Source organism: Flavobacterium cupreum (genome assembly GCF_003996965.1).
GTDB classification, from domain to species: Bacteria; Bacteroidota; Bacteroidia; order Flavobacteriales; family Flavobacteriaceae; genus Flavobacterium; species Flavobacterium cupreum.
Genome location: NZ_QWDM01000001.1, coordinates 1 through 57,671 on the forward strand (window position 1 = coordinate 1; position 57,671 = coordinate 57,671).

The 57,671-nt window shown below is 37.1% G+C and carries 45 protein-coding genes and 2 pseudogenes; 19 read left to right on the forward strand and 28 right to left on the reverse strand.

Features of this window, described 5'->3' with window-relative positions; genetic code table 11:
• Positions 1–1,143: 1,143 nt before the first annotated feature.
• A complete protein-coding gene (locus tag D0817_RS00005; protein WP_127336347.1) occupies positions 1,144–1,824 on the reverse strand; it encodes a DUF4294 domain-containing protein in 681 nt (226 codons plus the stop codon).
• Between the two features lie 81 nt (positions 1,825–1,905).
• Here D0817_RS00005 and D0817_RS00010 point away from each other — a divergent pair, with 81 nt between their 5' ends.
• From D0817_RS00010 to D0817_RS00025, 3 genes and pseudogenes are all read left to right on the forward strand, one after another.
• A complete protein-coding gene (locus D0817_RS00010) occupies positions 1,906–2,994 on the forward strand; it encodes a M42 family metallopeptidase (RefSeq protein WP_127336348.1) in 1,089 nt (362 codons plus the stop codon).
• 74 nt (positions 2,995–3,068) lie between these two features.
• Positions 3,069–3,851: a response regulator transcription factor gene (locus D0817_RS00015; protein ID WP_238160787.1), complete on the forward strand. Its 783-nt coding sequence runs from the start codon at positions 3,069–3,071 to the stop codon at positions 3,849–3,851.
• 131 nt (positions 3,852–3,982) lie between these two features.
• Positions 3,983–4,570, forward strand: a pseudogene (locus D0817_RS00025) (efflux RND transporter permease subunit); the annotation flags it as partial.
• Between the two features lie 200 nt (positions 4,571–4,770).
• Here the strand turns inward: D0817_RS00025 and D0817_RS00030 are convergent.
• From D0817_RS00030 to D0817_RS00065, 8 genes are all read right to left on the reverse strand, one after another.
• A complete protein-coding gene (locus D0817_RS00030; protein WP_127336349.1) occupies positions 4,771–5,151 on the reverse strand; it encodes an ankyrin repeat domain-containing protein in 381 nt (126 codons plus the stop codon).
• Between the two features lie 621 nt (positions 5,152–5,772).
• Positions 5,773–6,153 (reverse strand): ankyrin repeat domain-containing protein, encoded by a 381-nt coding sequence (locus tag D0817_RS00035; protein ID WP_127336350.1) that lies wholly within the window; start codon positions 6,151–6,153, stop codon positions 5,773–5,775.
• A 187-nt stretch (positions 6,154–6,340) separates the two neighbouring features.
• Complete coding sequence (locus tag D0817_RS00040; protein ID WP_127336351.1) at positions 6,341–7,480, reverse strand: glycoside hydrolase family 26 protein; 1,140 nt, start codon at positions 7,478–7,480, stop codon at positions 6,341–6,343.
• A gap of 29 nt (positions 7,481–7,509) precedes the next feature.
• Positions 7,510–8,466 carry a phosphoribosylaminoimidazolesuccinocarboxamide synthase gene (locus D0817_RS00045; protein ID WP_127336352.1) on the reverse strand — a complete coding sequence of 319 codons (957 nt, stop codon included), beginning with the start codon at positions 8,464–8,466 and terminating at the stop codon, positions 7,510–7,512.
• A 139-nt stretch (positions 8,467–8,605) separates the two neighbouring features.
• Positions 8,606–10,951, reverse strand: a complete 2,346-nt coding sequence (locus D0817_RS00050) for a S9 family peptidase (RefSeq protein WP_127336353.1) — start codon at positions 10,949–10,951, stop codon at positions 8,606–8,608.
• 250 nt (positions 10,952–11,201) lie between these two features.
• Positions 11,202–12,032 (reverse strand): Cof-type HAD-IIB family hydrolase, encoded by an 831-nt coding sequence (locus tag D0817_RS00055; RefSeq protein WP_127336354.1) that lies wholly within the window; start codon positions 12,030–12,032, stop codon positions 11,202–11,204.
• 139 nt (positions 12,033–12,171) lie between these two features.
• A complete protein-coding gene (locus tag D0817_RS00060; RefSeq protein WP_127336355.1) occupies positions 12,172–12,534 on the reverse strand; it encodes a DUF1801 domain-containing protein in 363 nt (120 codons plus the stop codon).
• Between the two features lie 170 nt (positions 12,535–12,704).
• Positions 12,705–13,655 (reverse strand): PhoH family protein, encoded by a 951-nt coding sequence (locus D0817_RS00065; protein WP_127336356.1) that lies wholly within the window; start codon positions 13,653–13,655, stop codon positions 12,705–12,707.
• A gap of 184 nt (positions 13,656–13,839) precedes the next feature.
• Here D0817_RS00065 and D0817_RS00070 point away from each other — a divergent pair, with 184 nt between their 5' ends.
• The 8 genes and pseudogenes from D0817_RS00070 to D0817_RS00105 all read left to right on the forward strand — a co-directional run bounded on the left by D0817_RS00070 (position 13,840) and on the right by D0817_RS00105 (position 20,769).
• Positions 13,840–14,667 (forward strand): SAM hydrolase/SAM-dependent halogenase family protein, encoded by an 828-nt coding sequence (locus D0817_RS00070; RefSeq protein WP_127336815.1) that lies wholly within the window; start codon positions 13,840–13,842, stop codon positions 14,665–14,667.
• Positions 14,668–14,834: 167 nt separating this feature from the next.
• Positions 14,835–15,131, forward strand: a complete 297-nt coding sequence (locus D0817_RS00075; RefSeq protein WP_127336357.1) for a putative quinol monooxygenase — start codon at positions 14,835–14,837, stop codon at positions 15,129–15,131.
• Between the two features lie 105 nt (positions 15,132–15,236).
• Positions 15,237–15,962 carry a gliding motility-associated ABC transporter permease subunit GldF gene (gene gldF, locus D0817_RS00080; protein ID WP_127336358.1) on the forward strand — a complete coding sequence of 242 codons (726 nt, stop codon included), beginning with the start codon at positions 15,237–15,239 and terminating at the stop codon, positions 15,960–15,962.
• Complete coding sequence (gene gldG / locus D0817_RS00085; RefSeq protein ID WP_127336359.1) at positions 15,962–17,647, forward strand: gliding motility-associated ABC transporter substrate-binding protein GldG; 1,686 nt, start codon at positions 15,962–15,964, stop codon at positions 17,645–17,647. Before gldF ends, gldG begins: the two co-directional genes overlap by 1 nt.
• A gap of 107 nt (positions 17,648–17,754) precedes the next feature.
• Entirely contained in the window at positions 17,755–18,873 is a 1,119-nt protein-coding gene (gene dnaN / locus D0817_RS00090) for a DNA polymerase III subunit beta (RefSeq protein ID WP_127336360.1), read from the forward strand.
• 480 nt (positions 18,874–19,353) lie between these two features.
• Positions 19,354–19,443: pseudogene (locus D0817_RS00095) on the forward strand (DsbA family oxidoreductase); the annotation flags it as partial.
• Between the two features lie 18 nt (positions 19,444–19,461).
• Entirely contained in the window at positions 19,462–20,031 is a 570-nt protein-coding gene (locus D0817_RS00100; RefSeq protein WP_127336361.1) for a DUF4304 domain-containing protein, read from the forward strand.
• Positions 20,032–20,139: 108 nt separating this feature from the next.
• A complete protein-coding gene (locus D0817_RS00105; RefSeq protein ID WP_127336362.1) occupies positions 20,140–20,769 on the forward strand; it encodes a DsbA family oxidoreductase in 630 nt (209 codons plus the stop codon).
• A gap of 183 nt (positions 20,770–20,952) precedes the next feature.
• Here the strand turns inward: D0817_RS00105 and D0817_RS00110 are convergent, their stop codons facing one another.
• Positions 20,953–22,725, reverse strand: a complete 1,773-nt coding sequence (locus tag D0817_RS00110) for a MutS-related protein (RefSeq protein ID WP_127336363.1) — start codon at positions 22,723–22,725, stop codon at positions 20,953–20,955.
• A gap of 68 nt (positions 22,726–22,793) precedes the next feature.
• Entirely contained in the window at positions 22,794–23,627 is an 834-nt protein-coding gene (locus D0817_RS00115; RefSeq protein WP_127336364.1) for a universal stress protein, read from the reverse strand.
• A 197-nt stretch (positions 23,628–23,824) separates the two neighbouring features.
• Between D0817_RS00115 and mnmE the strand changes: the two genes are divergently transcribed.
• Positions 23,825–25,225 carry a tRNA uridine-5-carboxymethylaminomethyl(34) synthesis GTPase MnmE gene (gene mnmE, locus D0817_RS00120; RefSeq protein WP_127336365.1) on the forward strand — a complete coding sequence of 467 codons (1,401 nt, stop codon included), beginning with the start codon at positions 23,825–23,827 and terminating at the stop codon, positions 25,223–25,225.
• Between the two features lie 412 nt (positions 25,226–25,637).
• On the opposite strand, the gene D0817_RS00125 is transcribed toward mnmE, so the two are convergent.
• The 11 genes from D0817_RS00125 to D0817_RS00175 all read right to left on the reverse strand — a co-directional run bounded on the left by D0817_RS00125 (position 25,638) and on the right by D0817_RS00175 (position 43,261).
• On the reverse strand, positions 25,638–26,603 hold the full coding sequence (locus D0817_RS00125) for an alpha/beta fold hydrolase (RefSeq protein WP_127336366.1): 966 nt from the start codon (positions 26,601–26,603) through the stop codon (positions 25,638–25,640).
• An 81-nt stretch (positions 26,604–26,684) separates the two neighbouring features.
• Complete coding sequence (locus D0817_RS00130; protein WP_127336367.1) at positions 26,685–27,374, reverse strand: helix-turn-helix transcriptional regulator; 690 nt, start codon at positions 27,372–27,374, stop codon at positions 26,685–26,687.
• A 218-nt stretch (positions 27,375–27,592) separates the two neighbouring features.
• Positions 27,593–28,024, reverse strand: coding sequence for a hypothetical protein (locus tag D0817_RS00135; RefSeq protein ID WP_127336368.1), 432 nt, complete (start codon positions 28,022–28,024; stop codon positions 27,593–27,595).
• Between the two features lie 573 nt (positions 28,025–28,597).
• Entirely contained in the window at positions 28,598–29,503 is a 906-nt protein-coding gene (locus D0817_RS00140) for a carbohydrate kinase family protein (RefSeq protein WP_127336369.1), read from the reverse strand.
• A gap of 23 nt (positions 29,504–29,526) precedes the next feature.
• Complete coding sequence (locus D0817_RS00145; RefSeq protein ID WP_127336370.1) at positions 29,527–31,086, reverse strand: glycoside hydrolase family 32 protein; 1,560 nt, start codon at positions 31,084–31,086, stop codon at positions 29,527–29,529.
• A 21-nt stretch (positions 31,087–31,107) separates the two neighbouring features.
• Positions 31,108–32,505, reverse strand: a complete 1,398-nt coding sequence (locus tag D0817_RS00150; protein ID WP_127336371.1) for a DUF4960 domain-containing protein — start codon at positions 32,503–32,505, stop codon at positions 31,108–31,110.
• A gap of 20 nt (positions 32,506–32,525) precedes the next feature.
• A complete protein-coding gene (locus D0817_RS00155) occupies positions 32,526–34,217 on the reverse strand; it encodes a RagB/SusD family nutrient uptake outer membrane protein (RefSeq protein ID WP_127336372.1) in 1,692 nt (563 codons plus the stop codon).
• Between the two features lie 17 nt (positions 34,218–34,234).
• Positions 34,235–37,345 (reverse strand): SusC/RagA family TonB-linked outer membrane protein, encoded by a 3,111-nt coding sequence (locus D0817_RS00160; RefSeq protein ID WP_127336373.1) that lies wholly within the window; start codon positions 37,343–37,345, stop codon positions 34,235–34,237.
• An 18-nt stretch (positions 37,346–37,363) separates the two neighbouring features.
• Positions 37,364–38,971, reverse strand: coding sequence for a glycoside hydrolase family 32 protein (locus D0817_RS00165; RefSeq protein ID WP_238160788.1), 1,608 nt, complete (start codon positions 38,969–38,971; stop codon positions 37,364–37,366).
• A complete protein-coding gene (locus D0817_RS00170; protein ID WP_127336374.1) occupies positions 38,934–40,292 on the reverse strand; it encodes a sugar porter family MFS transporter in 1,359 nt (452 codons plus the stop codon). The genes D0817_RS00165 and D0817_RS00170 overlap by 38 nt, the downstream gene beginning before the upstream one ends.
• A 230-nt stretch (positions 40,293–40,522) precedes the next feature.
• Entirely contained in the window at positions 40,523–43,261 is a 2,739-nt protein-coding gene (locus tag D0817_RS00175; RefSeq protein ID WP_127336375.1) for a substrate-binding domain-containing protein, read from the reverse strand.
• A 724-nt stretch (positions 43,262–43,985) separates the two neighbouring features.
• Here D0817_RS00175 and D0817_RS00180 point away from each other — a divergent pair.
• Positions 43,986–44,411, forward strand: a complete 426-nt coding sequence (locus D0817_RS00180; protein ID WP_127336376.1) for a response regulator — start codon at positions 43,986–43,988, stop codon at positions 44,409–44,411.
• 51 nt (positions 44,412–44,462) lie between these two features.
• Here the strand turns inward: D0817_RS00180 and D0817_RS00185 are convergent, their stop codons facing one another.
• The 4 genes from D0817_RS00185 to D0817_RS00200 all read right to left on the reverse strand — a co-directional run bounded on the left by D0817_RS00185 (position 44,463) and on the right by D0817_RS00200 (position 47,698).
• Complete coding sequence (locus D0817_RS00185; protein ID WP_127336377.1) at positions 44,463–44,696, reverse strand: hypothetical protein; 234 nt, start codon at positions 44,694–44,696, stop codon at positions 44,463–44,465.
• A gap of 49 nt (positions 44,697–44,745) precedes the next feature.
• Positions 44,746–45,384, reverse strand: a complete 639-nt coding sequence (locus D0817_RS00190; protein WP_127336378.1) for an NAD(P)H-binding protein — start codon at positions 45,382–45,384, stop codon at positions 44,746–44,748.
• A gap of 185 nt (positions 45,385–45,569) precedes the next feature.
• Positions 45,570–46,529, reverse strand: a complete 960-nt coding sequence (locus D0817_RS00195; protein WP_127336379.1) for a gluconolaconase — start codon at positions 46,527–46,529, stop codon at positions 45,570–45,572.
• 2 nt (positions 46,530–46,531) lie between these two features.
• Complete coding sequence (locus tag D0817_RS00200; protein WP_127336380.1) at positions 46,532–47,698, reverse strand: PQQ-dependent sugar dehydrogenase; 1,167 nt, start codon at positions 47,696–47,698, stop codon at positions 46,532–46,534.
• 331 nt (positions 47,699–48,029) lie between these two features.
• On the opposite strand from D0817_RS00200, the gene D0817_RS00205 reads away from it, so the two are divergent.
• The 4 genes from D0817_RS00205 to D0817_RS00220 all read left to right on the forward strand — a co-directional run bounded on the left by D0817_RS00205 (position 48,030) and on the right by D0817_RS00220 (position 52,526).
• Positions 48,030–48,983 carry a hypothetical protein gene (locus D0817_RS00205; RefSeq protein WP_127336381.1) on the forward strand — a complete coding sequence of 318 codons (954 nt, stop codon included), beginning with the start codon at positions 48,030–48,032 and terminating at the stop codon, positions 48,981–48,983.
• Between the two features lie 254 nt (positions 48,984–49,237).
• Complete coding sequence (locus D0817_RS00210; protein ID WP_161568399.1) at positions 49,238–49,672, forward strand: response regulator; 435 nt, start codon at positions 49,238–49,240, stop codon at positions 49,670–49,672.
• A 25-nt stretch (positions 49,673–49,697) separates the two neighbouring features.
• Positions 49,698–51,830 carry a PAS domain-containing protein gene (locus D0817_RS00215; protein WP_127336383.1) on the forward strand — a complete coding sequence of 711 codons (2,133 nt, stop codon included), beginning with the start codon at positions 49,698–49,700 and terminating at the stop codon, positions 51,828–51,830.
• Between the two features lie 18 nt (positions 51,831–51,848).
• Positions 51,849–52,526: a sensor histidine kinase gene (locus D0817_RS00220; protein ID WP_262708207.1), complete on the forward strand. Its 678-nt coding sequence runs from the start codon at positions 51,849–51,851 to the stop codon at positions 52,524–52,526.
• A gap of 13 nt (positions 52,527–52,539) precedes the next feature.
• On the opposite strand, the gene D0817_RS00225 is transcribed toward D0817_RS00220, so the two are convergent.
• Both D0817_RS00225 and D0817_RS00230 read right to left on the reverse strand, forming a co-directional pair.
• A complete protein-coding gene (locus D0817_RS00225) occupies positions 52,540–54,261 on the reverse strand; it encodes an FAD/NAD(P)-binding protein (protein WP_127336384.1) in 1,722 nt (573 codons plus the stop codon).
• A gap of 50 nt (positions 54,262–54,311) precedes the next feature.
• Positions 54,312–55,214, reverse strand: coding sequence for a magnesium transporter CorA family protein (locus D0817_RS00230; protein WP_127336385.1), 903 nt, complete (start codon positions 55,212–55,214; stop codon positions 54,312–54,314).
• A gap of 409 nt (positions 55,215–55,623) precedes the next feature.
• On the opposite strand from D0817_RS00230, the gene D0817_RS00235 reads away from it, so the two are divergent.
• Positions 55,624–56,619, forward strand: a complete 996-nt coding sequence (locus D0817_RS00235; RefSeq protein ID WP_127336386.1) for an SDR family NAD(P)-dependent oxidoreductase — start codon at positions 55,624–55,626, stop codon at positions 56,617–56,619.
• A 30-nt stretch (positions 56,620–56,649) separates the two neighbouring features.
• A complete protein-coding gene (locus tag D0817_RS00240) occupies positions 56,650–57,468 on the forward strand; it encodes a helix-turn-helix domain-containing protein (protein WP_127336387.1) in 819 nt (272 codons plus the stop codon).
• Positions 57,469–57,671: the final 203 nt, after the last annotated feature.

The following is a 57,671-nucleotide window of genomic DNA, read 5'->3' on the forward strand; positions in this document are numbered from 1 at the left end:
CGAATCAGTCTCTATCGGTGCATTTATCAATCTCTCGATTATCTTACTCTTTATTCTTTTGTTCTAACATCTCTGTTAAAACGGCTGTCAATTCAATATGTCTACGAACGTGTATTTCTTTTTCTTTCGCTTGTTTCTCAAAGCGGGTGCAAAACTACAACTTCTTTTTTAATTAGCAAGAACTTTTTAAAGAATTTTTGAAACTTTTTTTTCGTTTCTTTTCTCTGTTTATTCCTACCAACCTTTCAATGAACTTCCCATGTTTTGCGGGGTGCAAATGTAACATCCGTTTTCAAATCTCACAAGCTTTTTCGAATCTTTTTTTGAAAATAAATTTTCAGTTTGATTCATAATGCCTGTCAGTATTTCCGAGAACGTTAGTCGCTGTTGCGGGTGCAAAAGTAGGGAGTTTATTTACATCTGCAAGCCTTTTTATTATATAATTTCAACCTTTTTTAAAACTTTTTCTTAACTCGCTGATAACACACTTTTTACAAATGCAGCTTTTTTTGGTTTTGTGGGAAATTTCAGAATGTCATTGCGCTTTTCTTATTTTAAGCTTTTAACCAGGTGCCATTTTTAGGGACTTTATACCTTAAAGGGTGTTTTATTCCTTTATACAGCCTTTAAGTTTTGGCCTTTCTTTGGCTTTAGGTCGCTTTTCCTGTTTTTCTTGTAATGCTCTTAACGGATATGCCTTATCTTGATCCAAAGGTGCAGGGTTTCTTTTCTTTCCTTATATAGGTAGCCAAACAAACCCGACAGGTTTTTAAAACCTGTCGGGTTGCAGAAACGAAATCCTTTGGCTTTTGGGTTTCTTGTTTAAATTCAGTTCACGCAAAGGCGCAAGGGCGCAAAGTTTTTTCTTTGTACTTATATGGAACGTAAATTTCTTCTGAAAACTACTGCCCTAGCCCCGATGGAAGTGGAAATCCTTTTGCTTTTTTCTGTAAAAAGCAAAAGATTGCAACGGACAGCGGGAAATAGCTTCTTATTAAATTCCAAATTTTTAAACTCCAAATTCCAAAAGCTTCGCTGTGCTTAACTGGAAAAAACAATTACCTTATACCTATAAAAATAAACCCGACAGGTTTGGAAAACTGTCGGGTGTAGAACGAAATCATTCCTTATATATAGGAGAGACTATTTTTTGTTTACTGCTTTGGCTTTTGATTCCCAGTAGTTCATGAGATCATCGTAGTTTACGGGATTTGCAGGCTTCTGATTCACCAGTCGGCCGGATTCGAATCCTCTTAGAAGAATTGTCTCTATGAGGTAGTCTTCGTTGGATTCATAGGGTTTGTATTCCGATTTTAAACTGATATCAAATAAATTGGCAGTGGTATTGGATACAAAGGCTTTGAAACCGCTTTTTAATGTGCGAATGAGTTCATAGGTGGTGATGCCTGTTTGTCGGTGGACGAGCTTTACCAGAATTTGTCCTTGTTTACGGGAAAGCTTCTTTAGCCTTGCTTCGAATTCATTATTAAGGTAGTCCTCTACAATTTTAAAATACTTTTTCTTTTCGCGATTGGTTTTTAATCGCGCCATTCCCTGATTTAAAGCCGTCAGTCTGTCGGCAGCTAATTTTGCATACGGATACACTTTGTAAACCCGGTTTTGAAGAATCAGGAACTGCTTTTGCGCTTCGGGATCCAGTTTTTCTTTGGAAATAATAATCTCAGGCAATTCAATTGTATCGTTTAAAATTGAATCCTGTTCGGTTAGTGTATAACCCATTTCCTGATTTTGTTTAGGCGTAACTTGTGCCTGACTTGTAAACGAAATCATTATAAAGAATAAAATGCAGTAAGTAAATCTCATTGAATCATAATTTAAGTGTAAAATTATATATTTATACACAACTCTGATACCAAATTTATAAATTAGCAAAAAAATATTTTTATGAGCACAGCATCTATCTTAAAAGATACGTCAATTGCTTTCCTGGAAAGCTACCTAAATAACGCCTCTCCTACCGGCTATGAAAGCGAAGGACAAAAACTCTGGATGAATTATCTGAAACCTTATGTAGACACTTTTATTACGGACACTTACGGAACGGCCGTGGGAGTTATTAACCCCGATGCGCCTTTTAAAGTGGTTATTGAAGGCCATGCCGATGAAATTTCATGGTACGTGAACTACATTACTGACGATGGTTTATTATATGTAATACGAAATGGTGGTTCTGATCATCAGATTGCACCATCGAAAAGGGTTCACATTCATACCAAAAAAGGAATTGTAAAAGGTGTTTTCGGCTGGCCGGCTATTCATACGCGTCTGCGTGATAAGGAAGAGTCACCGAAAATCAGCAATATTTTTATTGATTTAGGTTGTGAAACGAAAGAGCAGGTGGAAGCAATGGGTGTTCACGTGGGTTGTGTGATTACATATCCGGATGAATTTATGATTCTGAACGAAAATAAATTTGTTTGTCGTGCCATTGATAATAGAATGGGTGGTTTTATGATTGCTGAAGTAGCCCGTTTACTTCACGAAAACAAGAAGAAATTACCTTTTGGTTTGTATATCGTAAATTCAGTTCAGGAAGAAATTGGTTTACGTGGTGCCGAAATGATCGCACATACCATTAAACCAAACGTTGCCATCGTAACTGATGTCTGCCACGACACGACAACCCCTATGATTGATAAAAAAGTGGAAGGTGACCTTAAAATGGGGAAAGGTCCGGTTATTGCGTACGCTCCGGCAGTACAAAACAAATTGCGCGATTTAATTGTGGATACTGCCGTGGAAAACAAAATACCTTTCCAACGCCATGCGACTTCGCGTGCGACAGGAACTGATACGGATGCTTTTGCTTACAGTAACGGCGGTGTAGCTTCGGCATTGATTTCTCTTCCGCTGCGTTATATGCATACCACTGTTGAAATGGTTCACAGAGAAGATGTGGAAAATGTGATTCAGCTGATTTATGAATCATTGCTGAAAATTGAAAACAATGAAACTTTTTCCTATTTCAAATAATAGAAAAATAAAAAACGTTACTTCGGTTATTTGATGATCGTATTGAATAACCGAATTGACCAATACAAAACAGCATGAAGATTTTACTACTCGAAGACGATTTTACCTTATCTAAAGAAATCTCAGCGTTCTTTACTTCGAAGGAATTCGAGTGTTTTCCTTTTTACGATGGTTCTTTATTATTGAAAAAATATACTCCCGACGATTATGATTTAATAATCCTGGATATTAATGTCCCGGGAATAAACGGAATCGAAGTGTGTAAAGGTATCCGGGCAACAGATAAAAAAACTCCCATCATTATGCTGACCGCTTTTAGCGAAATTGAAGATAAATTAGCTTCTTTTGACAATGGTGCAGATGATTATCTGGTTAAACCTTTTCATTTTGAAGAGCTGTACGCAAGAATCTCGTCCTTACTGAGGCGAAAGGAAATTCCGCAACACGTTGAAACTAAAATCATGATTCAGGATTTGGAAATTCTGGAAGAAGAGATGAAAGTGTTTCGCTCGGGAGAAGAAATCAAACTGACACCGAAAGAGTTTAAGCTGATTCTAATTCTGGCGCATGCTAAAGGAAAGGTTTTATCGAAACAATTTATTGCCGAAAAGCTTTGGGATTACCACATCGAAACCAATCAGAATACGATTGAAGTTTATATTAATTTTTTGCGAAAGAAAATTGATAGAGACCATGAAACAAAATTGATCCGGACCAAAATTGGTTACGGCTATTATATTACTACTTGTATTGTTCAATCAGGTAGTATTGGCTCAAAATGCAGTTACACTTCAGGATTGCGAAAGCCAATTTCTAAAAAACAATCTCTTTTTATTGGCGTCTCAGTACAATATTGATGCGTCAAAAGCACTGACCATTCAGGCGCGTATCTGGGATAATCCGACTATTACAGCAGAACTAAATGCTTATAACCCCGAAAGAAATCAATATTTTGATATTGGTAAAGAAGGCCAGAAAGCATTTGATACAGGCAAAAGTAGCCCAAATGAAACTTCCATCCGGATATACAGTAGGCTGGACAGGAGAATTCGAAAATCAGGTTCGCGCCAGTACGCGGCTGGCTCAGGTAGTTCCAATCAGTTTAATCGGGATTTTTGTATTGCTGTTTATCCTTTTCGGAAACATTAAAGATTCCTTACTCGTTTTAGCCAATGTGCCTTTTGCGATCATCGGAGGAATTATTGCTTTGCATCTTACCGGTATGAATTTCGGAATTTCCGCAGGCGTTGGTTTTATTGCCCTGCTTGGAATCTGTATCCAGAACGGGGTAATTCTGATATCTGAATTTCATCACAATCTGAAATCCAAATTAACACTTGAGCAATCAATATTTCTGGGCGTTAAAGCAAGAACAAGAGCGGTAGTGATGACAGCCCTTATCGCCTCAATAGGTTTGATGCCGGCAGCCATTTCGACAGGAATTGGTTCTGAGTCCCAAAAACCACTGGCGATTGTTATTATTGGAGGTTTAATTACAGCAACGATTTTGACTTTATTGGTTTTCCCAATTATTTTCTGGGTATTCAACCGCAAAAAAGATGTCCCTATTGAATAGCGGATTTTAAAATACAGGAATTGGTTAAATTAATTTGGTTTGGTTAAAAAAAAAGCATCATTATCATAATGGCGCTTTTTGATTTTGTGAACTCTTCATCGCTTCATATTACAATTCAGAAACATTTCAAACAAAAAAACGGCCTTCTGCTCAGGGAAGGCCGTTTTATTATACTAACTCAAACTCTTTTAAACTATTTCTTATTTTAAGTCTTTTAAAATAGCAATAGCATCTGTTGCGTTTGATAATTGTGCGTATTTCAAAGCTGTATATCCTTTTTCATTTTTATCTGAAGGACGAGCGCCACTAGCTAATAAAATCTTGATAATTTCAATTTTGTTGTATCGGGCAGCAGTCATTAAAGGAGACATATCGTCTGATTTTTCGTTTACATTAGCTCCGTATTCAATAAATTTTTTCACTCCTTCAACATCTCCTTTGCTAACAGCAACATTTAATGGAGTTGAATCGAATAAAGAGACTACAACTTGTTCGTTAACAATTGTTTTGTGATTTGAAGCCATTGCAACATTTGCAAACGTTACTAAAGCTAGTCCTAAATAAATAACTGAATTTTTCATAATGGTTTTGTTTGTTAAAATTGATTGATAAAATATGATTGATGATCTTAAATACTTGTACAAATGTAAATTAAAAATCAGTATATTGTATTACAAGGTACTATGTTTTAACTAATTCTTAACCTTTTGTTAATGATTCTTAATTAATGCCCTGTAATTTTTGACTAATTCTGTTTAATAGACGTTGCAAAGGTAGAAATGTTACACATATTCGAATATTTTTAAAAAATAATTATCGGATATTTTGAAATTTTAAAAAGTAAAACATTACTTTTTTAACTTAACTTTGATATTATAAATAAAAATGATTTAATTTTTTAATCAAAATCATTTTTTTGGCCAATAATTCATACTAAAATGATCTAAATTAATTATTTTCAAAAAAAAATAAAAAATAAGAAAATACTTAAATTACCGTAATTGGTTTGTACAAAGATAGTGGCTGCTAAAATGGGTAAAATATTATTTTCTAAACCGGAATGAGATCTCAATGACCGGAAAGATTTAGAAAAACAACCGGAAAATCCCGCAACAAAAGTGAAGCAATACTTTAGCTTATAAAAAAAGCGCAATTCAGTTTAAATTGCGCTTTTGTGTTACTGTGCTATGAAAGTTATACTTTTACTTCAGCCCTTTTAAAATAGCGATACATTCTGTTGATTTTGAATATTCGGCATATTTTAAAGCGGTAAGCCCTTTGTCATTCTCTATCGAAGGTTTAGCGCCGTTCTCCAGCAAAATTTTAATAATTTCCGGATTATTGTAACGTGCAGCAAGCATCAGGGGCGACATCTCCCTTACGATTTTATTTACATCCGCACCGTACTCGATGCATTTTTTAACACCTTCAATATCACCTTTGCTGATAGCAAAATGCAATGGTGAACCGTTGGAAACTCTTAATTCGATTTGACCTTCTACTGAAGATTTTTGACTTGAAGCCATTGCTACATTTGCAAATGCTAATAAAGCTACTCCTAAAATAATTACTGATTTTTTCATGACGATTGTTTTGTTAAATGATTGATGATTATGATGATTTAATATAAACCTGTTTAATTAAATAAAGGTTATTATACTATAGACTACTAAAAGGCTAAAACGTTACAGTTAAATGCAAAGAAAATACAAATAAAAAAAAATGCAACTCATTTTAACTTGAGTTGCATCTTCTTTTATTTACCATTAATCATTTGATTATAAACTTATTGTCATAAACATCTATCAGGTCTTTTTCAAATAAAGTAAAAGGGTCATTATAAAAATTTATAAAATCAGGAACACTGGCCTGACCGGGAAACGGAGCGTAAAAATGAGTTGGACTTGTAGTATCATTTCTCCAAACCAAAACGTAAGCCAGTTGTAATTTCTTAGATTTTAAGGTTTTTAATAACGTTTCTGTCCACCAATTTGCGTCCGGAATTGATTCTAATCCCGTCTCAGTAAAAGCGGCCAGTTTATTTTTTCGGATTGCCACATCTGAGATTATCGTAAGTCGCTGCAGTCCGGCTTCTACATTATATTTTCCGTCCCTGCCAAAATCGCCGTAATCATCAAGACCAAACATATCTACAAAATCATCACCGGGATAGCGTTCTAAATATTCCGTTTCAGAATTGAATCTGGTATCCGGTGAAAAGGCGTAAATAAAATTATGAACCTTTAATGTGTCTCTTAAATAAGCAACTGTAAATTGCCAGACCGCCATAAAATCTTCCCGGGAAGTGTATTTCTTTCCCCACCAGAACCAATCTCCGTCAAACTCGTGAAAAGGCCTGAAAATCATTGGAGCCAATATTCCGTCTTTTCCTTTCACGGAATGCGCAAAATCAGCAATAGTTTTTAAAATCGTTTTGTATTCTTCGTGATGCGACCCTCCGGGTTTAATCAATGCCATAGCGGCCACCGAAGAAGAGTCTTTCCAATAAAAACCTTCATTGGAAACGGGATTTCTGAAATGCCAGGAAACGGTTGTAATTCCGCCACGCTCATAAGTTGCGATTACATTCTTTTTCAGGAGGGCGGCGGTCTTTTCAATTTCTTCTTTCGAATGGCCTGAAAATCCGCTAAAATCAATCCCAACAACAGCCGGATGTGAACCTGTAACAGACTTTACATCAGACCTGTCTGCTTCATCTGACCAGCCATGACCGTATTCCAGCGCATGCTGATGTCCGAAAAGGATATGTTTTTTTGAAATTAGTTTGAGATTCCTGTACAAGGCCTTGGTTTCCCTAGTGGCCTGCTTATCAAGCTGTGCAAAAAGAAAATGCCCTGCTATCATACATAGAAATAGCAAGGCATTTTTTTTATCGGGTATACATTTCATGGTTTAAATAGTTAGTTTAAACCCGAAAATTACGCTTTAGTGGAAAGGTAATCTAATACGTTTTTATCAATACGTTGATCAATATTAGCAATATCGGCTTTTACGAATTTTTCTCCTAAGATATTCTCGTATAACTCAATATATCTTTCTGAAACTGATTCGATATAAGCATCTGTCATCTCCGGAATCTGCTGTCCCTCCTGACCCTGAAATCCATTTTCGATTAACCAGCGGCGTACAAATTCCTTTGATAATTGTTTTTGCTCCTCCCCTTTGTCCTGTCTTTCCTGATATCCGTCAGCATAAAAATAACGGGAAGAATCCGGCGTATGGATTTCATCAATTAAAACAATAACCCCCTCCTTTGTTTTTCCGAACTCGTATTTGGTATCTACTAAAATCAAACCGCGATCAGCAGCGATTTCAGTTCCTCTCTGAAATAAATCCCTTGTAAATTTTTCTAAGACAATATAATCTTCTTCCGAAACAATTCCTTTTGATAAAATAGCTTCACGGGAAATATCTTCGTCATGAGAACCGTTATCTGCTTTTGTTGTTGGCGTAATAATCGGTTCCGGGAATTTATCGTTTTCCTTTAGACCTTCTGCCATAGTTACCCCGCAGATTTGTCTTCTTCCCGCAGCATACTCGCGTGCAGCATGACCTGAAAGATAACCACGAATGACCATTTCAACTTTAAAAGGCTCGCATAAATGTCCTACCGCCACGTTTGGATCCGGTGTAGCAATCAGCCAGTTTGGTACAATATCTTCCGTCAATTCCATAAATCTTGTCGCGATCTGATTCAAAATCTGGCCTTTGTACGGAATTCCCTTTGGTAAAACGACATCAAAAGCCGACAATCTGTCGGTTGCTACCATTACCAAAAGTTCGTCGTTGATGTTATAAACTTCTCTGACCTTTCCGCGGTATACTGATTTCTGATCTGGAAAATTAAAATTTGTAGTTGTGATTGTATTGCTCATTATGCTTTGTTTGTGTTGTTTTATCATTGCAAATTTAAAACTAATTAAAAGAGGAAGCAAAAAAAGTATTCAGTTTTCAGTCGCAGTTTTCAATCTGAAAACTGTGACTGCGACTGCGACTGAAAACTGCGACCGAAGACTACTTCAAAAGTGTGGTGTTAAACAAATCCAGGATTCGGCTGTATTCGTCAATCCATGAATATGTTTCCTTAAAACCATGTGCCTCTACCGGAAAAGAAGCAAGTGTCCAGTTTTTTTTCTGTAATTCGATAAAACGTTGTGATAAGCGTACGATGTCTTTGTATTCCACATTATCGTCGACCATTCCGTGGAGCATTACCAGGTTGCCTTTCAGGTTATCCGCATAATAGATTGGAGAACTTTTTTTGTAGGCCTCCGGATCTGTTTCAGGAAAATTCAAAATATTTCCGGTGTAGCCGTGATTGTAATGTGCCCAGTCGGTAACGGAACGCAAAGCTGCGCCCGAAGCAAATTCTCCCGGAGTAGTCAGCATTCCCATCAAAGTAATAAATCCTCCGTAAGAACCTCCGTAAATTCCTACTCTATTAGGATCTATGCCTAAATTATTCACTAAATATTTTTTACCATCCAGATGATCAGACAAGTCTTTTCCTCCCATAAAGCGATAAATTCCGGTTCTGAAATCACGGCCGTAACCGTCACTTCCCCTGTAATCAATGTCCAAAACGGTATAGCCCAGATCGGTTAACAAATTATGGAACATGTATTCCCTGTAATAATTACTCCAATAATTATGTGCGTTTTGCAGATAGCCGGCTCCGTGTACGAAAATAATAGCTGCTTTATTGGCATTTTCTGTCTTTGGTGTATACAACCTTGCATTTACAGGAGTTCCGTCCCCGGCCTTAAAAGTAATAACCTCCGGTTCTCTCCATTGGTATTTTTTAAAACTTTCTGAAGGTGAAGATGAAATTTGCTGTAATACGGTATTCTTTTTATTCTCGGCTACATAATAATCCCAGGGTTTGTTTTTATAAGAATAGCGTACCAAAAGTGTTTTTTCGTCCGGAGATACTAGTACTTCATGAGCTCCGTCTTTCGTTAAAATGGGCTGCGGAATACCTTCTGCAGTATTTAATTTATAAAAATTCCTGTTTCCGGGATGCGTGGTATTGGTCGTTAAATAGAATGTTTTTTTATCTTTCGATAATGTCAGATCACGAACTTCCCAATTTCCTTTTGTAAGCTGATTTTTTACTTTCAATTTCAAATTGTATGTATACAAATGCGAGTATCCTGTCGCTTCTGACTGAAAATAAACGGTTTCGTTATCGGCTAAAAACCCAAGATTTCCAGGCTCAAAAGAGTACGATGGAATTCCCGGTCCGCCAATCCAGGCTTCATCGTGCTGATGATCAATTTCTGTAAAAGAGCCGTTTTCCAGATTCAGGCTCACAATCCATCGGTCTTTATTGTCCTGGCTTCTTATTTCTGTAATGGCAAATGATCCGTCTTCGTTATAAACAGGTGAAAGCGCAACAATTAGCTTGTCTTCTTTCTCTTTGTTCTTTAAATTATCATACGTTTTATAATACTCCGGAACATCCTGGATATGACTCAGTTTTGAAAAATTTACAAAATAGACAGAATCTTTAGCCACAGAATAAATTCCAAATTGGGTTTTTACCAGATTAGCCGTCGATACTTTTTCTTTGGTGTCAGGAGTCTGATTATAGCCGTCATCTGTGATAAAAACTTCCATTTTTTCCTGTTTGACTTCACTATTTTCTATTAAACTGAAGGTAGCATAATTCCCTTTCGGACTCGCTTTAAGGCTTACTAAATTATCTTTCCCGTAAAAGTATTCTTTTGCAAAATCAGACTTAACCGTTTTATTTTTAGCTAAATTCCATTGTTTTTTGGCTTCTTTATCTTTTATAAACTGAAATAATTCCTTTTGCTGGTTTTTCAGGAAACTATCTTTTTCGGGTGTTTTTTCTTTTTTAACTCCTTTGGTGAAATTAGTAATCTGCAGTATGGTCGCTTCTTTACTATTGTATTTGAAGATATTTCCGTTTTGTTCAAAAAATAGGATTCCGGGTTCGCTTCCTAAGGCAAGATCAGAAATCGGGTTGTTTTGCTGATATAACTTTTTTACTGAGTTCGAGCTAATGGTATAGGAATACAATCCTCCTTTATCTGTATAATAAGCAATGTCTGATCCTGATTTTATTTTAAAATCAAACTTGGAAAAAACTGCCTCTTTTGGTTCAACGAGTACCGGATTCGAAAAACCTTTTTCCCAGGAATAGGTGCTCGCTCCCAGCTCATCTTTCGGGTTCCATTCGAAATAAACTTTTTTTCCATCCGGGGACCATCTTCCATTTGTGGGCTGATTACCAATAAAAGATTCTCCTTTCATGATCTCTTCTAACTTTAAAGTCTGACTTGTACCTGTTATGGAAAGAATTAAAAAAGCAAGGATAATGGTATTTTTAATCATAATTGTTGTTTTTTAGTAAAGCAAAAATACACTTTGAAAAGAATTAAAAAAATGTTTTTAGCCATAGCTTCCTAATTCAATTGAATTCAATCCATAAAAATCAAACGGTTTAAAATTTAAAGGTCCTTTTCAGAAAAAAAATGTAGTTCTATTTCCTGTCCTAATTAAAAAAAACTGCTAATAATTGATAGACAATTCATTAGCAGTTTATAAAATAAAACCATCAGTCTGGTTTCTATATCATTTAAAATTAGCTTGTTGCAAATTCCTTATCCAGAATTCTTGATGCAATATATCTGGCCACACCATCTTCAGCATTCGTCTTAATGACTTCTAAGTTTGGTAGCGTTTCTTTTAATAAGGCCGGTGCATTCCCCATGATCAGGCCTTTACCGGTTGCAGATAACATCCGAACATCATTAAATCCGTCTCCAAACGAAACTGCCTGATCCATCGTAAAACCTTCTTTTTCTAAAACCGTCGCAATCGCCACAGCTTTATCGATAGATTTATCCATAAATTCCAGACAAGTCGGCAAACTGAAAGCATGATGCAATTCACTGGACGATTTTTCTAAAATTGCATCTTTCAATGCTACCAGTTTTTCATGATCGTCGTGGGAAAAGAATATTTTTATAGCTCCGAAATCTTCTAATGTTTTATAATCAACCAATTCCGGAAGATATTTTAAATCTGCCTGAAAACTGTTTAGTTTTTCACTTAATTTATTCGTCTGCCAGACATTTTCCTTGAATAAAACCACGGTAATTTCAGGGTCTATCTCTACATTTAAGGCTGCTTTCACCACATCACTGTTGAGATTAAAGGCGAAAAGCGGTTCTTTTTCGGGTGAATGGATTCTTGCTCCGTTGGAACTTACCAGGTAAACCGGAACATTCAGCGTTTCGATAATCGCCATTGCATCGAGATGATGACGGCCGGTCGCAACAACTATAAGGTAATTTTGATTGTGAAGTTCCTGAAAAATGGATTTGGTATAGTCTGATATTCTGTGTTGCGGGTTGAGTAAAGTTCCGTCAAGGTCACTTACCACAACTTTTATATTTTTTAATTTTGTCATATTAATTGTCAGGTATGTATGATGTGCAAATTTAAGGTTTTGCCACCAGTTGAGCAAAGATTATAAGCCCTGAAAGCCTAAAATGACGCAAGTTTATTATATATTTAACTATTTCTTCAAAAAGTAAATTATTGCTAATTTATACTTTAATAATTCCCGATTTATATAAATTCAAAGCCTTCTGCAAAATAATTTCGATCGTTTCCAAAGGTAAATCCTCTGAAAAATCAAGCATCATGATTTTCATTCTCGAGCGACCTTCCTGAATTAAAAAAGATTCTTCAAAGTATTTCCCTTCCACAATTCCGATATAAGGCTGTTGGAGTTTTTTGTGAATCCATAAATAGCAGAACATTTTTCCTTTGTAACAAAAAAAAGGCATTCCGTATTTCAGCACGTTGGTAATGTCTTTGTCCTGACGCAGGATAATTTCTTTTAAAGAAAGCAGCACCTCTTTAAAAGGCTGTTCCTGCTTTTCGTAAAAATCATCTGTTTCTTTCATAATAAAAGATTTTGAACCAAAAAAATATTCGTTTTACGCATTTCTGAAGAATGTATAAAACGAATATTTCATTTTTTTTGCCACAGATTAAAGGATTAAAATGATTTTGTAATCTGTGAGAATCATCTAATCTGTGGCGAAAATTATTTCACTAAAATCATTTCACGATCTTAATCGTGATTTTCTATTTGTTTATAAGCATCAATTACCTTTTTCACTAATCTGTGACGTACGATATCTTTATCATCCAGATAAATAATTCCGATTCCGTCAACGTCTTTCAGAACCAGAATGGCTTCTTTAAGACCAGAAATAGTTCTTCGCGGCAAATCGACCTGTCCGGGATCACCCGTAATCATAAACTTGGCGTTTTTCCCCATACGGGTCAAAAACATTTTCATCTGTGAGTGGGTGGTATTTTGTGCTTCATCAAGAATTACAAAAGCATTATCAAGTGTGCGCCCACGCATAAATGCCAGTGGCGCAATCTGAATAATTCCTTTTAAAATGTAATCTTCAAGTTTTTCGTTCGGAAGCATATCGCGTAATGCATCATAAAGCGGCTGCATATAAGGATCCAGTTTTTCTTTCATATCACCGGGTAAAAAACCAAGGTTTTCTCCCGCTTCTACGGCCGGTCTGGTTAATATGATCCTTTTTACTTCTTTATCTTTAAGTGCTTTAACAGCCATTGCAACACCTGTGTACGTTTTTCCTGTTCCGGCCGGACCTACTGCAAATACCATATCATTTTTTTTAATGGTATCTACCAGCAGCTGCTGGTTGGGCGTCATTGCTTTTATAATTTTACCCCCAACGCCATGAACCAGAATTTTGTCATGATCATACAATCTTTTTTCATCCTGACCGTCACTCATGATTACGCGTTCAATTACATTGTCGTCAATGTTGTTGTATCGGGTAAAGTGCAACATTAATCTTTGAAATCTTTTTTCGAATTCGTCTAAAACTTCTTTTTCGCCAAATGCTTTCAAAGTCGTTCCTCTCGCTACTATTTTAAGCTTTGGATAGTACTTTTTAATGATTTCCAGATGGCTGTCCTGAGCGCCCCAAAATTCTTTTGGCGCAATGTCTATTAGCTCGATTATTCTTTCGTTCAAATGAGATAGTTTTAAATTAAAATTAAATCTTTTTTTTTAATCAATTGGCTGTCGGGTAATTTATATCGTAAAATGCAAATTGTGTTTTCTTTCTTGCATTTATGACTTTACTATTCTTAGCTTTGCATTTCTCAAATTTAATGAAAATTAGATTTAAAAACTACCAATAGTTATAAACAAAATGATGTCAATAATTACCCTTACTACCGATTACGGCTTAAAAGACCACTTTGTTGGTTCGCTAAAGGGTAAAATATTATCAGAGTTTGCCGAAGCTGTAATTATTGACATTTCACATGACGTTGACCCATTTAACACTGCAGAAGCAAGTTATATTATAGGAGCGTCGTATCTGAGTTTCCCGAAAGGAACCGTACATTTAATCGGAGTCGATATTGAACGTAATAAAGAGAACCAGCATATTGCCATGCAGTGGAACGATCATTACTTTATTTGTGCCGACAACGGTATCCTGAGTATGCTCACGCAAAAAATAGTCCCGCAAAAAATTGTTGCCATCAATATTCACGATCGTTTTCCATCAGAATCTACGGATTTGGATATTTTTATACAAGTGGCGTGCCACATCGCAAAGGGCGGATTACTGAATGTGATTGGAAAAGAAATTCCCGGAATCAAAGAGATAAACGAATTACAGGCAGTCGTGTCAAACGATGGAAATTCGCTAAAGGGCTATGTCATCTACATTGATCATTTTGGAAACATTGTCACCAATATCTCCAAACAGCAATTTCTGGAAGTTGCAAAAGGCCGTAAGTATGAAATTGTAATGAAACCAAAAAACATCAAAACAATACTTCCCGCTTATTCGGCTATCGCTACCTCTGAAAAATATCCGATCAAAACGTATGAGGGAGAGAAACTGGCGATCTTTAACGAGGCCGGTTTTCTCGAAATCGCTATTTTCAGGAGTAATCCATCAAAAGTGGGTTCTGCCAATAGTTTGCTTGGATTGAACTACAGGGACGTGATTACCGTTCAGTTTTCTTAGGTAAATTTTAGATTAAAAAATGCGTGAAATTTGGAATTTGGAATTTCATTATTGGATTTTAATTTTTTTACTAAAAAGAACAATCAATTTTGGTATTTTTGCGCACCTGTAAATCTTTAGAGATTAAAAAATCTAAAATCAGCAATCTAAAATCTAAAATTATAAAGATGTTTGTCAGAATTGTAAAAATGAGTTTTCACGAAGACCGGATTCCGGATTTTCTCGAAAATTTCGAAACCGTCAAAGACAAAATACGAAAGGCGAACGGAAACCGTTTTTTAGAATTGTACCAGGACAAAAATGACAAATGCATCTTTTTCACCTATAGTTATTGGGAAACAGAAGCTGATTTAGAAAATTACAGGCAATCGGAACTTTTTAATTCCGTCTGGAGTTTTACCAAACAATTATTCAACGCCAAACCGGAAGCCTGGAGCGTAGACAAGCTGGTGAGCTTAGAATAGTTGGCAGTCGCGGTTTTCAGTCTCAGTTGCGAACGTGAAACCTGAAACCTGAAACAATTAAACAAATCAACGATTAAACAAATAAAAAACGAATAAACGTTATACATGAAATCAATCATTTTACGGGAAATAAAATCCTTTTTCGGCTCTCCTGTTGGCTATTTGGTCATTGCTGTCTTCCTGATCAGCAACGGGCTATTTTTATGGGTTTTTGAAGGAGACTATAATATTCTGAATACCGGATATGCGGATTTAACCCCGTTTTTCACCTTAGCGCCGTGGATTTTGATTTTCCTGGTTCCCGCCGTTACGATGAGAAGTTTCTCTGACGAAAAAAAACAGGGCACTTTGGAATTGCTTTTAACCAAACCTTTATCAATCTGGGAAATTGTAAACGGAAAGTTTTTAGGATCTTTATTTTTAATCGTCCTGGCAATTGTTCCGACTTTTATTTATGTACAGGTAATTTCGAATTTAGGTTTTCCGGAAGGCAATATCGATATGGGAAGCACCATTGGTTCCTATTTTGGATTGTTATTTTTAATTGCTGCGTATTCGGCAATAGGGATTTTCACTTCTACCCTGTCCGAAAACCAGATTGTGGCTTTTATCATTGCGGTTTTTCTATGTTTTATCTTCTATTTCGGATTTGAAGCAGTAGCCTCATTAGTACCGGGGTTTTCAGGTATTATTTCAGTATTTGGAATGCAGGACCATTTTAAAAGTATGAGCAGGGGTGTAATCGACACACGCGATGTTATTTATTTCTTAAGTATCACCGTTTTGTTTTTGTCTTTTACTGTTTATAAATTAAAATCTTTTAAAGCCTAATGAAAACAGCAACGCAACAAAATATCAGAACGTTAGGTATTACGGTTTTCGTTTTAATTGTTTTAAATGTACTGGGAAGCTTGTATTTCCAACGATTTGATTTAACGAAAGACAAACGATATACTTTATCCGAAACCTCCTTAAATATTGTAAAACAGGTCAAAAATCCGTTATCCATCAAGATTTACATGCAGGGAGATCTTCCTGCAGATTTCAGACGTTTACAACAGGAGACCAGACAATTACTGGAAGAATTCCAGGCCTACAACAACAATATTGTTTTTGAATTCGTAAATCCGATGGAGAATGAAGAAGAAAGCATGAGTGTTGTAAAATCATTGTACCAAAAAGGCCTTACGCCAATCAACATAACAGTAGACGACAAAGGAAAACAATCCCAGGCAATGGTCTTTCCATGGGCTATTGCAGTTTACAACAATAAAGAAGTAAATATTCCTTTATTGAAAAACAGAATGGGTGCCTCGACCACACAAAAAGTTATTGGGTCTATTCAGCACTTAGAATATTCAATTGCCGATGCCATCAATAAAATCACCAAAGACAAACAGAAAAAGGTTGCCATTATAAAAGGAAATGGTGAAATAAACGAAATCCATATCGCCAAAATGCTGATGCAGATTCGCGAAAGTTATTATATCGGGCCTTTTACACTGGACTCTGTTGCCAAAAATCCAACAGGAAGTTTAGAAGCTTTGGAAAAATACGATTTAGCTATTATTTCAAAACCAACTGAAACTTTTTCTGATGAAGAAAAACAGGTTTTGGACCAGTTTATCATGAATGGCGGAAAAACACTCTGGCTCATTGATCAGGTGGCCGCAGACATGGACAGTTTATACAATCAGTCCGGCACAACGCTTGCGTATCCGAGAGATTTAAACCTGAACGATATGTTCTTCAAATACGGGTTCAGAATCAATCCGGATTTGGTAAAAGACGAAAACGGAAGCCCTATAAAGCTGGCTACCGGAGAACAGGGAAGCGCGACGCAATATCAGGATTTTCTATGGAAATTTGCACCACTGGTTTATCCGGGCAGCCAACACCCTATTGTTAAAAATTTAGGCGGCATTAAATTCGATTTTGCCAGTCCGATTGATACTTTGAAAAACGGAATTAAAAAAACGGTTTTATTACAATCATCACAATATTCCAAATTCATCGGAACGCCGGCAGAAATCAGTTTAAACATTGTTTCCGAAAAAACTTCGCCTCAGGATTATGCAGGCAAAGGAAATTTACCGCTTTCGGTTTTACTGGAAGGATCTTTTCATTCTGCTTTTGAAAACCGTATTTTACCTTTCAAAGAAAACAACTTTCTTGCAAAAGGAAAACCAACGAAAATGATTGTGATATCGGATGGCGATTTAGCAAGAAATCAACTGGACAAAAACAGAATGCCGGTAGAATTGGGTTATGATCAGCGCACAGGAAATCTCTATGACAACAAAGATTTTATGATGAATTGTATCAATTATTTACTGGATGATACCGGACTTATCAACATTAGAAGCAAGGATCTGGATTTACCATTACTGGACAAGGAAAAAGTTTATGAAAATTACAGCCTTACGCAATTCATAACTATCGGGCTTCCAATTCTTATTTTATTGGTTTTCGGACTTGCATTTACCTACTTCCGCAAAAGCAAATACAGTAAATAGATGTTAATAAAAAAATTACGAAACTAAGATTGTTTACGATATATTTGTAAAATGTATCTTAGTTTTTAAAAGAACTAAAGTATTTTCAAAAAAATAAAACAAAACAGATGAAATTTATAGTATCGAGTTCATATTTATTAAAACAATTACAAGTTTTAGGTAGTGTAATCAACAGTAACAATACGTTGCCCATTTTAGACAACTTTTTATTTGAACTAAACAATAATGAGTTAACAGTTTCTTCTTCAGACCTTGAAACTACCATGTCGGCTACCTTATCTATCGATTCTACAAGCAAAGGAAGCGTAGCTGTACCTGCAAAGCTTTTGCTTGAAATTTTAAAAACATTCCCGGAACAGCCTTTAACTTTTACCGTTGAAGATAACAATACAGTAGAGATTAGTTCAAACTCAGGTAAGTATGCTTTGGCCTATGCTGCCGGAGAAGAATTTCCTAAAGCTGTAAACCTGGAAGACCCGTCTGTAACAGTAGTTCCTGCTGAAGTTTTAGCAACTGCAGTAAGCAAAACCATTTTTGCTGCCGGAAATGATGATTTACGTCCGGTAATGTCAGGTGTTTTCTTTCAGTTTTCACCGGAAGGATTAATTTTCGTTGCTACTGATGCACATAAATTAGTAAAATATGCCCGTACCGATGTAAAAGCATCTCAGGTGGCTGATTTTATCATGCCAAAGAAACCTTTGACTATCCTGAAAAGTATTTTGGGAAGTTCAGATGCTGAAGTGAAAATCGAATATAATGATTCAAATGCGACGTTCTCATTTGACAATTACATCCTGATGTGTCGTCTTATTGATGGAAAATACCCGAATTATGAAGCGGTAATTCCAAAAGAAAACCCAAATAAATTAATGATCGATCGTTCTTTATTTTTAAGTTCTGTTCGTCGTGTGGCGATTTTCTCGAACAAAACAACACACCAGATACGTTTAAAAATTGCAGGAGCAGAATTGAATGTTTCCGCTGAAGATATCGATTACTCGAACAAAGCTGAAGAAAGACTGACTTGTGATTATCAGGGCGATGACTTACAAATTGGCTTTAACTCCCGTTTCTTAACAGAAATGTTAACAAACCTGCAGTCCGATATGATTATGCTTGAAATGTCATTACCAAACAGAGCCGGGATTTTAACTCCAGTAGACGGTTTGGAAGAAGGAGAAACGGTTACCATGCTGGTAATGCCTGTGATGTTAAATAGTTAACATCAAAACTTCTTTTTGTTACAGGGATGTTTTTTAATTTCGAATTAAAGATATATCATTGTAAAAAAAAATATCGCTATTAACCAACCATTTTTTATACCTAGAAACCGCAATTCTTTTTTTAAGATTTGCGGTTTTTTATTTGGGGGGTATTTTTGTTTCTGGTTTCAGGTTTCAAAGTTTCAGGTTGAAATGCGATTAGGTTTATGCGGGTTTTTACCGCAAAGTTCGCAAAGTTTTTTTTATGCAGGACTGCAGGTTAAGAGCGCAAAGCTTTGCGCTCTTCCGCAAAGCAAACACAAACCTGAAAAAACTTTGCGGTTAATAACATCACCAGTAGCAACCTGAAACGTGAAACGTGAAACGTGAAACCTGAAACCCGACAGGTTTTTAAAACCTGTCGGGTTTATTATTCAATAAAAACTTGAACCCTTAAACATGAAACTTGAAACCTGAAACATTTTTTTTTAACTTCGTCATATGAAAATAGAAATTTGGTCGGACATCATGTGTCCGTTTTGTTATATCGGAAAAAGACAACTGGAAACAGCTTTAGCTGAATTTCCAGATTGATGAATCTAATGCAATATGAGAATTAAAGAAATAGGGGATTTTTTGATTGGTAATGGTTTTCAGTCAAATGGCAAAAGTGATTTTTTCAAAGAAAACGATGAGTTTACAAAATGTGTCAATATTCAAAGGAAAAGTTCTACAAATGTTTTCTTTATAAATTTAGGCGTCGATCCTGTTTTTAAAAGGTATGATGATAAGGATTCGCCTCGAAAGGAAATTCATTGTTACATACGTCATCGAATAAGTTCGGACAATGAATTTGATGTTTTTCCCTTAAATACTGACGATGATGTTGATATTACAATTAATAGAATAAAGTACGAGGCATTGCCATTCTTTGATTTTTTCAGCACTCTTAATAAGGTTTTTAGTTCTATTACAGTAAAGGATCTTGACGAAGGAGCTATCCCGCAACAGCTACAATCTGTGGCTCGTGCCAGATTAGCATTAATGTGCATGAGATATTTCACTGCTACTAAAAATATTGCTCAGGCCTATGAATTTGCAAAATATGGTCTTTCTGTAGCTGGCATGGCTAGTGGCTTAAAAAAAGAATTTACTAACATGATAAAAGAAATTGAGTAAACCCGGCAGGTTTAAAACCTATCGGGTTAATTATTCAGAAAAAACCTGAAACCTGAAACTTCAAACCTGAAACTTCAAACGTGAAACATTTTTTTTTAACTTCGCTATATGAAAATAGAAATTTGGTCGGACATCATGTGTCCGTTTTGTTATATCGGAAAAAGACAACTGGAAACAGCTTTAGCTGAATTTCCAGATGATGAATTTGAAATTGAATGGAAAAGTTTCCAGCTTGACCCCACTATCTCACCAGAACCGGATAAAGATGTTTTTACCTATCTGGCGGAACGAAAAGGAATGTCAGTAGAACAATCAGTGGAAATGCATAAAAGTGTCGCAGAACGCGCAAAAAGTGTTGGTCTGGATTATCATTTTGACAAAGCTGTTATTGCAAATTCATTTACAGCGCACCGAATCATTCAATTAGCTAAAACTAAAAATTTAGCCGACGAAATGGAAGAGATTTTCTTTAAGGCTTATTTCACCGAAGGAAAAGATTTAAATGACGGTCCGACTTTACTTGAACTCGCTGAAAAAGCCGGTCTGGATAAAACCGAAACTTTAAAAGTACTCGAAAACGAAAAGCTTTTTTTAAGCGACGTTCACTCCGATATTATCGAAGGACAGCACGTTGGCGTACAAGGAGTTCCTTTCTTTGTTTTTGATCGAAAATATGCTGTTTCAGGAGCGCAGCCTGTGGAAACTTTTGTACAGACAATTAGAGAAGTACAGAAGTAATGAATCTGGATTTTTAGATATTTCGATTTTTAGAATTTTAGATTATTTCCTTTGTGTTATAAGTTCTCTAAATAAAAGCAGGTGAAAAACTTACTTAAGCATTGCCTGATGGACTGTATTCCAAAATTACATCCGTCATGAGCATCCAAAAATCTAAAAATCCAATTATCTAAAAATCTAAAATCAAATCACTCCCATTTTCTGCATTAAGAAAGTGGCGCTTTTATTTTTACAAATTCCGTTGCGGAGTTTATAGTCAAAGTGTAAGTCGTTATTCTGAATTTCGACTTCAAAACACTGGTTGGTTAAAGTCTCAGGATATTCGTTAGTAGTCAGGCAAACTTCGATATCGTGTGTTGCAATTGCTCCGATTGCTTTTTTGGCAATTATCTTTTTTACTACCTCGATGGTTCCGTTTCGCTTATCATCTGAATTGGTTCCTCTTAAAATTTCATCCAGCAAAACAAATGCGGGCTGTTCTTTCAGCGCATCCATAATCTGTTTCAAACGCTTGATTTCAGCAAAGAAATACGATTCACTATCCGCCAGCGAATCCGACAATCTCATCGAAACCAATACGGGCAATGGATGGATAGTAGCTTCTGAAGCACAGACTACGGAACCTATTCCGCCTAAAACCATATTAACGCCCAGGCTTCTCAAAAAAGTACTTTTACCGGACATATTCGAGCCGGTTAAAATCATAAACGACTGGGGATAAAAATCAGTATCATTCCCTACTCTGCTCGCCGGATTCAATAAGGGGTGTGCTAAATTTTTAAAACTGATCTTATAGTCGGAATTTATGTCAGGGAAAACAAAATCTGTATTATTATAAGCCAGATTGGCCAGACTGTTTAAGGCTTCCACTTCTCCGATAATTGAAATCCATTGTTCGAGTTCGGCAGCATAATTATCTTTCCATTTTAAAAGTGCCTTTAGAACATGAAGGTTAAACAAAAAAGTGCCGTTGAAAACAATTGCCGTCACAAAGTTGTTAATGGTATCCATTCGGGAAAACAATTCAGATAACTGCTTTAAGTGTACACTGGCCGTTGCATTCCTGAAGATCAACTGTTGTTGCAGGCCAATTAGCTTTTTGGACTGAAACGTTTCCTTCTCAATTTTTTCAACCAGCAAGCTGTACTGCTTAATGATTTTATCAACGTTGTCTGCTTTCGCTATTTCAGATTGAATTCTCTTAAACGACTGTCCTAAAACAATCATATTCGCTATAAAAACATATGTCAGATAAGATAACAATATCGTATTTGAAGTAAAAAAATAAGCTGCTAAAATTCCAAAAAACAATACTGGCAACAAAAAAGACACTATAACTAAGACTTTAGGTAAAAAGTTATTTTTAAATGAATTCCAATGCATTATTGAGTCATAAGAATTTTTTGAGTCATTGCTGATAATGGCTAAAGCCAAAAAATCCTGTCTCCAGTCGATTTTGGTTTTTAGTTCGTTTACAGCTTCCTGATTTTCTAAGATCGTTTCATTTGGCAGTGTATGCAACATTTGATTCGCAAGCGTTTTTTTTCCGATAAAAGTCGCTGTCCTGTTTAAATTCTGAAATAAGGAATGTTCTCCAAAAATATCCAGATCATAGGCATACGGATGATGAAAATCATTAAATTCAATACCATTCTCAAATGGAAGTTTTTCTTTTTTCAGAAAAGCTATTTCATTTTCGTTAATTTTTAAGATAGCGGTTGTAAGCTGTTTTTGAAAAGATAACCGGGAATGTATTTTCATTAAAAAAATAAAACCAACAAAAGACAGAAATGCAAAAGCAACATAGGGAATTTCATTTGTTTTGATATAATAAAACAGGAATATCAAACATAGAAAAACACTTAAAAGACGTAAAATACTGATGCTGTTGTATCTTTTATTGATTTTATAAAAAAGTTCTGAATACTGTGTAAGCTTATTTTGGTAGAAATCCATTTTTTTGATTTGATGAAATACAAATATAGGTTTTACACCGCAAAATCAGCTTTCAAAATGTACAGAAATTAATCCTCGTGCATAATCAAAACAGGGACAGGCACCTGCTTTGAAATCTTTTTGGTAAAGCTGGAATCAAATAAGCTTTCAAAGAAAGAACGTTTATGTGTAATCATGGCCAAAACATCGATATCTTTATAAAGCACAAAATCAAGAATTGTTTCCTTTACTTCATCACCTGGCAAAACCAGAAACTCAACATTTTCGCCTGCAAATTCTCTCTCCCATTCTTTAACAGTACTTTCGGAAACATCGGAATCAGAGGTTTTAACGTAAAGGCTTTTTACCCTGGCATTGGTTTTTTTAGCGATATTTAATATTTTTCTCAATTCTTTCTTGTCTTTTTCACGATAACGGGTTGTAAATCCGATTATTTTGATTTTTTTAAAGTTAGCATCAACAGGAACGCATAAAACAGGTACTTCTACCCCGGAAATTACGGAACTGGTATTTGATCCCAGAAAGAACTTCGTCCAGTCAGAAACGCCGGTTGTTCCCATAATTACAAAATCAATTTTATCTTCTTCAACGGCATTTTTTAAATTGTAGAGTAAATCTCCGTCCATTAAGCGATGTTTGATTACGATATCTTCTAAATTTCGTTCCATAGCGATGGTTCTCAGTTTTGGGATTTCATCTTTGAACATCTCAAAGTTCGCTAATTCGATAGAACTGTAAATGGACGCATAATTTGCAGGGAAGAACTGGCTGTCGTAAACGGGAATCTCAAAGGTGTGTAACAAAATAAGTTCGGCGTTGACAATTTTCGCAAATTCCAAAGCATGAACAAAGGCATTCGTTGCAGCTTCGGAAAAATCGGTAGGGAATAATATCTTTTTCATTTTGTTTCAGTTTTATAAGTTGTTCTCTCAAATTTAATCATTCTAAAGTCAAACTAACCTGACAATTATCAGTAATTTAACATTTACTTTTTTAATTCAAAAAAACGTTTTCAGTTGCAGAAAATCAGTTTGTAAATCCAACAAAGTGCCCCAACCATCAGTTCGCAATTTTGACCCTTTTTTTATACCTTTGCCTCATGATAAATCAAGATTCTATAGTTGCCCTGGCGACACCTTCGGGAGCCGGTGCCATTGCCATCATTCGAATATCAGGCTCCGATGCGATTACTATCGGAAGCTCTGTTTTTAAATCTGTTAAAGACAAAGATTTAACGAAGCAGAAAACACATACCCTGCATTTAGGCCACATTGTTGACGGCACTAAAACGCTCGATGAAGTTTTGATTTCCGTATTTAAAGGCCCTAACTCTTATACTGGCGAGAATACCGTAGAAATCTCCTGTCACGGATCTACATATATCCAACAGCAAATTATTCAGCTGTTATTGAGAAAAGGCTGCCGAATGGCTGATGCCGGAGAATTTACCCTGAGAGCGTTCCTAAACGGGAAACTGGATTTATCCCAGGCAGAAGCTGTAGCCGATTTAATTTCATCAGACAATGAAGCTTCCCACCAGATTGCCATGCAGCAAATGCGCGGCGGTTTTAGCAATGAAATTGCAAAGCTAAGAGAAGAGCTTTTGAATTTTGCTTCCCTAATTGAACTGGAACTGGATTTTGCGGAAGAAGACGTAGAATTTGCCGACAGAAGTCAGTTTCATGAATTATTAAACCGAATTGAATTTGTCCTGAAACGTTTAATTGATTCGTTTGCGGTTGGGAATGTTATTAAAAACGGAATTCCGGTTGCAATCGTAGGAGAACCCAATGTCGGAAAATCGACTTTACTTAATGCTTTACTTAATGAAGAGCGCGCTATTGTTTCTGATATTGCGGGAACTACACGTGATACTATAGAAGACGAACTAGTCATTGGCGGAATTGGTTTCAGGTTTATCGATACGGCCGGAATTCGGGAAACGAAAGATGTTGTAGAAAGTATCGGAATTAAAAAAACCTTCGAAAAAATAGAACAGGCACAGGTCGTGATCTATTTATTTGATGGTATCAAGTTTCAGGTTTCAAGTTCTGAATTTGTTTCTGAAATTGAACAGATTAAGAACAAATATCCTTTAAAGCCTTTATTAATTGTTGTTAATAAAAAAGATATTTTATCTGTTAATGAAGTTTCAAATATTACAGATAAACTCGAAAATTTAAATGCAAAGCTTTTATTGATTTCAGCGAAAGAGAAAATCGGGGTTGAGGATTTGAAAAATGAATTGCTTTCTTTTGTAAACACGGGAGCCCTTCGTAATAATGAGACAATTGTTACCAATACAAGACATTATGATTCATTACTAAAAGCATTAGAGGAAATACAAAAAGTAAAATTTGGTCTTGAAACGAATCTTTCGAGCGACCTGATGGCTCTTGATATACGCGAAGCTTTATACCAATTCGGGCTTATTACCGGCCAGGTTTCGAATGATGAGTTATTGGGAAATATTTTTGCTAATTTCTGCATCGGAAAATAGCACGACAAAATAACGCAAAACAACAATAAACGAGTTAAAGTATGATAAACATATTTTAACTCGTTTGTTTATAAAATTAGTTTTAAATGAAACCCTGTAAAAGTCAGCCACGGGTTTGACTTCAAAAGCATACTAGATACTATGAAAATGAAACAAATTACTTATTGAATATTTTGTTGTTTACAATTTCTTTTTAGCAGTTTCTTGACTGAAAATGGCAGGGAACGTTTTGCGGACGAACGTGGCGATTTTCACGACAAATATTCATACGAAGCAAACACTTCAAATTTACGAAAAACTGTTAGACGAAGCACAAAACCGCCACTTGCCAAACAGATTGTTTGGATTAATGGTTTATTCCTGCCATTGTCACCCTTCTGTTTGGCTTTTAGGGCAATATGTTTCTGTTTCCTTATTTGACATGCTGTTGTTCCAGCCATTTTATAATTACCTGGGTTGTTTCCTCTGGCTTTTCCTGCTGAATCCAATGACCGCAATCTAAACTAACAATATCCAAATTAGGAACGATATTTTTTAGGTTTTCAGACTTTGGAATCATATCCTGCTCACCATATATCATAAGGGTCGGTTGAGGAATGATTGGGGTTACGTTCGCTAATAAATGCCAGTTTCTATCAAGGTTTCTGTACCAATTTATACTTCCTGTAAACCCTGATGATTTGAAGGCAGAAATGAAAACAGATAGTTCGTTATCGTTCATTAAGGCTTCTCCATGTGGTTTTTCTGCTCTTGCAAGATTTATCATTAACATTCCTGGCTCTGGTGGTGTGAGAGGCACGTTTTTTCGAAATATGTTACTGAGAAATTGGGATGCGTTTTCATTCATGATCGCATCTGCTACCCCTATTTTTCTATTGAAGTGAACAAAATAAAAGTCTTCCCCAAATATTGCTTCCATACATTCAATCCATGGCTGTTCTCCACGTTCTTGATAAGGCAAAGCCAAGTTTATTACTTTATTTACTCGTTTAGGATGTAAAAGAGCCAGGCTCCAAACAACATTTGCACCCCAGTCATGGCCAACAAAGGTGGCATCCTTGTAACCAAAATGGTCGAGTAGTGCGATAAGGTCACCCGTCAAGTGTTCGATGTCATAAGCTGTTATTTCGGTTGGACGAGATGAGTTACCATAGCCCCTCTGGTTTGGAATGATGACATGATAGCCCGCTGCAACAAGTGCCTGCAGCTGATAACGCCAGGAAAAAGCATGCTCCGGAAAACCGTGACATAGTACAATGGGTTTTCCAGTATTTTGTTTACCAGCTTCAAATACTTCCAACTCTATACCATTTACTGAAATCAAGGAAGGCTTTGGAAATTCGTTTGGATTAAATCCTCCGTTCATTACGTTTGTCATTTTTATTTCTTTTAAAGATTTATTAATGATGCAAACTTATTTCAGCTATGCGACAGCCTTATGTCAGGGGTCAAAAATAAATTAATGATTTTTTTCAAAATACTCTTGTAAGGTTATTTTGTGAGGTTCAAATTTCTCATCAAGAATTTCTAACTTATCAATTCTGTCCAAACGAAAAAAACGAAATTCATTTCTTAATCGGCAAAAGGCAACCAACAACCAATTTTCGGTGCTTAGCAACGCAAATGGTTCAATATTACGGGTTGTGGTTTTATTTTGTTCATTGGTGTATTCAATTTTTGTTATACGGAAATTTGTCAAGGCAAATTGTAAGTCAGATAAATGACTGCTGTTTCTTTCGCGATTGTTATTTTGATCAAATCGTACTCTTTCTGAAAGTAAGTTCGCTCTGTCTTGTATGTTGTATTTTAAGACCGCTTTTACTTTTTCAACGGCTTCGGTATAATCTTTAATAAATGAGGTGTCTTTGTTTTGAAAAACCAATTGTTCCGCAGTAATTAGCGCATTTGCTTGTGCTTCTGTGAACATTATGGGCGGAACTTTGTAACCCTCCATTAGTGAATAGCCTCTCCCTTCTTCTGTAATTATTGGAACTCCTGCTTGTTCCAAAGTTCTGATGTCCCGATAGATTGTCCTAACACTCACATTGAACTTTTCTGCTAGTGTTGTCCCAGTCAAAAGTCGTTTCGTTTGTAATTGCGTAAGAATTGCTGTCAGTCTTGAAAGTCGTTTAATATCGTTGTCGTTCATTTATTTTGTCTGACTGTTAATGTTTGCAGGTTTGCTCTTGGCATATTACCGCTAACGTTCTGGTATTACAGCGGGTTTGGGACTAAAGTAAGCCCATTCTTCGGATGTGCCACCCGAGCGAAGCGAACAGACGAAGTAAATCATCCCAAATACAAAACTAACTTTCCATTAAGCCTATTGTCAAAATCCGTTGTAGTAGTTGTTCGCAGCAGTTTTTTTTATCTCTTACTATTGATTTTTACATACCATAAACTTTGATATCTTCCACCATACAAGTCTTCTGGATATTCAAAGGTCATTCTTCCATCACGATATGTTGCTCTAGTTTTTTTCTCGTCAATTTCGAACTCTACAATCGATTCCGGTACTTTTTCTCCCAAGTTATTTTCGACTGTTTCACACGAAATGATCGACCATTTCCCAACATTTTCAACTTTTAGTTTGGTTTCATAGAGAGCTAGTGTATTGTCCGCATAGAGTTTCATATGACGTATTGCAATTGTTCCTTTCGTTGAATCTCTTATTTCAATACCTTTTTTTTCAGTTTCATATTCACCAATCATTTTATCACTTTCTTTGCATTTAGAACAACCAACAGTGATTATCTGGAAGAGTACTACAAAAAAATAAAAAGATCTTTTCAATTGCATTTTTTCCAGATTTTATAGGTTTTAAAGTTGTTGCTAACCTTATTTATATGCGTGATAACACCACATAAAGCCCTCCAAATTTGGGTAGATATATGTGATAACTTCATAAATTATTTATTTTCAAATATATATTTTTTTCACTACAAATTATCAAAAGGAGTTATAATTAATTGATGGTTTTGGCCTTATAGAAGTGGATATGCAAACAAAAAGCAGAAGAAAATAAAATGTGCTTTCTAAAATGCTGTAATAATCCAAGTTAATCTGGTTACTTTTTTGAACGTCTGCCACTACTCTCTTCAAAATTCAATAAACCACTACACTTTATTAATTTTTATAAATTTGAATCAACCATTGGACTAATGTCTCTTATTTGAACTCCGGAATTCTGAGGAGCAAAAAAGATTTTTAATATCAATTGCATAATTCCCGTTATGGCAATCATTCAAATCCCTGCTAAAAATAATTAACTTTTTTATCAAAAAAGCCTAATACCAACAGGTATTAGGCTTAACTTCAAAAATAAGATTATTCAAACGGATTGAATAGTTGAATTACAACTTAAAACAAAAATTAACTTTTAATTCCATACATTAATTTTTCAATTTTAGACTGTGCAATTTCAGGATTAGCTCCAGGTGCTTCAGCTACTAAAGCGCCTACTGCGCAGGCAAAGTCGATAGCATATTGAGGTTCTTTTCCAATAAGTAATGATGTAATCAAAGCTGCTAAAAATGAATCACCCGCGCCTACTGTATCGGCAACTTCAACAGGGTAACCTGCATTTTCAAAGATTTGACCATTCCACATTAATAAAGCTCCATGTTTACCTCTGGTGACACACATTGCAGTTACTTTGGTTCTTTCTGCAATAAATTGCATATTGTCTTCTAAACTTACAGAAGGTGATTTCATCTCTTGGGTAATCTCCAATAATTCTTCGTCATTGAACTTAATGAAATCCGAAGAGTGCATTAATTGCTCCAGCATTTCATAAGAATAATGCGGTTTTCTTAAATTAACATCAAAAACCTTATAGGCTTTTGTCTGAAGCAATTCTTCCAAAGATTTCCTTGAAATCTCATCCCTGCAAACCAGACTTCCATAAATCAGAACATCGGCATCTAATGCTGTTTTCTTTGCAAAATCGTTTAATACAATCTTATCCCAAGCCGATGGATAACTGATTTCATAGCTTGCAGAGCCGCGTTCGTTTACCGTCACGTTTACCAAACCCGTTGGAAATTCCTCTGATTCAATAATTGCAGCTGTTTCCAGGCCTAAACTTTTTACCTGATCTATAATTGCCTTTCCATCTTCATCATGTCCTACACAGCTAATCATGGCTACTTCGCAGCCTAGTGTTTTCATGCGCAGTGCTACATTGAGCGGTGCGCCGCCAATCTTTTTTTCATTGGCAAAAACATCCCAAAGCACTTCTCCGTAGGCCACTGCCCTAAGGTTTTTTCCATTATTCATTCTAAAATTATTTTATATTAATGTTATTCTGGTCTTGTAATCTGAAGATTAGAAAAAGTACTGTTCTGCCCTTCCGCAATTAATCCCCATTTGTTTTGGTCTCTACCGTAAATACGATTTGTTAAAGCTGTTTTTCCGTTAATGTAAAGTACTACAACGCTTCCTTCGGTAATTATTTCAATATTATATTTGGTATTGACCTGAAATTGAAATGGCATCCCGGTTACTTCCTGTGTTGCAGAGTTATACCCTGTAACTTTACCTTTTGCGATATCAAAAACAATCTTATAATAACTTCCGGCATCATTGGTATGAAAAACAAATCCTGTAGTTCCGGCCTCATTAGAAAATGTAACTTCTGTTTTTATTTTGGCTTTTTTACCTGCAGCCTTAAAAGTCAGCATTGCTTTTTCTGTTGTGCCTGATAAAGTATAAGTCCTATTATTTGCTGTTACATTTGCTGTCATCGCATCAACTTCGACATTCCCGCTTTTTTTAGAAAATAAATCTTTAACAGCTTGTGGTGCCTGAGTTGCTAATGTTCCATCGGTATTTTGAATGAGTTCATGAATCACCATATTCCCCGCCCAATCTTTATTTCCTAAATCATTTTCGGGTGTTTTTCTGGCATTCCATCCAAAAACATATCTTTTATTTCCGTCAGAAGCTGTTTTTCCGGCATAGAAATATTCTCCGTCAATCTTATCTTTTTCAGGTTTGATCCAGGGTCCATTAATAGAATTTGCCATTCTGTAATGCGTGCCTTTATCACTACTCCAGTTTTCAGAGAACATCAAATACCACTGATTCCCCATTTTAAAGATATCAGCGCATTCCATCATCAAATAATTGTCCTCTGGTGTTGTCGTATAAATTGGCGCCTGAACATCCCATTTTCCGGATGCCGGATCAGCAGTTGTAAAATGAAGTAAAACCGCTTTTCTGCCTGGCGCTGTCTGTGTACTAACCAACATTGAGTACTTTTTTAGCTCATCATTATAAAAAACATGAGGATCCCTGAAATCATAATCATAATATCCTGCCGGTGCTGTAATTTTAAAAGCAGGCAGTTTTGTCCAGTTTTTCAAATCAGAACTTGTAGCGCACAAAACACTTTCTCTGGCATTGGATTGTACAAAAGCGGGCGCTTCATTGTGTCCTGTGTAATAAAAGTAATAAATACTACCCACTTTTACCACTGATCCCGTGCCAATAGCAAAATCAGGATCAATCGTTTTTCCATATGGAATCATTTGCCCTTCGTAGGTAAAATGAGCCAAATCTGTACTTAAATATTCATGGATATCATGAAACCCTTTTCCTGCAGGTTTATTTTGTGCATCATGAAGGAAATAAATATGGAATTTTCCGTTGTCGAAAAAAGGCATAATATCTCCGGTATAACCCGCACTGTAATAGGGATCACCTGCCCCCATCCACTGAGCGGGCGGAACAGGGAAAATGCTTGTTATCTCAGAATTGCCTCCTGAAACAGAGCCTCCAATATACTTATCGTCCTGGCTACAGGAAACAAGTGAAAAGAAAACGCAGGCTATTGTCAATATATTGTTTCTATATTTCATTTTTGTTGATTTCAGGATAGATTAATTTTTAGCCAGATAATTGATACTATTTTGTGTTAAAAGCCTGATATTACCGATAAATTCATTTGCCTGACTTGGAACACCGCTGCTGTTGGTTTCGTTATACCAATCATAAGCTCCCATAGAAATGACAATTACATTTTTATTGGTTCCGGTATTTGGGAACTCCGCTATGGTCACTCTTCCATCAAGATTATTATCCCAGGCTTCGCTCGCTAAGTTGGTTCCGCCGGTTTGGTTTCTCCAGCCTTCTCCATTAACATATCCGCCCCATTCCGGTACAAACCACCAGGCAGTGTGATTTAGTCTGAAAGTGCCGCTTTGCAATAAATTTGCTTTTCCGCTTTCATAGGTGGTCAGTCCTTCAAAAATGGGGTGATTCTCGTGACCTTTAAAAGACATTCCCCAGGAATTTCCATCAACAAATCCATTTGGCGGAAAATCTCCAAAAACATTATTCGGTCCTTTTCCTGAAGGAACAATTCCTAAAGCATCTACATATTGTGAAGCAAAAGAGGTCAAAAATAAATTTCCTCCGTTAGCCCTGAAATTCTTTAAGGCTGCAGTAACGGCAGGTTTATAGGCAATTGCCGGTAAATTAGCTGCAGCGTCAAAATGCCACCAGATTACATCGATACCGCTTAAATCTGCACCGTTTTCAATACTAGTAAACGAAATGTATTTTGCTCCGCTAAAAGTGGAAAAGAACCAGTCGGCGGCAGTAATTTCATCCAGATTGGTAATTTCGGCTCTCGTTGCGGCAGTCCCTAAAAAAGCAACCACTAAACCGGTTACCGGAACCCCGACATTAGCGGTATAATTCACACTTTTTCCGTTAGAAGTTATGACAAAAGTCACTGCATTTGTAAAATCAACTGTGGCACCGGAAGCAGGCGAAACAGAAACACCTTCCGTTACTTCGATAACTGGTTTTAAAGCGATTAAATTAGTGCCTTCCGGTAAGGTCATGACAATGGTTTTGTTTACATCGTTTACTGTCGCTGCAACTCCATTAATGGTAAAACTTTTAATTGGACTTAAAACTACCGTCGTTACAGTATAGTCCTTAAACAAATTACCATTGACAACTCTAAACTTGACCGGATTTGTAAAATTGACCGGCGCTGTTACATTAAGATTTGATGTTGCTCCGGTTTCCAGAACCATTTCAGGTTTTACGGCTGTAATGTCAGATCCATAAGGCATTGTAATAGTAATATTTCCTGTTTTCTGGTCGATTTTACCTGCTACTCCATTTATTTTAAAAGAAGTAACATCAGAAGGTGAATTGACATCAAAACCGCCATTCTCAAAACTGTTTTCGCAGGCCGTAATTGTAAAAAACACTGCCAGTATCAAAGACACTCTTGCCCAATTTTTATATATAAATTTTCTCATGTGAATGTTCTTAAAGTAGATTAATAACCAGGATTTTGTTTGTATAATCCCTGACTGAAATTAATTTGTTTCAACGGAATTGGACAATATTCTTCTTTATGCGCATCAAAAAATGCATCCTGGTAATAGGTGCGTTTTGTTTTCTCTTCAGCGTAAAAATCATTCATCACCTGATCTGTAACACCCCATCGAACAAGGTCAAAAAAGCGGTTTCCTTCCATAGCCAATTCTAAACGACGTTCGAAACGCATTGCTTTTCGGGCAAAATCCTGTGTCCAGCTGCAATTAACCCCATCTTCGTACGTATTGATTTTAAAATTGTTTACATACGGAAGTCTTCCTGTACTTTGGGCTGCTCTTTCTCTAATCTGATTGATTAATGGCAAAGCTTCGGCTTGTCTTCCTAATTCAATCAAAGCTTCGGCACGCATTAAAATCACATCGGCATAACGAATCTGAATTCTGTTTTTTGAATTTCCGTAAAACGGATCAATGTTTACCACACAGCTGCAGTTTGGCGCCACATTTTCTTTTAATGAAGCAAAATAACCGTAAGTTCCCGGAGATCTCACCCAGGCCTCCACATATAGAAATTCAGGATCATATTTGTAAGGCAGTCCCGGCATGGCAACGGTATGGTACAATCTTGGATCAACGGTATTGGCATCTATATTTTTATAATCAAAATCCTCGTTATTATAGGTGTCAAATTCCGGTAACCCATTTGTACCTGTTTTAAAAGCATTTACTAAATTTTGACTTGGTTTGTGAAAATCACAGCATCCTAAACCTTGTGGAGTTGACAATACATCTGAGAAATTTAATCTTCCGTATAAAGTTCCATCGTTGTCTGAGAACCGAATCGAGAAAATAGATTCGGGTCCGTTTTCAAAAGTTCCCGGTAAAAAGTTAGTGGCAAAATCAGGCTCCAGACTAGCTTTTCCGATTAATTTGTCTGTCGCTGCAATTACTTCCTGTAAATGCTGCTGATTGATTCCTGTAACCTTATAAGTTTCATCTTGCGTATAAGCCTGATACAAACGGGTTTTTGCCAGATAAGCATAGGCTGCTTTTTGAGTAGCACGTCCAACCTGCGGCTGAGTTTCCGGTAAACCATCGGCAGCAGCCTGAAAATCCCCGGCAATTTTGTTCCAAAGATCTTCGTTAGAAAATGCTTTATTGGAGATTGTTTTATACTGTTCTACCGGAATGTCTTCTGTGATATAAGGAACATCTCTGAACATAATTTTCAGCATGAAATAAAAATGTCCTCTTAAAAATCGCATTTCAGCCATACGTCTTTTCTTAAGCGGATAATCGGCTTCTGAAATTTGCCCCAATGCTTTCAATGCTTTATTCGCCCTTGAAACGCCCACATAGCTGATGTACCAGAAATTATCCAGTTCTCCGAAATCAGGCCTGATATTATTGGAAACCTCAAAAAAGTGAAAATCCTGAATGTCGTTGGTACCGCTTCCGCCTTTATAAGCATCATCTGAACGAACATTCCCAAATGGCCATAAACTGTAAGGTGAATCATAGTGGTCGTTTCCTAATTGTGCATAGGCCGCATTCATAAATCCTTCAACTGACTCAGGGGTCACAATATCTTCTTCAGATAAAACTCCGCGAGGATTTTCTTCAAGAAAATCAGAGCAGGAACCAAAGATTCCCATTGCTACAAATCCTGCTATATATAGTATTTTTTTCATTTTTTTTGATTTAATCTTTATAAAGTAAAATTAAGACCAGCCGTAAAAGTCGTCGGCTGCGGGTATCCAAATCCTGCATTTTCAGGATCTACACCAGTAAAACTTTTTGCATCAATAATCAATAAGTTTTGTCCGCTGATGTATAATCTAAAGCTTTCCAAATTGATTTTTTTCAATAAATTCTTTGGCAAACTGTATCCCAGCTGCAAGACACGCAGTTTAAGATAGTCGCCATTTTCTACATAATACGTTGAAAATCTTGACTCTCCATTCTTATCAACTGTCGTTAAAGCCGGAATAGTGGAATTTGGATTATCTAAAGACCACGCGTTTAATAATCGTGTTCCTTTGTTTGAACCGATGTCATCCACACTCCAGAAATCGGTTTGATATTTGGTATTATTAATCACGTCAACATCACTTGCTCCTTCCCAGAAAGTAGTGAAATCCCAATTTTTATATCCTAAACCTAAATTAAATCCGTAAGTCAATCCCGGATTTGGATTTCCTATCCAGGTACGATCTTTAAGATCCGGAGTAATCACTCCGTCTCCGTTTAAATCTTTGTAACGAATACGTCCAAGGCCTTTTCCTTCCTGAATAGGCGAATTGTCTACTTCTTCCTGAGTTTTAAATAAACCATCAGCAACGTAACCGTACATAGAGTTAATTGGACGTCCCAGAATATTATCATTTAATCCGTCTCCCCCATAATTATTTATTACTTCAGCTGGTAATTTTGTGATCTTATTCTTGTTTGCCGAAATATTTCCGGAGATATCATATTTCAGTCCAAATGAAGTTTCATCGTGATATCCCAGAGTTATTTCCCATCCTTTATTTTCCATCGATGCTCCGTTTACCCAGCGATCTCCACCTTCTCCAATTACGGCTAAATAAGGCGGTAAAACCAGAATATCTTCTGTTTGCTTGATATAATAATCAACAGAACCGCTTAATTTTTGCCTGAATAATCCGAAATCCAGACCAATATTAGTTTGAGTCGTGGTTTCCCATTTCAAATCATCATTTTTGGATTGGGTTGCGATGAAACCTGATGGGAGTAATCCGTTTCCGTTTCCTGCAATGTCGTACGCTGTTCCGTAAGAAGTTGCCCAGGTCGGGCTTCCTCCTGCATAACTGGCCAAATACAAACTGTAAACAGCTGTATTGCTGATTTCCTGATTTCCGGTCTGTCCCCATCCTGCCCTTAATTTTAAATCAGAAAAAACAGGTGCACTATCTTTAATAAAATTTTCATTAGAAATTCTCCATCCTGCTGAAACTGCCGGAAAGGTCCCGAATTGATTGTTTTTACCAAAACGAGAAGAACCATCACGGCGAATTGTAGCCGAAACTAAATAACGGTTATCGAATTCATAATCTGCTTTTCCAAAATAAGACAGCAGTGAATATACTGTTGAAGTACCACTTGTAAACGATTCTCCTGTTCCTGCATCAGGATACATATAGTCAGGCGTTTCGATCAAAAAATCATTTTTACGTAAAGTTGTGGTCTCAAAAGTATCTTTATACATCTCGGTTCCTGCCATTAAATTCAAATTGCTTTTTCCGAAATTCAAACTATAAATAGCCGTATTGGTCCAGGTCCATTTATCACTTACGGACTGATCTATTGTAACCGATGTCTGATCGTTTTGCAAATAACCGGACTGGTAACTTCTTTGCAGCGTACGCTTTTTATAAAACCCGTAATCGATACCAAAACTGCTTTTGATATGAAGGTTTTTAATAAGCTCCAAATCGGCATACATATTTCCGAAAAGACGTAAATAATTATACTTATTGTCTTTGTTATATTCTAAAAGACGAACCGGGTTTTGTCTGTCATTCATTCCGCCAACTGGTCCTCCCCATCCTTTTCCGTCAACCGTACGTACCGGAATAATCGGCAAAGCACGGAGTGCCGGATCTAAAACGCCCGGATCTGTCACTTCATTGGTACGATTGAAACTAAAGTTTTCCCCAATAACCAGTTTACCGCCAAAATACTTATAAGAACTATTCATTCGGGCAGAAATTCTTTCAAAATCAGTTGTTTTTACAACACCTTCATTTCCATAATATCCCATAGAAAAAACGTAGCTTCCTTTGTCTGATGCATTAGAAACGGATAAATCATACGACTTTGCGACTCCGGTTTGCGAAATTGCATTGTACCAATCGGTATTCGATGCTTTCAAAGTCTGAGCAGCATCTAAATATTCAGGAACCAAAACTTTGTTTAATTGTGGTTTGTTGTTAGTAACAGACCAGTCAAATTGGTAACGTAAATTATTGTTATTCGGATTTAATCCGTCGTTGATATTTGCCTGCCATAAAGCCTGGCCAAACTGATTGGCGTTTAACACCTCAAGCTTTCTTGAATAATCAGAGAAAGACGTATAAGTGCTAAAATTGATTCTCATTTTACCTTCTTTTCCTTTTTTGGTTGTAATGATAATTACTCCGTTTGAAGCACGGGAACCGTAAATACTCGCCGAAGAAGCATCTTTTAAAACCTGAATGGTTTCAATATCATTCGGGTTCAGTTCATGCATTCCTGATTTAGTCGGCATTCCGTCAATCACATAAAGAGGATCCGTGTTGTTTAAAGTTCCGACACCGCGAATGACCACTTTGGTATTAGAACCGCTTGGAGATCCGTCAGAAGATACTTTTACCCCCGCTACCCTTCCCTGCAGCGCTTTAATCGGATTTGGTTCTGTCTGTTTCATGACTTCCTTCACGTTTACAACAGCAACTGCACCTGTAATATCCGTTTTCTTTTGTTTGGAATATCCTGTTACGACAACTTCATTAAGTTGGTTGTTGTCTACTTTTAAAGTTACGCTTACTGTTTTTTGCCCTTTTACGGAAATGGATTGTGGTGCATATCCGATAAAAGAAACAACAATTACAGCATCTGAATTTATATTCCCGAACGAAAAATTCCCGTCAAAATCTGTTACGGTACTGGTATTTGTACCCGAAATCAGTATAGTGGCTCCCGGAAGCGGCATTCCGTCATCTGACGAAATTACTGTTCCTTTAATCCCGCTTTCCTGCGCTGTCATCATCAGCATTGGAAAGAAGAAAAACAGAAAATAAATAATTTTACTTTTCATGAGGTTAGTGGTTTTTAGTTAGTTTATATTTAATTGGTTAATTACGAGGTCGCTCAGCTCCACTCCTTCGTTTGAAGAAACTGACAGAGACGTAAATGGCTGGTTTGTGAAAAAGATTTCGGTGATTACTTTTTCGCCATTATTGTAAAATAGTTCAATAGAGGTTTTGTCTAAAATGATTTTAAAAACACCTTCTTTTTGATTTCCTTCTAAAGCCGCTTTGGTAATTGTGGAAGCGAATTTTTCTGAGAAATCGTTTTTTCCTGCCTTCGAACGATCCAGAAATAAATAATGATCTGAATTATTTAATCCGAAAGTCAAAGATTCTCCAATTGCGTTTGAAAGCGTAAAAGTGTACGTATCCGGTTTTAAGTTTTTTAAATTAAAATTGACAATGGCCTGAGTCAAATCGATTTTTCCTGCTTCAACAATTGAAAGTTTTCCTTTTCCTTTCAGGCTTTTTTCCTTGATTGTTTTAGAAACATATTTGTTGATTTCTTTTACAGGATTACTGATCAGACTGTAGTCATTTCCTTTTTTGATCAACTGAATTTCGCGGGCAATTGTAGTGCTGCTTCTCCATGCAAATGTTGGAACATCCTGCGCGTACTCCCAGTTTGACATCCACCCGATAAATAATCGACGACCGTCTGCAACCGGAACATTATTCCAGGTTACGCCGGCATAATTGTCTTTTCCGTAATCAATCCAAACTGCTTTTTCCCGTGCTGTTCTTTTGGCAAAATTGGATTCCAAAGTAAAAGTCGTTCCATCAAAATCTCCAATAAAATATTGCGTTCCGGAACCTCCGTTAGCGCCGCCGGGATTTAAACTCTGTATTAAAACCCATTTGGTTTCATTTGTACCTTTAACTTTTATCGGAAAGAAGTCCGGACATTCCCAAACACCTCCGTGAGCTCCGATATTTTTTCCGAAATCAGAAAGATATTCCCAGTTTTTAAGATCTTTTGATTTGTAAAACTGAGACCGGTCCTGAGCTGCCAAAACTAATATCCATTGCTTACGCGTTTCATCCCAGGTTGCTTTTGGATCGCGAAAATCACGAATTCCGGGGTTTTTCACGACAGGATTTCCTTCCTTAAATTTCTGCCATGTAAAACCATTGTCATTGGAATAAGCAATATCCTGCTGCTCCACATCGATTTTGTTTTCTTTTTCTTTAGTCATATCATGCAGCGTATAAATCGCCACAATTGGGGCCGTTTTGCCAGTACCTAAACCTGACGTATTGTTTATATCAACAACAGCACTTCCTGAAAAAATATATTTGTCGTTGTCCGGATAAATCGCAATAGGCTGCTCTTCCCATTTCACTAAGTCTTTACTAGTTGCATGTCCCCAATGCATTGGTCCCCATTTATTTCCGTCAGGATAATACTGATAGAACAAATGATAGTAACCATTGGCATAAAACATTCCGTTTGGATCGTTCATCCATCCTTTTTTGGGTGTAAAATGAAAGTTAGGACGGTACATTTTTTCTTCTGCAGAAGCTGAAACTGCAGCTTCTGTTTTTTGAGCCACAGCCAGATATGGTTTACAGCCAGCTATTGAAAGTACGAGTGCACTATAAAATGTCAGCGATAGATGTTTCTTTGATTTCATTTTTTTTGATATTTTTTTTGGTTAGGTTTTCACTTAATACTTCTAAGGATATTTCCTTAGTTTCCGGCATTATAAAAATGACAAACAGTAGCTGCAATACCATCATGAGTGTAAAAATTAAGAATACGACTTCCGGACCAATTTCTGAAAACAGCATCGGAATTAAAGAGGGGATAATTGCTGCCAAAACCCAATGTACCGAACTTCCAAAAGCCTGACCCGATGCACGAATGTGATTTGGGAAAATTTCTGAAATAAAAACCCAGATCACTGCTCCCTGGCCAATGGCGTGAGAAGCGATAAATAAGAAAAGGAAAATGGGTACCGATAATCCTCCCCAATTGAAATAAAAGGCTGCCGAGACTAATCCCAAGGAAATAATATATCCAACAGAACCGATGTACATTAACAGCTTTCTTCCTAATTTGTCAATTAATGCTACTCCGATTAAGGTAAAGATAAGATTCGTAATCCCGATTCCGATACTGCTCAACAAAGCTGTGTTTTGTCCTAAACCTGCCTCTTCAAAAATTCTTGGCGCATAATATAAAAAGGCATTGATTCCTGAAAACTGATTAAAAAAGGCAATTAAAAACGCGAGCATTAAAGGGAAACGGTATTTTTTCATGAAGATATTTTCATGTTTCGTTATTCCGTTTTCTCTTGAATCATCCATAATATCGGAAAGACTGGCTGTCGGATCGATTTTGAACAATACTTTACGTGCCTCTTCATCTCTGTTTTTAGACAATAACCATCTTGGGCTCTCCGGAATTGTAAGTATAAAAAGAAGATAAATAAAAGATGGAATAGCCTGCACTCCTACCATCCAACGCCAGGCATTTTCTCCAATATCTTTTAAAAAGTAGTTGGATATAAAGGCAATTAGAATTCCCAATACAATATTAAATTGGTACAAGGCTACTAATCTTCCGCGTTTGTCAGCCGGAGCAATTTCAGAAACATAGGCCGGAGCAGCAATGGTTGAAGCACCAACACCTAAACCTCCAATAAATCTGAAAGCAGCAAATACAAAGGGGTCATTTGCAAAAGCAGCACCTACAGCTGAAATGAAATATAAGATCCCAATCCAGAATAGTGTTTTTTTACGACCTATCTTATTGGTCGGGATTCCTCCAAAAATAGCACCTACAACAGTGCCCCACAGTGCCATTGCCATAACAACAGATCCGTGAAAAGCATCAGATGAATGCCAGAGAAGCTGCAATTGTTTATCAGCTCCAGAAATAACCACGGTATCAAAACCGAATAGAAAACCTGCCAGTGCAGCAGTAACAGACCAAATCAATATCTTGTTCATTGTAGATGTATTAAAAACTTATCGCTAAGATATCCGCAAAAAAAACAACTTATTTTTAATGATGTTACAATTTAATTCTATAAATATTGATAGTTTGACATTTAAACAACAAAAGCTTTATTTACAAGGCTTTAGGCAGTTTAAAATTTATTTACGAAAACCGTGTAGTTTCGATTTTGTTACATCAGGTTTAAAATTGATACCTGATTTGTATCAATTTTAAACCAATATCAATTGGAGGATTTGTATTCCTTTGGCGAAATTCCAAATTTATTCTTAAAAGCTGTAGAAAAATAGTTTGGGGAAGAGAATCCCAGTGAGTACGCAATTTCTGAAATATTCATGTTATTGGACTTTAAAAGCTCTGCTGCTTTCTCTAATTTTACATTATTAATATGGTCACTGATATTAATTCCTATGATTGCTTTTACCTTTCGATACAACTGAACTCTTGAAACCCCGACTTTATCGGCTAAATCCTCCACAGAGAATTTAGGATTTTCGACATTCATTTTAATAATATCATTCATTTTAGTAATAAACGACTGTTCCTGATTGCCAAATTTAGATTCCGGCTCAACACGATAAATGTTATTGGTATAATAATAGCGAAGCTTTTCTCTGTTGAAAAGCAGGCTGGAAACAGACTGTTGTAAAATCGAAAGACTAAAAGGTTTTGTCAGATATTGATCAACACCACTCTGTAAGCCTTTTAAAACCGATTCTTTATTGCTTTGGGCCGTCAGAATAATAATTGGAATATGTGACGAACGCAGGTCCTTTTTCAGTTCTTTGGTGATTTCATATCCGTCTTTATCAACCAGATTAATATCACAAATGATTATATCCGGAATGATTTCCATGGTTTTTTCAATAGCATCGCTTCCGTCTGAAGTATAAACGACGTATTCACCGGATAATTTGGCTTTTAAAAATGTAACTAAATCTATATTGTCTTCTATAACCAAAAGGGTATGCTTTTCTGATTCAGAGATTGCAATCCCCTGATTCACATCTGTTTCTATATCTAAATTATCCGATATCAGATTGGGAGTCATATTTAAATTTTCGGCGTTATTTACGATTTCCGAAGGCTGCAAATGACTGTTTCCTTTTAATAGCGTAATTACAAATTCAGTTCCTTGTTTCGATTTTAATTCGATTGTTCCCTGATGCAAAAGCACAAATTCTTTGGAGAGATGAAGTCCAATTCCTGAACTATTCTTATTATTATTGGAAGCTCTGAAAAAAGGATTAAATACATTCGACAATTCATTTTCAGGTATCCCGATTCCGGAATCTTTAAAACTAATTCTAACGGTGTTGTCCTGATTTTCCAGGATCGAAATGCTAATTTTACCATTATCAGGCGTAAATTTAAAAGCATTTGAAAGCAAATTGAAATATACTTTATCCATTAATCCCCTATCGATACATAATTCAAGGTTTTTATTTTTGCAAATAAGTTGAAAATCAATATTTCTGCGGGCTGCTTCCCCTTTAAAGTTGGTCATTACTTCGTTTGTAAAATCATAAATTTTTGTATTCGAAGCTCTTAAGGTAAATTTTTGTTCTTCAATTTTTCTAAAATCCAGCAATTGATTTATTAATCTGAGTAATCGGTTTGAATTTTTATGAATGAGTTTTACTTCGTCAATCAGTGCCGTCCCTTTAATTTTTTCATTTTCAATCAACGATTCTACATAACTCATAATCAATGTTATGGGTGTTTTGAATTCATGCGAAAGTCCGGTAAAAAAATTCAATTTTGCTTCGTTGCTTCTTTGGGCAATTTGGGCCATTTCCTGAATTTCATTATTCTGATCAATTACAGTCTGGTTGATTCTTTCGAGTTGTTTTTTCTTTCTCGAAATAGAAATAGTCGAATAAATACTGTAAATCGTCAAACTCAAAATAATCACTAAGAAAAAACTTAGCAGCCGAACCAGGTTATTCTGCGAAGCATATTCCCTTTCCTGCACTTTTATTGCTCCTTGCTGTGATTCGATAACAGCTTGTTGCTGATCTACTTTATCCATTTGATTTTCGATGATTTCAGCGTTATTTTGATCGATAACAATGGTATTGAGAATATTATTTTTTGGAATCGGTTCTTTATTATACATTTTCAGCGCCAGTTTTAAAGCTTCGTTTCCTCCGGTCGGATATAAAATAGTCCCGTCCAGAACACCGTTTTTTACCAATTCTATACCGCCGTTCACTGTATTCAGCCCGTCAACACCAATAAATTTTATTTTATTTTCTACCCCTAAGGTTTTAGCCGTTTCCCAGGCACTTAAAGCCATGCGGTCATTCTGTGAAAAGATATATTCAACGTTAGGGTTTTGTAAAAGAATTGTTTTTAAAGGTGTTTTAACCGATTCTCCTTCCCAGTCACCCTGAATTGTGTTTTCTATTTTGAAACGTTTGTTTTCACTTATTATCTGACTAAATCCCAGACTGCGCTCATACGCTGGTGATGAACCTTTTGCTCCGGTAATTTCAATAATTTTACCGGAGCCTTTGCTGTGCGAAATGATATATCGGGCTGCAATTCTTCCAATTTCAATATTATCAGCACCTAAATAAGCGGTATAATTTTCGCCTTCAATTTTGCGGTCCACCACAAGAACGGGAATTCCGGCTTTAATTGATTTTTCAACAACGGCAGTTAAAGGTTTAGATTGAATAGGAGAGACAATAATAACGTCAACTTTATTAGAAATGAATCTTTCAATGTCTTCAATCTGTTTAGCAATATTGTTATTGGCATCGCTGATTTTTAAATCCACTTCAGGTCGTAACGAAGCTTCAATTTTTATAGCGCTGTTCATTTGCTTGCGCCAGTCGTCGGTAGTCATGGCCTGAGAAAACCCGACTTTGATTTTATCTCCTTGTTTTTGTCTGCAGGAAGTTAAAATTAGGGATGCCAAAAAAAGAAGCAAAATGTATTTTACAAATTGATACATGAAATTTTGAGTTTTGTAAATAAAAATAAGCACTTTAAAATGCATTCTTTAATCAAGCTTGTCTAAATAATTAGGAAGGATTATTTTGTAGTGACAAGGAAGAAAGGTGTATAGTTTAAAAAGTAAAATTAAACTTTTATTTTATCTACACAAATGAGCAAATGATATATCTGATGTAAAATAGTTAAAATATCTAAATTCGTATAATCATTTAGAAATCAAATAATTTTTTCTATCAATCCCCGACCGTATATCAGATTTTAAAAAACCGACTGGAAAACACACAAAACACTTCTGAAAATCATAATATAAAGCACATTTTTATTCCTCGAAAAAAAATATTGAATTTCTCAATATCAATATGATACATGATGTTTTTTTTTTTTTGAAAAGTCGTCGCAATGCTACTATTTGAAAAAGAGCTGTAGTAAATTTACACTGTCTGATTTGAGTTCGAATCTGCACTATAGTTAATGCCGTTTCAGCGCAAAAACCAGGAATCCGGCACTATTGCTTCAATGCAGATTTCACTACCATCAGAAGGCTTTGTCAGGATAAGTCTGTTGCAGTGAAAACTGACAGAGCAAATTTGGAAAGTGACCGCCATTTTCCTGCCAGGATAATTGCATATCCAATAAAAACGCGTAAATTGGTTTGTAGATGACAGATTATAATTACGAATAGTAAAAAAACTAAATAGATTTGAGATAATCTTAAAAATAATATGATGATAAAGAACGGTAATATTTTAATAATAGAAGATGATGCTGATGACAAGGAGATTTTAGAAGATGTAATTGTATCTCTTGGCAACACTAACAAAATTGTATGGAAAATTAATGGACAAGAGGCACTTTCTTACCTATGTGAAAGTAATGAAAAAATATTGATTATTTTTTGCGACATGAACATGCCAATTATGAATGGACTTGAATTAAAACGCCTTATAGATGGCGACCCTGTCCTGAGAAAAAAAAGTATACCTTTCGTTTTTTATTCTACCGCGGCTACAGAAAGCGCGATTGAAGAGGCATACACAACACTTAGTATTCAAGGCTTTTTTAAAAAAGAAAATGACTACCAGAAGACAAGATCAATTGTTAATTATATACTGGAATACTGGAAAAACTGTATTCATCCTAATAGTTAACTTTTTAAACTGCTAAGTAACAGCAGGCAGCTCAAACCGAATTTCCTTTACTTAGTCGATGTTTTTGATCTTTGACTTTGGAAATTCATCTAAAATTTGTTGAGTAGATCGCTCTACATCCTTTGCGATTAAAGATGTTTCTAATAGATAATTATCAATAAATTCAAACACTGTCTGTTCGGTTTCATTCAATTTTTTAATTGGATCATGCTCAACGGAAGCTGCAAATGTGATTTCAAGATGAGCTTTCAAATCTTTTCCAAACTGTTCTAGCAACTTTTCCATATTCCACTAATTTTATCATATTTAAATAAAGTTGTTCCTGCAAGCTCTTTTAAAATGCAGCAATTTCCTGAAGTTTTACAATAGAAGTTCCCTGTGGCAGCTTCCAGGGTGCCTTGGCCAGCTTCATTGCAAGCACTTCGGTAGGCAGAGGTTTGTACTTGTTGAACAATCCGATGCTATTGAAAAAGCCCACGACTTTTACCAGTGTTTTTTCTCCCGCCCTGTCACTTCCTTCCCGCAAAAGAGGTCCCGGTCTGAATATGATGTACTGCCCAAAATCAAGCTCAGTAATTGCACTTTCTAATTCTGCTTTCATTCTGGAATAAAAAATTCTGCTTTTTGGCGACGCATCAGACGAAGAAACCAAAACTACTGAATTGACCCTGTTCTGCCGTGCAATTCTCGCAAAAGTAGCGGGAATTTCAAAATCAATCTGCCATTGTTTTTCCTGGGAGCCCGCTTCCTTTAAAGTGGTTCCCAAACAGGAAAAGAGAAAATCTCCGGTAATATATTCTTTATATTGATCCAGATTGGCAAAGTCAATAACATGTTCAGACAGTTTAGGGTGGGATCTACCTGTCGGACGCCGTACAAAAATAGTTACCGAAGTATAATCGTCATTCTGGATCAGCTCATTTAAGAGAAATTTTCCGGTGGAACCCGTAGCTCCTATTAGTAATGCTTTCATAGCTTTTATCTTTAGTAGTGAAATATAATTTGGCCCCATATCTGCATCAGGGCACTTCAGAATAATAAATCGGTGAACAGGTCGTACGATTTATCCTTGCCTTGCTATGGAATGTACAATTTTATCACTGATTTCCTGCGCATCGGACTGTATAATTATTTCAGATCAAATGGTGTGAATTCCTTTTATTTTTTGACAGGTTTAAATACAGCCTGTTGCAGTGAGAATTTTTTCGATGGTACATTATTACCTTCGGCAAGTTCGCTAAAATTTGCATTCATAATCCAGGTTTCATTGCCGGAAATAGCTGCAGTTGACGGAAAGGCAAAACGATCCTCCACTGAAGTGGATTCTGCTGCCTGCGCCGTCGTCCAGTTATCAGAACTTGTTATCTTAAAAATTTTGTTTACTCCTCCATTTTGTACCAGCGTTAATGTAGTATCATCATTTAAAAGCATACCGTCTGCACCGGGAAAAAACTGTTCCATTTTTACTTTTACACCCGCACCAGGATTCGCAATTGGCAATTTTAGCAGTGCTCCTGTTCCATTGTTGGCGACCAACAGAAAACCTCCCGGATGAAAAACAATTCCGTTAGGACCTACCCCGGCTGTTTTTAAAAGTTCATTTTTACTGAACACTGAGGGCGTTCCTTTAGAATCCACTTTGTATAGGGCATCTGCGTAACTGTCTGTAATATAAGCACTGCCTTCTTTGTCGAAAGCCAGGTCATTGGGAAAATGCTCACCGGGAATTAGTCCGGCCAGATCAATATCATTTAATTTTTTACCGCTTTTCAAATCAATGATAAGAAGTCTTGCCATTTTCTTTTTGGTATCAGGTGTGCTGAATTTGCTGTAATTGGCATCGCCGGCACAGACAAACAGTCTTTTTCCATCGGGATGCACTTTAAGACCGTAGGTCGATTTTAGCGTTTTATCGGCATATAATTCCGAATACTTTCCCTCTTTGGTAACTTTTCCAACAGTACCCAGGCGTGCTGAGGATACATAAAATACATTGGAAGCCTTATCAAAAGTTACTCCCTCGGGATAAGATTCCGGCGCTTCAAATTCAATACGTTTTGTCGGTTCCTGAGCCCAGGTTAATTGAGCCATTAGCAGGAATATAATATACTTTTTCATCTTTATTTTTGTTTAAGGGCGTAAATAATACCATTTGCATCATCAGATACATAAACCACATCCGAACCTATAGCCAGTCCCGCCGGCCTTCCGAATCGTTCATTACCGATAAGAAACCCTGTTAAGAAATCTTCGGATCCTGTAGGGTTACCTTTACTGTCAAACGTAATACGCTCTACTTTGTATCCGCTTGGATTCTGCCTGTTCCACGAGCCATGCCAGCATACCAGAGCATCTCCTTTATTTTTTCCGGTATCAAAAAAAGCAAAAGCAATGGGTGCGCTGTGTGCCGGAAATTCCAGTACCGAAGCCTGAGTCGGTTTTACCCATCCTTCCTTGGTATTGCCCACAGGATCTTCCCTGCTCTGATCGACTACTTTTTTGCCGTAAGCGAAAGGAAATCCGTAATTGCCTCCCATAACAATATTGTTTAACTCTTCAGGCGGCCAATCGTCTCCCTTAGTATCTCCTCCATTATCGACACCCCACATTTCCTTGGTCTGTGGCTGCCAGTCAAAGCCAATAGTATTGCGAAGGCCTGATGCATATAGAGTTCTTTTCCATGTTTGCGGCTCTACCTGCAGCATCGTAGCGGTTTCCTTATCACTTTCCTTGCAGTCGTTACAGACACTTCCTACTGAGATATATAATTTACCGTCAGGACCAAAATCCATCGTGCGGTTGGCATGCTGGCCTCCGCTTGGCAGATCGTTGATAAGCGTATCGGCAACTTTCCCCAAAGTACCATCCGCATTCAGCGCATATCGCAGTACTTTATTGTTGTTGCACAGGTACATAAAATCATCTTTGGATGTAATGCCATGAACCCCCGGAAAATCCGCTACACGGGTCATATCATCAAACTTGCCGTCGTTATTGGTATCGGTGAGCATCAGCACATCACCTGCATCGCGTCTAGTTACGTACAGTTGCCCTTTCTTGCCGATATACAGCATTCTGGGTTTTCCCAATCCTGTAGCTACAGGGGTTACCTGCCAGTCTTTGGCGGTTTTTAAGCCTGATACCAGTGCCGAACTGTACTCCAGATGAGTTGGAAAGTTGGTAATGGACACTTTCTTAGTGTCTTCTTTGGGAGGAATGCCTTTTTGGCTGTACATCAGCAGGCCTGTTAAGAAAAGAAATGCCGTAAGCGGGTATTTAGTTTTCATATATCGTAAATTTTTAAATTAAGTTTTTTATATAAAAGTCTTTAAATAAGATTATTACTGCAGTTTTGTAAGTCAAAAATATTAATAAGGCACTTTAATAATTTACATGATATGCATGTAAATTTATAATATTAACAGTACGCTATTTCTTAATAGATTTCAACCCATCAACATACATCGACTCATCTCTGTGATATCGTTACTCTGTAAGCGTCAGCCATTTAAAAATTGAAATTATGTAAAACCACATAAGAACTATGTAAACCGATTTTGCAGTCACATTCTATTTTTGCTTTTGTAAGAATTATTTTTAATAACAGGAAACAAATTCATGAAGACGCTACTTTTAATTGTATACTTTGCTTTGGCCATTCCTGCTTATTCCCAGATACAGCAGTATTCGCCGAAGGTCATGTTAGCTTTAGAGACTTTTGCGTTTCTGAAAGGCCAGAGCGCCGCTCTTAAAAAAGTTGGGCTTCAATTTCCAACACTTAAAAATGATGTCATCGCCTTGGAAAAAAGTTCGAAAGTTATATTTGGACGTGCGGAGCGGAATATAGAATATTTTTTAAAAGATGAGCTAAATAAAGGAGAGTTCACTTTATTACAACAAAGAGTAGATTCTCTGTTGAATCTACAGTTAAAGCAACCGATCCAGAAAGAGGAGTACGCACGCAATTTTCTTGAAAAAGTAAGATCCGAATTACGACTAAGCAAAGGAAACGGTATTCAAAAAAGTATTATTTCATTCGCCTATCACGATGCACCGCATCAGGAAGTTAGCGACGGACATACAGTTCATTTCACAACAAAACAACATCCTAAAGCAGAAAAATCTGCTGTCTTACTTTCATTACCCAAAAGCTGGAGCGCTGAGGAAGGAGAAATGCCCGCAGTGGTACAGCAGTTTACCAGCCATGACGGAAAAGGGAGCGAGAAAATCCTACTACTGGTCCATGACCTGCCATCAGAAGACCATGACATTGTATTGAACGAAAAATCAATTATTGAAATGGTACCTCCTCAAAGCACCGTTATACGTACAGAAGCGCTGACTATTGACGGTTTGCCCGGGATGATGATTGAGGTTGAAGAAATATTACATTCCGCAGATACTAAGAGAAAAATACGCATGATGCAGTTTATGTTTGCCTACAACCAGCAATTATACTGCCTCCAGGGAAGTATCGGACCAGTTCACTTAAACCAGAATCTGGACCATCATATAAAAAAATATGAACCACTGTTCCGTCTTATTGCCGCCGGTACACAAATAGTTGACTAATAAAATTATATAGCAGCGTTAAACTTGTCCGTTTTAGCCATTTTAAAGGAGGCGGCTTAGTTCCTAAATTCCTTTTTAATTTGGATTTTGTGTGCTGTTTTTTTGCCGGAATTTGCACGAATGAATTTTCGAAAATATTTTGTGAGAAATAATTCCCGAGGGCTATTATTCGTGGTATGGTTCTGGTAAAAATTCAGAATTTTGACAGTTATAATACTCAAAACATTTATCTTTACTTACTGATAACAATTACTATGGTATTAGAAACTTACACTACAATATTTTACGTTGATGATGATGAGGATGACAGGCTTTTCTTTGAAGAAGTAACCCAGCAGATTGGGGAAAGCATTAGCCTTTTCGAACTCGGAGATCAGATGCTTTTCCAGCTTGAGAATCCGCCTCCGTATCCTTCTGTAATTTTTCTCGACCTCAATATGCCTGTAAAGGATGGGTTTGAAGTACTGCAGGAAATCAAAAGTACCTTCAACCTGAAAGATGTTCCCGTAATTATTTTATCCACCACCAGTAATCCCGAAACTGTGGAGCGATGTTTTAATCTCGGAGCTTCGTTATATGTAAAAAAATCAATGTCAATTGAAGAACTGAAAAAATCCCTTGAATATGTACTATCCATAGACTGGGAGCAACACGTACTTACGGAAAGTAATTTCGTATACAAAAGATAAACAAGCATTCTCTTAACGGTATGGCATGAACAGTAATTTACATTTTCTTTCCGCAGGCGGTGAAATGGGTCACCATATCAGAACCAAAGACTGGAGTCACACCCCTGTTGGTGATCCGTCCATATGGCCGCAGAGTCTGCGCACGGCACTGAGTATTATCCTGAATTCCAGGTTTCCAATGTTTCTTTTCTGGGGAAAAGATTTAGTATGCTTTTATAACGATGCCTACCGCCCTAGTTTGGGAAATGACGGAAAACATCCTTCTATTCTGGGCATGCCCGGAGCATCAGCCTGGCCTGAAATATGGGAATTTATCAAGCCCCTGATTGACGATGTGCTTCAAAAAAAAGAAGCTTCATGGCACGAAGACCAGCTGCTGCCTATTTTCAGGAATGGAAAAATGGAAGATGTCTACTGGACTTTCAGCTACAGTCCTGTGATTGACGAGACCGAAAATCCGGCAGGCGTCTTTGTAACCTGCTCCGAGACAACCGAAAAAGTAAGGCTCATTGATAACCTTAGTGAAAGCCATAAACAGCTAGAATTTGCCATTGAGGCGGCCGAGCTCGGTACTTATGATTATTCGCCTGCTACCGGAAAATTTACAGCAAACAACAGGCTTAAGGACTGGTTTGGCCTGCCTCATCAGGATGAAATCTATCTTCAGAATGCTATAGATGCCATAATGGACAGCGACCGTGAAAGAGTACAGGATGCTATTACAGAAGTACTCCGACCCGGTTCCGGCGGGAAATATGACCTGTACTATACCATTGTTCATCCCCTAACTTTCGATAAAAAAGTAGTACATGCTAAAGGCAAGGCGACCTTTGATGCGCAGGGTACTGCTTTAAGGCTTGACGGAACCCTTCAGGATATTTCCCGACAGGTTCATGACAGCAATGAAAAAGACAAAGCTCTAAACAAAGCCTCCCATGCCGCCCAGCATCTTAATCTTGCCCTGGAAGCCGGCGCGCTGGGGTCCTATGAGCTTGATATTGCTACAGGAACGATACAATGCTCACTGCAATGCAAAATTAATTTCGGAAGAAAACCCTGGGAATCTCTTTCCTATAATGAATTTCTGGACATGGTGCTGGACGAAGACCGTCCGGCAATGCGTGAAGCCTTTAATAACGCTGTTGCCAGCAAAACAGTATATGATGCCACGTATCGTATTAACACAAGTGAAGGTATCCGCTGGATACATGCTTCGGCAATGCCCGTGGTCGACAGAAATGGAAAGGTAACCGGAATGGCAGGTGTAACGGCCAATATTACGGAACTTAAAAACAGCCAGCTCAAAATTACTGCTGCCCTCGAGCAGACCGCCCTGAGCCGTGAGAAACTCAATATCGTCATAGAGGCCAGCGAACTTGGAACCTGGGAGCTGGATCTGAAAACAGGAGAAATTGAGACTTCTTCCCGCTTCTCGGAAATTTTTACAGGAACGATACAGCAGGATTTTACGCTTGCCAAAACCAGGCTGCAGATTCATCCGGAGGATATGGAGAAGCGCAACCAGGCACACAAGGAAGCAAGGGAAACCGGAAAACTCTACTTTACAGGCCGAATTATTTGGCCCGATTCCTCCATTCACTGGATCGAAAGTAAAGGAAAAGTATTTTATGACCGCGATGGCACCCCGGAACATATGATTGGGACCGTACAGGATATCACGGAAGAAAAACAGAAACAACAGATTCTTCACAAAAGTGAACAAAAGTTCAGACTACTGGCTGATTCAATGGCGCAGCATGTCTGGACGAGCGACAGTGAAGGAAACCTGAATTATTTTAACCAGTCGGTCTATGACTATTCAGGGCTGAGCTCTGAGCAGCTGGTTGCCGGAGGCTGGATTCAGATCGTGCATCCCGATGACAGACAGATCAATATAGAGGCCTGGACAAAAGCGGTAAGCGAAGGAACGGATTTTATACTCGAGCATCGTTTTCGAAATGCTGCTGGAGATTACAGGTGGCAGCTGAGCCGGGCGATCCCCCAGCGGGATGCCGAAGGAAAAATCCAGATGTGGGTGGGAACCAGCACTGATATACAGGAACAGCGTTCCTTTACCGATGAACTGGAACTGCGCGTGCAGGAAAGAACCCTGCAAATGCAGCAAAAAAATGTGGAACTCGAAAGAATGAACAGGTAACTGCAGACCTTCGCCTACATATCAAGCCACGATTTGCAGGAACCGCTGCGAAAAATACAGACTTTTTCCGATCTTATTATAAAAGGCGAAGCGGCCAATCTCTCTTCAAAGGGGCTTAATTATTTTGAAAGAATGCGCAAATCAGCCGAAAGGATGCAGAATCTTATTGATGACCTGCTGGCGTATTCCCGAACAAGCAGCCCTGATAAAACCCTGGAATGCATCTCTCTGGAGCAGCTCATGCAGGAAATAAAAGAAGAAATAGCAGAGGAGCTTTTACAGCAAGATGCCCGTGTAGAGATTCTCCACTCCGAAAATTTGTCCATTATTAATTATCAGTTCCGACAGCTGCTGTATAATCTGATATCCAATTCCCTGAAATTCAAAAAAGCCGACACGCCTCCTGTCATTACCATATCAGCCTCGCTTTTCAACGGGCGCATAGCTGGAATGAATCCGGAGCTCCGCTATCAGGCCTTGTCTTTTGAAGATAACGGCATTGGATTTGATCAAAAACATGCCGGAAAAATTTTCGAAGTTTTTCAGCGGCTGCATACAAAAGACACCTATGAAGGTACCGGAATAGGCCTTTCGATCGTAAAAAAAATTGTGGATAATCACGAAGGCCTTATTACAGCAGAAAGTACACCGGGTCTTGGTGCCAAATTTACAATTTATCTGCCGGTAAGACCTTAAATTGTTCAACAGCTTATTCCAGTCCGCCCATGCTATTCAGAATATGTAATGATGCAGCTTCGCAAAAATCCAATCCGGAATAATCGGGATTGTAACCGCCAATATACGGAACTGCCATAATGTACAGGTTTTCGTTGTAAGCTCCGTACTGGTCAATAATTTGAAAATTATCATTGATGGCAATTCCCGATACGCTTAAAAAGTAACTGCCTTCGCCGTCTTTCTCTATAGCACTATTGCCTTGCGAAAAAGCCAGATGACCTACTTCGTTTGACTTAAACCTGATCCTGGCAGGGCTAACTGATTTTTGCGAGAGCAGGCTTTTAAAAGGGAAATCTGTATAAGACAGATGCGGCTGGCCCACACAGTCCACAAAGGTTTCATAATAAACCGACATGGGATTCTGATCCTGATCAGAAAAGTGGTATACAATTCCTCCCTCGGTCTGAGGTTCTACGTTACTGTCATCCCCGACAGGAATAATATCCAGAACACCTGCATGATGCAGCGCCAATAACTCGGTGCATGATTTTTGCGGAACGAAAGCGATGACAATTGAAATTAAAGGCATCAGTACTTTCTGAAGGCGCTGCATGTCTTCCGCCGAAAGATACTTGGCAGGATGATTCATGGCAAAACTCAATACGGCCAGCATTTCTTTCCAATACACCGATTGCTCTCTTTTTATCGATTTCTCCGCCTGAATGTATTCGGCTTTTAAAAGCTGAAATGGTTCCAGACGTTCGCGAAGCTCCATCATTTCCGTTACAAAATCTTCAATACTGAGGTCCTTAATCCGATCATAAAAATTGGGATCTTTATCTCTGAAAGTCTCTTTGAAATTCTTTTGAAACACAAAGTCTAAGGACAAAAATCCGTCGTTATTTTTCCTGTGGATTCCAATTTCCTCTTCGGTCAGAAGCGAACTGTTTTTAAGATGAGAGTCCTCTAAATGAAACCTAACCGCCGGCAGCATGCCGCTTCTGGAATGCATAATGATTTTAAAATCCGGGCTTTCTGAGTGGTTTTGAAAACTTATATTTCCATTTTCATCTTTCAGAAATGTTCCGTTTTCTCTGGCAAGAGTCCGTATGGCATCAATGGCAGTCAAAGATGAGCCTTTTATCGCTACCGTGTGATTAAGCTTCAGCAAAAGTTTGGACGGCGGATAGGGAGCATCATAATATCCTTTAACTTTTCCTTCGAATCGAACCGGCCAGTTATGTCCGGTACAAATGACTACATAGTCAAATTTATCCCTGGCAGTACTGGTTTCTACCCAAACCTCTTTGCCTTCTTCATTGTAACTAATATCCACCACATTGCTTTGGTAATGAATTCGGGTTGTTATTCCGGCTTCATCTGCTTTTTGCTCTAATAGTTTAAACTGGTCGGCAAGGTAATAGCCAAAAAGTAATCTTGGCAGTACTTTATACTCCGTAAAATTAGCAGTATCAATTTTAAATCTTTCCAGAATAGTTGCGGGTACGGTTAGAATCCATTCTGAAACTGAAGTGACAATTCCGGGTGTTTCATTATCTGATATATTGGTGACATGCTCATCGTTCGCTCCTTCCTGACTGTAGGGCATTCCTGCACCGAGGGTACTTTTTCGTTCATAAATATCAATTTCAAAATTAGTTTTGCCGGATTCTACCAATCTTTTATACATAAACAGTCCGCTTGGTCCTCCCCCTAAAATTGCAATTCGTTTTTTAATTACTTCCGTTTTCATTTTCGTTCCGTTATTATTTTAATTAAAGTTTTTTATGTTTAACCTTTTATCTAAAGCCATTTTTTTCTTTTAAACCAAAGAAAAATTATTAGAGAAACTACAACCATTACAAGCAAAGTAATGGGATATGCCCAGTAATAGTTTAGTTCCGGCATAAATTTGAAATTCATTCCATATATTCCTGCTATAAAAGTCAGCGGCATAAAGAAAACCGAAAATATAGTTAGTACTTTCATCACGTCGTTTGTTTTTCTGGCTGACAAGGAAAGATAAATATTCAGTAATTCTTTGGCATCTTCCTGAACCTGATCATTGAGCATCAAAAGTTTGGTATGAAGATCGTGAACATCACGAAGTGCCGGGGCTTCTTCTCCCTCGGCGCGAATTGAATTTACAATCTCGTTACTGAGCAACAGCAGTTTTTTATATAATCCTGCCCTGTTTTTGAGGTAATAAATAGCCTCAATCATACCGTCGGGGATATTTTTCTTCAAAAACAATTTAGATTCGTAACCATCTATTTCATTAGATAAATCAATGGCAGGCTGTTCAAAAGAATGTAATGCATCGCGAACAATATGAATTACAATGCCTGTAGTTGTTTTAACTTTAGCTGTATCCACGTAATTTTCTTTGATAGCAGCAATTAGCGGCTGTGTTGTGCGATGTACCGTGATAATAAAGGATTCATTATAAAAAATCGCAATTTTACAGCTAAGACTCTGAACGGTCTGTAATTTTTCCCTGTTCTCATTGACCACCCTGATGATTAGAAAATGCGTATCATTATGTTCTTCAAATTTGGGAAGATGATCCGGATCAAGACAATCCAGCAGCGCATAAGAATTCAGGTTATACTTTTCACTGATACCGGAGAGTTCCTCGCTTGTGGGGTCAACAGCATCAATCCAGGTAATATCGGTATCTTTTATCGTACAATTAGAAACAGGCATGTTGATTTTTTTAGTTTTTTTCTTTCTTCATAAATAGCTACCGAATTCCGTACAGCATCGCGTTACAATTCCAGAGCTTTATTTGTTAAACCAGGCCATGCTTTTTGCAGCAGCTGTTTTAGAAAAATTATAAAATAAATTTACTTCTACACACCTGAATATATTTACATAAAACCTGCAAACTCTTTCAAAATTATAAGTCGTGCATTTCAAGAAGAGCTGAAGAATATTTTGTTTAAACTATAGAAAATTCAATGGATCTCCTTTTTTTCAACAACTATACGGCACCGGAATAAGGATCATTTACAATAGAGGACTTTTGAACAAAGTATATTCGGACGTTTAAACAAAGTAACTATGCGTTTTACGATCTAATTTTGTCTCAGTAAAACATTTAAAATTTAAAAAAATGGAACAGAATAATTATCAGGGAAAGCTACAAAAAGCGACAGGTTCAGGATTTGATTCCAGATCAACATCAGGTGACGTTATAAACGGAATTGATCTTACGGGAAAAATTGCCATTGTAACCGGAGGAAATACAGGCATAGGTCTGGAAACCGTTAAAACAATTGCGGGAGCCGGTGCAACAGTCCTTGTACCAGCCAGGGATATAGAAAAAGCAAAAAGAAATCTGGACGGGATTGCAAATGTAATAATAGAAAAAATGGATTTAATGAACCCCGATTCTATTGATGCTTTTGCCGAAAAGTTTTTAGATTCAGGCAGGCCGCTGCATTTACTGATCAATAACGCCGGGATTATGTGGGTGCCGTTACGCAGAGATCACCGAGGCTACGAATCGCAGTTAGCAACCAATTATCTGGCGTTGTTTCAGCTCACGGCAACGTTATGGAAGGCTTTAAAAAAGGCGGATGGCGCAAGGGTGGTAAATGTATCTTCTGGCGGTCACCAATTTTCAGATTTCGATTTTCAGGATCCTAATTTCCTAAATCGGGAGTATGAAACGTTACAGGGATACGGACAGTCAAAAACAGCCGTTAATCTTTTTTCACTCGAATTGGATATCCGGGCAAAAGCTTATAATGTAAGAAGCTATGCACTATGTCCGGGTGCAGTTGGGGAAACAGAATTAGGAAGAGAAGCACCGGTTGATTTGCTTCAGAAACTGGGTTACACTGATGCTGAAGGAAATATATTGCCGGAAGTTGCCGCGGCATTAAAAACTATTCCACAAGGCGCCGCGACAACAGTCTGGGCAGCCACAAGTAAATTGCTCAATGGAATTGGCGGGGTTTATTGTGAAAATGCAGATATAGCATCCTTAAATGAAGATACAGGAATCATTGGCGGTATCAAACCTTACTCGTTAGATGAAATAAATGCGAAAAAATTATGGAAATTAAGTGAGGAGATGACAGGAATCACCTTTGATTTTAGTTAATAGTTGTATCTTTATACCACACAGGCAATCATGGATTATCAGGTACATTACATAAACCCGGACATTAAACTTTCCAATTACACCGGTAAGTTATTTAAAACGGAAGCGGCATTTAATGATCATTTGCTGGTGTGGTTAATTTCGGGTGAAACCAAAATAATCCAGGCAGACGAAAGTTTTGTATTTGGCGCCGGAAGTACTTTCTTAATTCCAAGAAATCAACTGGCTACCATCATTAATGTTCCAAAAGACGGATTGCCGCATAAGGCAGTTGCTATGCACCTTTCTACGAAAAGACTTCGGGAATTTTATGATCGTGAGAACGCAAAGCTAAAAACCGCCACACCAAAAATTTTCAGTTTCCATAATCATCCTTTACTCGAAAGCTGCTTCGCGTCGCTGGTTCCGTACTTTGAAATGCAGGAAAATTTTCCGGAAAATATCGCTTCATTAAAAATCAATGAAGCGATTTCAATTCTCAGAACAATTGATAAAAATATCGACTCTGTACTAGCCAACTTTGAAGAACCCGACAAGATTGATTTAATCACTTTTATGGAGAAGAACTTTATGTTTAATATGCCCCTGGAAAAGTTTGGATATTTGACAGGCCGAAGTCTCACCACTTTTAAGCGGGATTTTCATAAGATTTTCAACAGTACACCACAACGCTGGCTGACCAGAAAAAGATTAGAATTAGCACATTACCAGCTTACCGAAAAAAATAAAAAGCCTGTTGAAATTTATTATGAAACCGGATTTGAGAATTTATCGCATTTTTCCTTTGCGTTCAAAAAACAATTTGGTTACTCCCCGACTCAACTGCAGAGAATAAAAACAAACTCTTAAAGAGTTTTCTTTCAAGTATTAAAACCATAATACACGCTATGGAAAATGCTTAAGCTACAGTACAGGAATCAGCTAAAGGATTGAAAAAAAGTTATGCTTTAAAAAAAAACAACAATCAAAGTAACTGCGTATCAAAATAATAGCTACTTTTAATATCCCCATCTTTATCAAATTGTTATCATTCATTCACCGCCCAATCAGAA

Bases quoted from the DNA above. Each gene is read 5' to 3' on its own strand.
- D0817_RS00005 (WP_127336347.1), bottom strand. From the start codon at position 1,824: ATGAGATTTACTTACTGCATTTTATTCTTTATAATGATTTCGTTTACA.
- D0817_RS00010 (WP_127336348.1), top strand. From the start codon at position 1,906: ATGAGCACAGCATCTATCTTAAAAGATACGTCAATTGCTTTCCTGGAA.
- D0817_RS00015 (WP_238160787.1), top strand. From the start codon at position 3,069: ATGAAGATTTTACTACTCGAAGACGATTTTACCTTATCTAAAGAAATC.
- D0817_RS00030 (WP_127336349.1), bottom strand. From the start codon at position 5,151: ATGAAAAATTCAGTTATTTATTTAGGACTAGCTTTAGTAACGTTTGCA.
- D0817_RS00035 (WP_127336350.1), bottom strand. From the start codon at position 6,153: ATGAAAAAATCAGTAATTATTTTAGGAGTAGCTTTATTAGCATTTGCA.
- D0817_RS00040 (WP_127336351.1), bottom strand. From the start codon at position 7,480: ATGAAATGTATACCCGATAAAAAAAATGCCTTGCTATTTCTATGTATG.
- D0817_RS00045 (WP_127336352.1), bottom strand. From the start codon at position 8,466: ATGAGCAATACAATCACAACTACAAATTTTAATTTTCCAGATCAGAAA.
- D0817_RS00050 (WP_127336353.1), bottom strand. From the start codon at position 10,951: ATGATTAAAAATACCATTATCCTTGCTTTTTTAATTCTTTCCATAACA.
- D0817_RS00055 (WP_127336354.1), bottom strand. From the start codon at position 12,032: ATGACAAAATTAAAAAATATAAAAGTTGTGGTAAGTGACCTTGACGGA.
- D0817_RS00060 (WP_127336355.1), bottom strand. From the start codon at position 12,534: ATGAAAGAAACAGATGATTTTTACGAAAAGCAGGAACAGCCTTTTAAA.
- D0817_RS00070 (WP_127336815.1), top strand. From the start codon at position 13,840: ATGTCAATAATTACCCTTACTACCGATTACGGCTTAAAAGACCACTTT.
- D0817_RS00075 (WP_127336357.1), top strand. From the start codon at position 14,835: ATGTTTGTCAGAATTGTAAAAATGAGTTTTCACGAAGACCGGATTCCG.
- gldF (WP_127336358.1), top strand. From the start codon at position 15,237: ATGAAATCAATCATTTTACGGGAAATAAAATCCTTTTTCGGCTCTCCT.
- gldG (WP_127336359.1), top strand. From the start codon at position 15,962: ATGAAAACAGCAACGCAACAAAATATCAGAACGTTAGGTATTACGGTT.
- dnaN (WP_127336360.1), top strand. From the start codon at position 17,755: ATGAAATTTATAGTATCGAGTTCATATTTATTAAAACAATTACAAGTT.
- D0817_RS00100 (WP_127336361.1), top strand. From the start codon at position 19,462: ATGAGAATTAAAGAAATAGGGGATTTTTTGATTGGTAATGGTTTTCAG.
- D0817_RS00105 (WP_127336362.1), top strand. From the start codon at position 20,140: ATGAAAATAGAAATTTGGTCGGACATCATGTGTCCGTTTTGTTATATC.
- D0817_RS00110 (WP_127336363.1), bottom strand. From the start codon at position 22,725: ATGGATTTCTACCAAAATAAGCTTACACAGTATTCAGAACTTTTTTAT.
- D0817_RS00115 (WP_127336364.1), bottom strand. From the start codon at position 23,627: ATGAAAAAGATATTATTCCCTACCGATTTTTCCGAAGCTGCAACGAAT.
- mnmE (WP_127336365.1), top strand. From the start codon at position 23,825: ATGATAAATCAAGATTCTATAGTTGCCCTGGCGACACCTTCGGGAGCC.
- D0817_RS00125 (WP_127336366.1), bottom strand. From the start codon at position 26,603: ATGACAAACGTAATGAACGGAGGATTTAATCCAAACGAATTTCCAAAG.
- D0817_RS00130 (WP_127336367.1), bottom strand. From the start codon at position 27,374: ATGAACGACAACGATATTAAACGACTTTCAAGACTGACAGCAATTCTT.
- D0817_RS00135 (WP_127336368.1), bottom strand. From the start codon at position 28,024: ATGCAATTGAAAAGATCTTTTTATTTTTTTGTAGTACTCTTCCAGATA.
- D0817_RS00140 (WP_127336369.1), bottom strand. From the start codon at position 29,503: ATGAATAATGGAAAAAACCTTAGGGCAGTGGCCTACGGAGAAGTGCTT.
- D0817_RS00145 (WP_127336370.1), bottom strand. From the start codon at position 31,086: ATGAAATATAGAAACAATATATTGACAATAGCCTGCGTTTTCTTTTCA.
- D0817_RS00150 (WP_127336371.1), bottom strand. From the start codon at position 32,505: ATGAGAAAATTTATATATAAAAATTGGGCAAGAGTGTCTTTGATACTG.
- D0817_RS00155 (WP_127336372.1), bottom strand. From the start codon at position 34,217: ATGAAAAAAATACTATATATAGCAGGATTTGTAGCAATGGGAATCTTT.
- D0817_RS00160 (WP_127336373.1), bottom strand. From the start codon at position 37,345: ATGAAAAGTAAAATTATTTATTTTCTGTTTTTCTTCTTTCCAATGCTG.
- D0817_RS00165 (WP_238160788.1), bottom strand. From the start codon at position 38,971: ATGAAATCAAAGAAACATCTATCGCTGACATTTTATAGTGCACTCGTA.
- D0817_RS00170 (WP_127336374.1), bottom strand. From the start codon at position 40,292: ATGAACAAGATATTGATTTGGTCTGTTACTGCTGCACTGGCAGGTTTT.
- D0817_RS00175 (WP_127336375.1), bottom strand. From the start codon at position 43,261: ATGTATCAATTTGTAAAATACATTTTGCTTCTTTTTTTGGCATCCCTA.
- D0817_RS00180 (WP_127336376.1), top strand. From the start codon at position 43,986: ATGATGATAAAGAACGGTAATATTTTAATAATAGAAGATGATGCTGAT.
- D0817_RS00185 (WP_127336377.1), bottom strand. From the start codon at position 44,696: ATGGAAAAGTTGCTAGAACAGTTTGGAAAAGATTTGAAAGCTCATCTT.
- D0817_RS00190 (WP_127336378.1), bottom strand. From the start codon at position 45,384: ATGAAAGCATTACTAATAGGAGCTACGGGTTCCACCGGAAAATTTCTC.
- D0817_RS00195 (WP_127336379.1), bottom strand. From the start codon at position 46,529: ATGAAAAAGTATATTATATTCCTGCTAATGGCTCAATTAACCTGGGCT.
- D0817_RS00200 (WP_127336380.1), bottom strand. From the start codon at position 47,698: ATGAAAACTAAATACCCGCTTACGGCATTTCTTTTCTTAACAGGCCTG.
- D0817_RS00205 (WP_127336381.1), top strand. From the start codon at position 48,030: ATGAAGACGCTACTTTTAATTGTATACTTTGCTTTGGCCATTCCTGCT.
- D0817_RS00210 (WP_161568399.1), top strand. From the start codon at position 49,238: ATGGTATTAGAAACTTACACTACAATATTTTACGTTGATGATGATGAG.
- D0817_RS00215 (WP_127336383.1), top strand. From the start codon at position 49,698: ATGAACAGTAATTTACATTTTCTTTCCGCAGGCGGTGAAATGGGTCAC.
- D0817_RS00225 (WP_127336384.1), bottom strand. From the start codon at position 54,261: ATGAAAACGGAAGTAATTAAAAAACGAATTGCAATTTTAGGGGGAGGA.
- D0817_RS00230 (WP_127336385.1), bottom strand. From the start codon at position 55,214: ATGCCTGTTTCTAATTGTACGATAAAAGATACCGATATTACCTGGATT.
- D0817_RS00235 (WP_127336386.1), top strand. From the start codon at position 55,624: ATGGAACAGAATAATTATCAGGGAAAGCTACAAAAAGCGACAGGTTCA.
- D0817_RS00240 (WP_127336387.1), top strand. From the start codon at position 56,650: ATGGATTATCAGGTACATTACATAAACCCGGACATTAAACTTTCCAAT.